Source organism: Massilia sp. BSC265 (assembly GCF_000740675.1).
In the GTDB taxonomy this organism is placed as follows: Bacteria; Pseudomonadota; Gammaproteobacteria; order Burkholderiales; family Burkholderiaceae_D; genus Telluria.
Genome location: NZ_JPXI01000023.1, coordinates 1 through 56,501, shown reverse-complemented (window position 1 = coordinate 56,501; position 56,501 = coordinate 1). Strand labels below are relative to the sequence as shown.

The 56,501-nt window shown below is 67.7% G+C and carries 52 protein-coding genes and 1 pseudogene (1 of these 53 running past the window's edge); 33 read left to right on the top strand and 20 right to left on the bottom strand.

Annotation, left to right across the window (positions count from 1 at the left end; genetic code table 11):
- The 4 genes from MA09_RS04200 to MA09_RS04185 all read right to left on the bottom strand — a co-directional run.
- Positions 1–444, bottom strand: partial view of a redoxin domain-containing protein gene (locus MA09_RS04200; RefSeq protein ID WP_036245700.1) — the 5' portion only. The gene continues 162 nt to the left of window position 1, outside the view; 444 of the gene's 606 nt are visible here — the first part of the coding sequence; its start codon is at positions 442–444; its stop codon lies off the left edge, out of view.
- 46 nt (positions 445–490) lie between these two features.
- The gene (locus MA09_RS04195) at positions 491–2,635 is read right to left on the bottom strand and encodes a protein-disulfide reductase DsbD (RefSeq protein ID WP_036245782.1); all 2,145 of its coding nucleotides are present in this window, start codon (positions 2,633–2,635) and stop codon (positions 491–493) included.
- 217 nt (positions 2,636–2,852) lie between these two features.
- A complete protein-coding gene (locus tag MA09_RS04190) occupies positions 2,853–4,850 on the bottom strand; it encodes an LTA synthase family protein (RefSeq protein ID WP_229440553.1) in 1,998 nt (665 codons plus the stop codon).
- A gap of 470 nt (positions 4,851–5,320) precedes the next feature.
- A complete protein-coding gene (locus MA09_RS04185; RefSeq protein WP_229440552.1) occupies positions 5,321–5,668 on the bottom strand; it encodes a four-helix bundle copper-binding protein in 348 nt (115 codons plus the stop codon).
- Positions 5,669–5,855: 187 nt separating this feature from the next.
- Here MA09_RS04185 and MA09_RS04180 point away from each other — a divergent pair, with 187 nt between their 5' ends.
- Complete coding sequence (locus MA09_RS04180) at positions 5,856–6,467, top strand: hypothetical protein (RefSeq protein ID WP_036245778.1); 612 nt, start codon at positions 5,856–5,858, stop codon at positions 6,465–6,467.
- Positions 6,468–6,596: 129 nt separating this feature from the next.
- Positions 6,597–6,989: a hypothetical protein gene (locus tag MA09_RS04175; protein ID WP_036245697.1), complete on the top strand. Its 393-nt coding sequence runs from the start codon at positions 6,597–6,599 to the stop codon at positions 6,987–6,989.
- Positions 6,990–7,052: 63 nt separating this feature from the next.
- Here the strand turns inward: MA09_RS04175 and MA09_RS04170 are convergent, their stop codons facing one another.
- The 3 genes from MA09_RS04170 to MA09_RS04160 are packed head-to-tail and all read right to left on the bottom strand — an operon-like array spanning position 7,053 to position 11,496.
- A complete protein-coding gene (locus MA09_RS04170; RefSeq protein ID WP_036245696.1) occupies positions 7,053–9,479 on the bottom strand; it encodes an ABC transporter permease in 2,427 nt (808 codons plus the stop codon).
- Positions 9,480–9,492: 13 nt separating this feature from the next.
- Positions 9,493–10,173: an ABC transporter ATP-binding protein gene (locus tag MA09_RS04165; RefSeq protein ID WP_036245694.1), complete on the bottom strand. Its 681-nt coding sequence runs from the start codon at positions 10,171–10,173 to the stop codon at positions 9,493–9,495.
- Positions 10,174–10,206: 33 nt separating this feature from the next.
- On the bottom strand, positions 10,207–11,496 hold the full coding sequence (locus MA09_RS04160; protein WP_229440551.1) for an efflux RND transporter periplasmic adaptor subunit: 1,290 nt from the start codon (positions 11,494–11,496) through the stop codon (positions 10,207–10,209).
- Between the two features lie 224 nt (positions 11,497–11,720).
- Here MA09_RS04160 and MA09_RS04155 point away from each other — a divergent pair, with 224 nt between their 5' ends.
- Both MA09_RS04155 and MA09_RS04150 read left to right on the top strand, forming a co-directional pair.
- Positions 11,721–13,094: a sigma-54 dependent transcriptional regulator gene (locus MA09_RS04155; protein ID WP_036245693.1), complete on the top strand. Its 1,374-nt coding sequence runs from the start codon at positions 11,721–11,723 to the stop codon at positions 13,092–13,094.
- Positions 13,084–14,328 (top strand): PAS domain-containing sensor histidine kinase, encoded by a 1,245-nt coding sequence (locus MA09_RS04150; protein WP_036245692.1) that lies wholly within the window; start codon positions 13,084–13,086, stop codon positions 14,326–14,328. The genes MA09_RS04155 and MA09_RS04150 overlap by 11 nt, the downstream gene beginning before the upstream one ends.
- 48 nt (positions 14,329–14,376) lie before the next feature.
- On the opposite strand, the gene MA09_RS04145 is transcribed toward MA09_RS04150, so the two are convergent.
- The 4 genes from MA09_RS04145 to MA09_RS04130 all read right to left on the bottom strand — a co-directional run bounded on the left by MA09_RS04145 (position 14,377) and on the right by MA09_RS04130 (position 19,018).
- Positions 14,377–14,760, bottom strand: a complete 384-nt coding sequence (locus MA09_RS04145; RefSeq protein ID WP_036245691.1) for a hypothetical protein — start codon at positions 14,758–14,760, stop codon at positions 14,377–14,379.
- A gap of 27 nt (positions 14,761–14,787) precedes the next feature.
- Positions 14,788–15,171, bottom strand: coding sequence for a hypothetical protein (locus tag MA09_RS04140; protein WP_152594556.1), 384 nt, complete (start codon positions 15,169–15,171; stop codon positions 14,788–14,790).
- 442 nt (positions 15,172–15,613) lie between these two features.
- Positions 15,614–18,478: a PAS domain S-box protein gene (locus MA09_RS23570; RefSeq protein ID WP_152594555.1), complete on the bottom strand. Its 2,865-nt coding sequence runs from the start codon at positions 18,476–18,478 to the stop codon at positions 15,614–15,616.
- A 69-nt stretch (positions 18,479–18,547) separates the two neighbouring features.
- Positions 18,548–19,018 (bottom strand): MarR family winged helix-turn-helix transcriptional regulator, encoded by a 471-nt coding sequence (locus MA09_RS04130; protein ID WP_036245689.1) that lies wholly within the window; start codon positions 19,016–19,018, stop codon positions 18,548–18,550.
- A 176-nt stretch (positions 19,019–19,194) separates the two neighbouring features.
- Here MA09_RS04130 and MA09_RS04125 point away from each other — a divergent pair, with 176 nt between their 5' ends.
- Positions 19,195–21,135, top strand: a complete 1,941-nt coding sequence (locus tag MA09_RS04125; RefSeq protein WP_051933152.1) for a glycosyltransferase family A protein — start codon at positions 19,195–19,197, stop codon at positions 21,133–21,135.
- On the opposite strand, the gene MA09_RS04120 is transcribed toward MA09_RS04125, so the two are convergent.
- Together MA09_RS04120 and MA09_RS24440 are read right to left on the bottom strand one after the other, a co-directional pair.
- Positions 21,132–22,460, bottom strand: a complete 1,329-nt coding sequence (locus tag MA09_RS04120) for a metal-dependent hydrolase (protein ID WP_229440550.1) — start codon at positions 22,458–22,460, stop codon at positions 21,132–21,134. The genes MA09_RS04125 and MA09_RS04120 overlap by 4 nt on opposite strands.
- 36 nt (positions 22,461–22,496) lie before the next feature.
- A complete protein-coding gene (locus tag MA09_RS24440; protein ID WP_152594554.1) occupies positions 22,497–22,895 on the bottom strand; it encodes a hypothetical protein in 399 nt (132 codons plus the stop codon).
- Between the two features lie 12 nt (positions 22,896–22,907).
- On the opposite strand from MA09_RS24440, the gene MA09_RS04110 reads away from it, so the two are divergent.
- The 5 genes from MA09_RS04110 to ccoS all read left to right on the top strand — a co-directional run bounded on the left by MA09_RS04110 (position 22,908) and on the right by ccoS (position 29,539).
- A complete protein-coding gene (locus MA09_RS04110; RefSeq protein ID WP_036245686.1) occupies positions 22,908–24,482 on the top strand; it encodes a PAS domain-containing methyl-accepting chemotaxis protein in 1,575 nt (524 codons plus the stop codon).
- Positions 24,483–24,602: 120 nt separating this feature from the next.
- Positions 24,603–26,117, top strand: a complete 1,515-nt coding sequence (hemN, locus tag MA09_RS04105) for an oxygen-independent coproporphyrinogen III oxidase (protein ID WP_081897413.1) — start codon at positions 24,603–24,605, stop codon at positions 26,115–26,117.
- On the top strand, positions 26,114–26,911 hold the full coding sequence (locus tag MA09_RS04100) for a sulfite exporter TauE/SafE family protein (RefSeq protein ID WP_036245684.1): 798 nt from the start codon (positions 26,114–26,116) through the stop codon (positions 26,909–26,911). The genes hemN and MA09_RS04100 overlap by 4 nt, the downstream gene beginning before the upstream one ends.
- On the top strand, positions 26,908–29,388 hold the full coding sequence (locus MA09_RS04095; protein WP_081897412.1) for a heavy metal translocating P-type ATPase: 2,481 nt from the start codon (positions 26,908–26,910) through the stop codon (positions 29,386–29,388). Before MA09_RS04100 ends, MA09_RS04095 begins: the two co-directional genes overlap by 4 nt.
- 1 nt (position 29,389) lies before the next feature.
- A complete protein-coding gene (gene ccoS, locus MA09_RS04090; RefSeq protein WP_036245682.1) occupies positions 29,390–29,539 on the top strand; it encodes a cbb3-type cytochrome oxidase assembly protein CcoS in 150 nt (49 codons plus the stop codon).
- A gap of 44 nt (positions 29,540–29,583) precedes the next feature.
- On the opposite strand, the gene MA09_RS04085 is transcribed toward ccoS, so the two are convergent.
- Entirely contained in the window at positions 29,584–29,982 is a 399-nt protein-coding gene (locus MA09_RS04085; protein ID WP_036245680.1) for a TraR/DksA family transcriptional regulator, read from the bottom strand.
- A gap of 218 nt (positions 29,983–30,200) precedes the next feature.
- Between MA09_RS04085 and ccoN the strand changes: the two genes are divergently transcribed.
- From ccoN to MA09_RS04055, 6 genes are read left to right on the top strand one after another with little or no spacing between them, the layout of a single operon-like run.
- Complete coding sequence (ccoN, locus tag MA09_RS04080) at positions 30,201–31,661, top strand: cytochrome-c oxidase, cbb3-type subunit I (RefSeq protein ID WP_051933151.1); 1,461 nt, start codon at positions 30,201–30,203, stop codon at positions 31,659–31,661.
- Between the two features lie 16 nt (positions 31,662–31,677).
- On the top strand, positions 31,678–32,298 hold the full coding sequence (gene ccoO, locus MA09_RS04075; protein WP_036245679.1) for a cytochrome-c oxidase, cbb3-type subunit II: 621 nt from the start codon (positions 31,678–31,680) through the stop codon (positions 32,296–32,298).
- Positions 32,299–32,300: 2 nt separating this feature from the next.
- Positions 32,301–32,483, top strand: coding sequence for a CcoQ/FixQ family Cbb3-type cytochrome c oxidase assembly chaperone (locus tag MA09_RS04070; RefSeq protein WP_036245678.1), 183 nt, complete (start codon positions 32,301–32,303; stop codon positions 32,481–32,483).
- Positions 32,476–33,423 (top strand): cytochrome-c oxidase, cbb3-type subunit III, encoded by a 948-nt coding sequence (gene ccoP / locus MA09_RS04065; RefSeq protein ID WP_036245677.1) that lies wholly within the window; start codon positions 32,476–32,478, stop codon positions 33,421–33,423. Before MA09_RS04070 ends, ccoP begins: the two co-directional genes overlap by 8 nt.
- Positions 33,420–34,808: a cytochrome c oxidase accessory protein CcoG gene (ccoG, locus tag MA09_RS04060; RefSeq protein WP_036245676.1), complete on the top strand. Its 1,389-nt coding sequence runs from the start codon at positions 33,420–33,422 to the stop codon at positions 34,806–34,808. Before ccoP ends, ccoG begins: the two co-directional genes overlap by 4 nt.
- A 13-nt stretch (positions 34,809–34,821) precedes the next feature.
- Positions 34,822–35,346, top strand: a complete 525-nt coding sequence (locus MA09_RS04055; RefSeq protein WP_036245675.1) for a FixH family protein — start codon at positions 34,822–34,824, stop codon at positions 35,344–35,346.
- Between the two features lie 418 nt (positions 35,347–35,764).
- On the opposite strand, the gene MA09_RS04050 is transcribed toward MA09_RS04055, so the two are convergent.
- Positions 35,765–36,538 carry a ThuA domain-containing protein gene (locus MA09_RS04050; protein ID WP_036245674.1) on the bottom strand — a complete coding sequence of 258 codons (774 nt, stop codon included), beginning with the start codon at positions 36,536–36,538 and terminating at the stop codon, positions 35,765–35,767.
- A 517-nt stretch (positions 36,539–37,055) separates the two neighbouring features.
- On the opposite strand from MA09_RS04050, the gene MA09_RS04045 reads away from it, so the two are divergent.
- The 6 genes from MA09_RS04045 to MA09_RS04025 all read left to right on the top strand — a co-directional run bounded on the left by MA09_RS04045 (position 37,056) and on the right by MA09_RS04025 (position 41,554).
- Entirely contained in the window at positions 37,056–38,888 is a 1,833-nt protein-coding gene (locus MA09_RS04045; protein WP_036245673.1) for a DUF885 family protein, read from the top strand.
- Between the two features lies 1 nt (position 38,889).
- Complete coding sequence (locus MA09_RS04040; RefSeq protein ID WP_036245672.1) at positions 38,890–39,402, top strand: hypothetical protein; 513 nt, start codon at positions 38,890–38,892, stop codon at positions 39,400–39,402.
- 3 nt (positions 39,403–39,405) lie between these two features.
- Positions 39,406–39,576 (top strand): hypothetical protein, encoded by a 171-nt coding sequence (locus MA09_RS24775; protein WP_161783193.1) that lies wholly within the window; start codon positions 39,406–39,408, stop codon positions 39,574–39,576.
- The gene (locus tag MA09_RS04035) at positions 39,576–40,151 is read left to right on the top strand and encodes a hypothetical protein (protein WP_036245671.1); all 576 of its coding nucleotides are present in this window, start codon (positions 39,576–39,578) and stop codon (positions 40,149–40,151) included. Before MA09_RS24775 ends, MA09_RS04035 begins: the two co-directional genes overlap by 1 nt.
- 95 nt (positions 40,152–40,246) lie before the next feature.
- Entirely contained in the window at positions 40,247–40,675 is a 429-nt protein-coding gene (locus MA09_RS04030; protein WP_036245670.1) for a VOC family protein, read from the top strand.
- Positions 40,676–40,720: 45 nt separating this feature from the next.
- Positions 40,721–41,554, top strand: a complete 834-nt coding sequence (locus MA09_RS04025; protein WP_036245669.1) for a metallophosphoesterase — start codon at positions 40,721–40,723, stop codon at positions 41,552–41,554.
- Position 41,555: 1 nt separating this feature from the next.
- Here MA09_RS04025 and MA09_RS04020 read toward each other — a convergent pair whose 3' ends face one another.
- From MA09_RS04020 to MA09_RS04000, 5 genes are all read right to left on the bottom strand, one after another.
- The gene (locus MA09_RS04020; RefSeq protein WP_051933150.1) at positions 41,556–42,482 is read right to left on the bottom strand and encodes a DMT family transporter; all 927 of its coding nucleotides are present in this window, start codon (positions 42,480–42,482) and stop codon (positions 41,556–41,558) included.
- A 60-nt stretch (positions 42,483–42,542) separates the two neighbouring features.
- The gene (locus MA09_RS04015) at positions 42,543–43,325 is read right to left on the bottom strand and encodes an AraC family transcriptional regulator (RefSeq protein ID WP_036245668.1); all 783 of its coding nucleotides are present in this window, start codon (positions 43,323–43,325) and stop codon (positions 42,543–42,545) included.
- 11 nt (positions 43,326–43,336) lie between these two features.
- Positions 43,337–44,101, bottom strand: coding sequence for a fumarate/nitrate reduction transcriptional regulator Fnr (gene fnr, locus MA09_RS04010; protein WP_036245667.1), 765 nt, complete (start codon positions 44,099–44,101; stop codon positions 43,337–43,339).
- A gap of 226 nt (positions 44,102–44,327) precedes the next feature.
- The gene (locus MA09_RS04005; RefSeq protein WP_036245666.1) at positions 44,328–45,980 is read right to left on the bottom strand and encodes a hypothetical protein; all 1,653 of its coding nucleotides are present in this window, start codon (positions 45,978–45,980) and stop codon (positions 44,328–44,330) included.
- Positions 45,981–46,001: 21 nt separating this feature from the next.
- Entirely contained in the window at positions 46,002–46,466 is a 465-nt protein-coding gene (locus MA09_RS04000; protein WP_036245665.1) for a hypothetical protein, read from the bottom strand.
- A gap of 397 nt (positions 46,467–46,863) precedes the next feature.
- On the opposite strand from MA09_RS04000, the gene MA09_RS03995 reads away from it, so the two are divergent.
- From MA09_RS03995 to MA09_RS03950, 11 genes and pseudogenes are all read left to right on the top strand, one after another.
- Positions 46,864–48,396 carry a cytochrome ubiquinol oxidase subunit I gene (locus MA09_RS03995; protein WP_051933149.1) on the top strand — a complete coding sequence of 511 codons (1,533 nt, stop codon included), beginning with the start codon at positions 46,864–46,866 and terminating at the stop codon, positions 48,394–48,396.
- 1 nt (position 48,397) lies between these two features.
- Positions 48,398–49,405 (top strand): cytochrome d ubiquinol oxidase subunit II, encoded by a 1,008-nt coding sequence (gene cydB, locus MA09_RS03990; protein ID WP_036245664.1) that lies wholly within the window; start codon positions 48,398–48,400, stop codon positions 49,403–49,405.
- 32 nt (positions 49,406–49,437) lie between these two features.
- Complete coding sequence (locus MA09_RS23990; protein WP_229440549.1) at positions 49,438–49,563, top strand: DUF2474 family protein; 126 nt, start codon at positions 49,438–49,440, stop codon at positions 49,561–49,563.
- A gap of 96 nt (positions 49,564–49,659) precedes the next feature.
- Complete coding sequence (locus tag MA09_RS03985; RefSeq protein WP_229440548.1) at positions 49,660–50,361, top strand: molecular chaperone; 702 nt, start codon at positions 49,660–49,662, stop codon at positions 50,359–50,361.
- Between the two features lie 28 nt (positions 50,362–50,389).
- The gene (locus MA09_RS25210) at positions 50,390–50,644 is read left to right on the top strand and encodes a formate dehydrogenase (RefSeq protein ID WP_229440547.1); all 255 of its coding nucleotides are present in this window, start codon (positions 50,390–50,392) and stop codon (positions 50,642–50,644) included.
- Between the two features lie 56 nt (positions 50,645–50,700).
- Positions 50,701–53,520: a formate dehydrogenase subunit alpha gene (locus MA09_RS03975; RefSeq protein ID WP_036245663.1), complete on the top strand. Its 2,820-nt coding sequence runs from the start codon at positions 50,701–50,703 to the stop codon at positions 53,518–53,520.
- Positions 53,521–53,571: 51 nt separating this feature from the next.
- Complete coding sequence (gene fdh3B, locus MA09_RS03970; RefSeq protein ID WP_036245662.1) at positions 53,572–54,243, top strand: formate dehydrogenase FDH3 subunit beta; 672 nt, start codon at positions 53,572–53,574, stop codon at positions 54,241–54,243.
- A complete protein-coding gene (locus tag MA09_RS03965; RefSeq protein WP_036245661.1) occupies positions 54,240–54,467 on the top strand; it encodes a hypothetical protein in 228 nt (75 codons plus the stop codon). Before fdh3B ends, MA09_RS03965 begins: the two co-directional genes overlap by 4 nt.
- A gap of 10 nt (positions 54,468–54,477) precedes the next feature.
- A complete protein-coding gene (locus MA09_RS03960) occupies positions 54,478–55,557 on the top strand; it encodes a formate dehydrogenase subunit gamma (RefSeq protein ID WP_036245660.1) in 1,080 nt (359 codons plus the stop codon).
- A 44-nt stretch (positions 55,558–55,601) separates the two neighbouring features.
- Entirely contained in the window at positions 55,602–56,057 is a 456-nt protein-coding gene (locus tag MA09_RS03955; protein WP_036245659.1) for a hypothetical protein, read from the top strand.
- Positions 56,054–56,501: pseudogene (locus MA09_RS03950) on the top strand (hypothetical protein); the annotation flags it as partial. The gene MA09_RS03955 and the pseudogene MA09_RS03950, both read left to right, overlap by 4 nt.

Here is a 56,501-nt window from a genome sequence, read left to right as displayed (position 1 = left end):
CTTGCCGCTCGGGTCGATCAGGTACATGTGCGGCGTGGTGCGCGCGCCATAGGCCTTGCCGATCGTGCCCCCTAGATCCATGATAGTGGCGGCCGGCATGGCCTTCTTGGCCTTCACCCAGTCGTTGATGGCGGCCGACTTGCCGGCGCGGTCGCCGTCGGCGCTGGTACTCACCGACAGCCACACCACGCCCTTGTCGGCGGCGTATTTCTGTACGGTCGGCATGTTGCCGCTGTCGTAGTGCTTCTTGACGAAGGGGCATTCCGGGTTGACCCATTCGAGCACCACGTACTTGCCCTTGTACTGGTCGAGCGAGACCGGCTTGCCGGCGGCGTCGACGCCCGTGAAGGCGGGCGCCGGCTGGCCGACCACGGCTTCGGCGAGGGCGCTGCCGCCCAAGGTCAGGCCGGCGGCGAGCAGCGAGAATGCGATGGTGCGCTTCATGAAATCCTCCTGGTGGTTGGTGTTGGTCTTCTTGCTCGGTTCGAGATCAGGGCGCCGGTAGTTGAGAAAGGGCCCGCCTGACTTCGTCCACGCTCGGTAGTTCCGACAACAGCGTCGGCTGCTGGGCGCCCTTGCCGTAGAGCGCATACACCGGCACGCCGCTGCGTCCGAGTTCCTTCAGTGCCTGCGTGATCGTTTCGTCGCGCCGGGTCCAGTCGGCGCGCAGCAGCACCACCTGCCTGGCCCGGAAGTCTTCCATCAGTGCAGGGTCGGCGAGGGTGGTGCGCTTGTTGTACTGGCAGGTGACGCACCAGGCCGCGGTGAAGTCGACGAACACCGGCCGGCCCTGCTGGCGCGCCTGGGCCACCGCCCGTGGCGACCAGGCCTGCCAATCGGTGGAGGCTTCGGCCACGGCCGCATTCGCCTGCCCATACTGGAAAGCCGGCCACGACCAGGCGGCTGCCCCGCCCAGCGCCAGGGCAGCGGCGGCGATGCCGGCGACGCGCCCGGCGCTGCTGCGCGTCGGGATGCCCAGCGCCCAGACGCCGAAAGCGGCGGCCACGATCAAGCCAAGGACGGCGGCAACCGCGTCGACGCCGGCCTGCTGCCCGAGCACCCACAGCAGCCACACCACGGTGGCGAACATCGGGAAGGCCATGAAGGTCTTGAAGTGCGCCATCCACGGACCGGGGCGCGGCAGCATGCGCGCCAGGCCGGGGAACAGGCTGGCGGCCAGATAGGGGGCGGCCATGCCGGCGCCCAGCGCGGCGAACACCGACAGGGCCTGCGGCGCAGGCTGGGACAGGGCGGCGCCCAGGGCCGCTCCCATGAAGGGCGCGGTGCAGGGCGAGGCCACTGCCACGGCCAGCACGCCGGTGAGGAAATCGTCCGCCACCGGATTGCGCGCGCGCGCATTCAGGATGCGGCCCGGGAGCATGTGGCTGAACTCGAACAGGCCGGCCAGGTTGAAGCCGATCAGCGTGAACAGGATGCTGAGGGCGGCCACGAAGGCCGGCGACTGCAGCTGGAAGCCCCAGCCCAGCCCCTCGCCGCTGGCGCGCAGCGCCAGCAGCAGGGCCGCCAGCAGCAGGAAGGAAGCGATGACGCCGAGGGTGTAGGCGAAGCCGCCCGCCACGATGCGCTTGCGCTCGCCGCCGTGCTGGGCGAAGCCGAGCACTTTCAGGGACAGCACCGGGAACACGCAGGGCATCAGGTTCAGGATGGCGCCGCCGAGGAAGGCGAAGGCCAGCACCATCAGCCACGGCTGGCCGGCGCCGTCAGCGGGGGGCGGCGATGCGGCTGGCGCCGTGCCTGGCGCGGGCGCCGTTGTGCTTGCCGTTGCACCGGGTTTCGGCCATGGTCCCGCTATCGCGAAGCCGACGCGGATGCCGGGCGCCTGGTGGCCCGCCGTGATCACCGCATCCATGGACACCGGGCTATCGCTGCGCTGGCTCGAAAGCGGCGCGCGCAGTACCAGCCGCTCGCCTTGCCACTCCTGCGCCAGCGGGGCCGGGTGGTCGATCACGCCGCCGTTCGCGGGGAACAGCTGCAAGGGTTGCTTGCGGTAGGCGGGGGGCAAGCCGGAGGCCTCGATCACGAGTGCATTGTTTTCTATCCGGGCGGCGGCTTTCAGTCCGGGGGACTCGACGGGGGCGGTGTCGAAGGCCCGCTGGAACAGCGCGGCATGGGTGGACACGGGATCGGGCGAGAGCTTGGTATCCAGTTCGGCGAATTCCGGGATGCACACCTCCTCGCAGATGAGGAAGTCCGCGCGCAGCTTCACGGGCACGGGGCCGCCCTGGTAGTCGGGCGGCACCGTCAGGCGTACCGGCAGCAGCAGGTCGCCGTCGTAGCCGTAGTTCATCAGGGGGCCGAGCGGCAACTGCTTGGGCGTCGGCCAGGCGATGTCGCCCGCGGTGAATCCGGCCGGCAGGGTCCAGGCCGTGGTGGTGGGCAGGCCCGAGTCGCCCGGGTTGAGCCAGTAGGTATGCCAGTGCGGCTGGTGCTCGATGCGCAGGCCCAGCCAGACTTCGGCGCCGGGCTGGATGCCGCTCGGCGCATGCACCAGCAGGCTCGCGCGCGCATGGCCGGTCTCGGCCGAGGGCGCAGCCTGGGTCCAGCCCGCGTGGAGGGCGAGGACCAGGGCCGCCAGGGCAGCCGCGAAAAAACGCAGGAAGGCCGGGAGCCGCATCTCAGCGTCCATCCCCGCTGGAGGGCAAAGGTGTGCAGGCAATCAAGGCTGGCGTTCTGGCGTCCATCTTCTTATCCTCGGTTGGGAGAGCGCTGCATATTGCACCCGCGACGAAATAGCAAGGCCAGCGGGACAACCAATATTAGCAGGAACCCAAGCTGAATAATCAGCCGAAGACCAGCGACTTTGTTGCGGTTTTGTTTCGGGATATGTATGTCTAAGGTCCCAGCCGGTAACGCTGCTCGCGGTACAGCAGCGAGGGCAGCATCACGTGCGCCATTGCCTGGTCGACCTGGGCCCGGCTCGGCTTGCCTGAAAACGGATCGAGCACGCCGGTGGCCGCATCGTAGCGGCCGAGCAAGGGCGCCTTGCCGGGGCGCAGGATGGTAGCCGAGGAACCTTCCAGCCAGGTGAACAGGTTGTCGAACTGGATCAGGGCGCGGCCCGGCGTGGTGCTGTCACGTACGAAATCGCGCCCGATCATCGGGTGGGTGCTCGACACGCCCAGCAGCGACAGCAGGGTCGGGGCCAGGTCGATCTGGCTGGCGATGGTGGCGATCCGCTTCGGCTGGATGTCGGCGCCAAGGATCAGCCCCGGAATGTGGAACTTCTTGATCGGCACCAGCGCATTGCCGTAGACCCGGTTGTCGTGGTCGGCCACGATCAGGAACACGGTGTCCTTCCAATAGTCCTGCTTCTTTGCCTCGCGGATGAACCTGCCGAGGGCGTGATCGGCATATTTCACGGCATTGTTAACCGTCTGCTTCTCCGGGTCATGCAGCGTGATCTTCCCGTCCGGGAATTCGAAGGGCTCGTGGTTGGACGAGGTGAAGATCAGGCTGAAGAAGGGCTTCTTCGCGCTGTGCAGCTGCTTGAGGCGTTCCAGCGACTTGTCGAACAGGTCCTCGTCCGAGGCGCCCCAGCTGCCCACGAAGGACGGGCGCATCTGGGCGATGTCGACGATCTTCTGGAAGCCGTTGCCGGTGAAGAAGCTGCGCATGTTGTCGAAGTGCGCCTCGCCGCCGTACACGAACTCGGTGTGGTAGCCCTGCTGGCCGAGGCCGGCCGCCAGCGTATAGAAGTTCTGCTGGGCCAGCGACAGCTTGACCACGCTGCGCGCCGGCGTCGGGGCGTAGCCGGCCACCACGGCTTCGATGCCGCGCACCGAGCGCGTCCCGGTGGCGTACAGCTGCTCGAACCACCAGCCTTCGTGCTTGAGCTTTTCCAGCTCCGGCGTCACCGGCAGGCCGCCCAGCGACTGCACGAAGGTGGCGCCCAGGCTTTCCTCCAGCACGATGACGAGGTTCAGCGGACGCCGGCGGGTGATGGCGGCCGCTTGATGGTGCAGGGTGGGCAGCTGCAGGTTGTCGAAGCGCGCCCCGGCCAGCCAAGGGGCCGCGCGCACCTGTTCGAGCACCCTGGCGCGCGGCATGTCGCCATAGATCTCGGAGGACGCCGCCTCCTTGCGCATCGAGCCGATGGCGTCGAACACCGACCAGGCCGAGTTGATGATCAGGGAATTGACCATCGAGTCGCCGGTAAGGGCGAACAGGGCGGGGTTGGCCGGGCGGTGCCCGAGGGTCGAGCGTACCTGCGCGAAGACGATCAAGCAGAACAGGGGCCAGAGCAGCAGCAGCTTGCGCGATGGCCACATGCTCATGCCGGTCGAGGCGCGCTGCAGCAGCCGGTAGAGCAGCACGGCGAGGATCGCGGTGAAGCCCACGCCCAGCAGCAGGGCGGTGCGGAACCCGTTCCACAGCGTGGCGAACACTTCGTGCGGATAGGCCAGGTATTCGATGAACAGCCGGTTCGGGCGGACGTCGTACTGCATGATGAACTGCGGCGAGGACAGTTCCATGAAGACGATGAAGACGAGGGCGAAGGTAGCCCAGGCAACCATGGCCGTGCGCCAGAAGCGGGCCGCGAAGCGGTGCGCGAACAGGGGCGCCAGCAGCAGCGGGATGGCCAGGAAATAGCCGAGCAGGATCAGGTCGGCCCGGACGCCTTGCAGGAACAGCGCGGCCGAGATGCCGGTCGCCTGTACCCGTTCCCACTGCCAGGCAGCCAGGGCGATGCGCGACAGGGTGAGGATGGCCAGTCCGAGGAGCAGCATCTGCAGCAGGCTGGCGTACGGACCTGCCCAGCGGGTGAGGCGCGCCAGCCGTGCGGACGGCGTCTTGTCTTGCGGGGTAATGCTCGATGCTTGTGGAAACATGGAAATCGCGTTGCGACGCCTGGTTGACGTGGAACACACATCGCCAAGCGATGCCCCTTGCTTGCGACACGGATGAGCGCCGCAAGTTCATCTGCCCATATGCATATGTATGCACGGATCATAGTCGATGCTAAGGGGCAATGGATCAGTCCGGCGTTACCGACGCGTTAAGAACGCGTTAAATCGGCGCACGCCCACGACAACAGGGTGCCGGCCTCATGCCGGTCACTTAAGAGGCGCCGCTCATCCGTAGGGTGGGCGGGTCTCCCGCCCACGCGGTCAAATCACAGTACTGCAGCCCGTACGATTTTTCGTATCTTGACTATCACCGCGTGGGCGTTTGTAATTCCGGGCATTGCCCGGCATTACCCCGCCCACCCTACAGTTCTTCCTGACTGACAGGCATTCGGTGCCGGCCCGCCCTTGGGAAGACAGAGGGCCAGGGGAGGCGCAGCCGGCTGCCGGACTGCTCAGATGTGGCGTTCGCGCGCGTGCTTGTCGCACTCGGCGGCACAGTGCTCGCATGCCGCCTGGCACTCGGCGCAATGCTGGTGCATGGAGGCGTGTTTCGCGCACTCGGCCGCGCAGGCCCGGCAGATGTGGGCGCACAAGGCGCAGAAATCGCCATGGTGGGGCGAGCCGCGCGACAGCACGTTGAGGGTGGCCGCGCAGATGTCGGCGCAGTCGAGGTTGATCAGCGCACAGTTGTTTTCGCCTTCGCGGATATCCGCCGCCGCGCAGGCCTGGCAGGCACGCAAGGCCTCTGCACAGGCCTGGATACACGACTGCACGTTTGTCATTTCGGAATCGGCCATCATCGTCTCCTTGCTGTGGTGAGTGGCCATCCTAGCTGAATGGCGGTCTGCCAAGCGTCCGATTCTTCGATGAAAAAGACGTGTCGGCAGCGGAAACCGGCGATGGACGGCATAATGCCCGTCTTTACAGTTTTTGCCTTTCCATTTCATGATTCGCCGCTTTGCTTCTTTCCTCCGGCCGCTCTTCCTGATGCTTGTCCTTGGCGTGGGAGCAGCCCATGCGCACGACCACGGCATGGGCACCCATGGCATGGCCCTGTTCGGCGATCGCGACGGCCTGTACGCCTCGCACCTGCCGCTGTTCCGCGCGCCGCACGACCACCAGGTGGTGCTCAAGCTGCGGCTGACCGACCCGGAACTGGAGCGCGCACTGCGCGCCCGGCTGGACGGGAAAACTGCGTTGTGGACAATCGAGCCGGAGCGCTTCGAACTGTCGCGCTTGGGCCCGGCCAGCGCCGCGCCCCTGCGTAGCTTCGCCGCCGATGTTTTCGAGGGCCATTTTGAACGCGACGGCAAGCGTGCCCATGCCGGAGCACGGTTCATGGTGGAGCAGGTGATCGTATATCGCCGGCTCGATCCGGCCGCCGTCAGCCGCCCGGAGGCGCGCTACCTGCCGGTGGGCCGCTTCCTGGTCAAGGAGATCGACAGCCGGCCGGACTACGACCACATCGTCGCGCTGTCCGCGCCGGCGGCCGGCCCGCTCACGGTCCGCAAGGCTGGGATGGAGAATCCGCAGGACCGGCTCGAGGCGCTCGTTCCGGTGCGCGGCACCGTCTATTTCGAGACCGGCGACCTGCGCTGAGCGGAAAATCGCCTGTCTCGATGAAGCACTTGGGAGAGATGCTGCTGGTGGTAATGCGCGCATTTCGCCGGATGGCGGCAAGCTACAATCGGCATCGACGAATTCCCCGCCAACCCTGCCAGGAGTCCCATGTTTCACAGCGCCACACCATGGATCCTGTTGACCGTGAGCCTCGCCGCCGGGCCATGGCAAGCGGCATGGGCGGCGTCGCCGTTCGCGCGGGAAGTGCCAAGCACCTACGCCAAGTTCGAAGACGGTGCGGGCAGCCTGACTCTGGTTGTGGCGGAAGTCGTCGCTACCGATTGCCTGAAGGACTACGACTGCCCCGCGTCGCGGACCAACGCCGGTGGCAGCGCCACCGTGTTCCTCGTCACCACTGACAGCGTACGCCCGCGTTACGCGATGCCCGTCGGGCGCTTGCAGCAGGGCCTGAAGGACGAGCCGCTGATGGCTGCCGATTTCTCCTGCAGTCAGCCAAGGGGCGTGGCGGCTGCTTCCGGCCCGTTAGCACCCATCCACTGAACAAAGGGCCGGACGTATCCCGGCGTCCGTCCCTTCGTTCGTCCAGCTTCGGACAGGAGGGGTTTACTCGCGCAGTGCCTGCGCCGGCCGGATCTGCATCGCCGCCAGCGCGTGGCGGGCCGTCGAACCCGTCGCAACCACGGCGGCCACCACCACGGCCGCCGTCAAGGTCCAGGCGCCGATCGGGGCCTGCTCGGTGAAGCCGGCCAGGTAGCGCTGCACCGCCACGAAGGCGATCGGCAGCCCGAACAGGGCCCCGATCCCGATCAGCACCACGAACTCGCGCGCCACCAGGCGGCCGATGGCGGCATGGCCGGCGCCGTACAGCTTGCGCAGCACGATCTCGCGCGCCTTGCGCTGCACGCTGTAGGCGGCCAGCACGTAGATGCCGAAGGCGGCAATCGCCGTGGCGATCACGCTCGACGCCCCCAGGAGCTTGGCCAGGCGCAGGTCGTCCGCATAGCTGGAGGCGAACAGGGCGGACATGCGCTGCACTTCCAGCACGTCGTTCGGGAAGTAGCGCGGCCACAGTTCCTCGATGGCGCGCTGCACCGCGGCCCCGTCCTGCTCGGCGCGCACCGTGAACACGCCGGTTTGGTCACCGAGGAAGTAGACCGTGGCCTGCATCTCCTGGTGCGCCGAACGGTGGCGCAAATTCGGCGCCACGCCGACCACCTGCATGACGTCGTTGTCGTGGGGCGTGCGGACGAACTTGCCCACCGCGTCCTGGGCGCTGGCGAAACCGAACTTGCGCGCCCCCGCTTCATTGATGACGATCTTGTTCTCATCCTCGGGTTTGTCGCGCGCCGCCTGGTACAGGCGCCCGGCCGCCGGCTTGATCCGGTAGACGTCGAAGAATTCCGGGCTGACGCGGGTCCAGTTGATTTCGATCGGGCTGCTTCCATCGCGCTGCAGGGAGGTGCTGTTGAAGTTGGTGGTTACCGGCGCGTCGCTGACGGCCACGCCGGAGACTCCCGGCAGGCGTGCCACGGCGTCGCGGAAGGAGCGCACGTTGGCGCTGCGCATGTCGTCGGCGGTCGGCACGATCAAGAGCGGCCCGGCATCGAAGCCCGGATCGAGGCTGCTGGCGTAGCGCGTCTGCCAGGCCACGGCCAGGGTCAGGCTGGTCAGGCCCATGGCGGTGGCGAACTGTAGCACGGTGAGGACGCGGCGCAGGCGCAGTCCGCCGACGGTCTCGCTGTTGCCGCGGCCTGCCAGGGCCGCGGTGGGACGCACCTTGATCGCCGACCAGGCCGGGTAGGCGCCGGCCAGCAGCCCCACCAACACACCCAGCAGCAGGGTCGCGCCGATCGAGACCGGGGTGAACATGCGGTCGAGCTTGCGCTGCACGAGATCCGAGAAGACCGGCAGCAGCAGCCAGGCCAGCAGCAGGCCGATCGCCGTGGCGACCAGGCACACCAGCACCGATTCGGCCAGGAAGTGGCGGCTCACCGTGCCGGTGCTGGCGCCGAGCACCTTGCGCACCGCGATCTCGCGCTGGCGGCGCACCATGCGCACCGTCGCCAGGTTGACATAGTTGGTGGCGGCCAGCACCAGGATCAGCACGCCCACCGCGGCCAGGCCGAAGATGGTCTTGCGGTCGCCGTGGGTCGGCGACGGGTTCTTGATCAGGGGGTCGAGGTAGGCTTCGCTCAGGGGACCGAGGCGGAAGTCGATCAGGTCGCGGCCGTTGAGGGAGGCGATCTGGTCCGGGCTCATGCGCTGGTAGAAGCTGGAGGACAGCATGGCGCGCCGCACCGAATCGAGCACGGCCTGCTGGTCCGCGCCAGGGGGCAGCTTGACGTAGACGCCGCCGTGCGAGGAACCCCAGTTGGTGGTGACGAGCTGGCGGTACTCCTGCTTCCAGATGCTGGTCTTGATGCCCGCCAGTGCGGCAAAGGGCAGGGTGGTGGCGGCCGGCGGGTCTTCCAGCACCGCCGCAATGCGGTAGGGCTGGCCGGCTACCTGCACCGTCTTGCCGACGACGTCGTCGTGGCCGAACAGCCTGGTGGCGGTCTCGCGGCTCAAGGCCAGCGCATCCGGCCGCGCCAGCGCTTCCGCCAGGTTGCCCGCGGCGACCGGCGGGTTGATGATGCGACGGAAGTCGGGATCGACCACGGTCAGGCTGATCGTCTGCACCTGGCTGCCCGAATTTGACACTGAGCGCACATCGATGTCGCTCTCGATGAAGGCGCTGGCCAGCACCGGCGCGCCGCTGGCGACGACGGCGTCGCGCGCCGGCAGGCTGGACGAAGCGTTCCAGTTGCCGCTCGCCCCGGCGGTATTCCATTTCTGCATGAGGCGGTAGACCTGTTCACGCTGCGGTATGTGGCGGTCGTAGGACAGCGAATGGGCCACGTAACCGAGCAGCAGGAAGCAGGCGGCGAAGCCGACGGCCAGCCCCAGCACCACCACGGCCGAGTAGCCGGGTTCCTTGACCAGCAGGCGCCAGCCGATGCGGAAATCACGAAAAGCGTCGCGCAGGATCATGTTCGATCGCTCCTCATGCTGCCTGCAGGGCGTCGACCACCACGCGGCCGTCGACCAGGTGCAGGGTGCGCGAAGCCTGGGCGGCGTGCGCAGCCGAGTGGGTGACCATCACCACGGTGGTGCCTTCGGCGTTGATGTTGCGCAGCAGGCGCATCACTTCGTCGCCGTGCGCGGTGTCCAGGTTGCCGGTCGGTTCGTCGGCGAGCAGCATGCTTGGCTCGGCCACCAGGGCGCGCGCAATCGCCACCCGCTGCTGCTGGCCGCCCGACAGCTGGGACGGACGGTGCTTCGCACGATGCGCCACGCCCAGGCGCTCCAGCATCACCTCGACGCGACGGCGCCGCTCGGCGGCCGGGATACCGGTGTATTCGAGCGCCAGCTCGACATTCTCGTACACGCTCAGCTCCTCGATCAGGTTGAAGCTCTGGAAGATGAAGCCGACCCGCCCGCGGCGCAGCGCGTTCAGGCGCGCCTCGCTCCAGCCGGCCACGTTCTGGCCTTCGAAGAAGTAGTCGCCTTCGTTCGGGACGTCGAGCAAGCCGAGCACGCTCAGCAGGGTGGACTTGCCGCAGCCGGACGGCCCGGTGATGGCGACGTATTCGCCGGCCGCGATGTCGAGGTCGACGCGGTCGAGGGCGCGGGTCTGCACTTCGCCCGCCTGGTGGATCTTGGAGACGCCCCTGAGTTTCAGCATGGTGCTTCCTTTCGCTTTTTTTGTGTAAGTGACTTATTGATTGATCTGCAGCTGCTCGGCCTTGCCGAACGGCCCGTAACTGGAAATGACGACCTGCTCGCCGGCACTGAGGCCGGACAGCACCTCGACGTGGCTGTTGTTGCGGCGGCCGAGGCGCACGCTGCGCTTCTCGGCGCGGCCGCTGGCCTTGTCGACCACGAAGACCCAGGCGCCGCCGGTGTCGTTCACGAACGCGCCCGTCGGCAGCAGCAGGGCCTGGGCGCTTTGACCCAGGGTGAGTTGGGCATCCAGGCTCTGGCCGGGGTTGATCACCTCGGGCTGCTCCTTCGTGAACACCATCTCGGCGGTGAAACGGCCTTCGCGGATCTGCGGGAACACCGCGCTGACCTGCAGCGGGTAGCGCTTGCCGTCCTGGGTGATGCTGCCTGCCAGGCCACGCGTCACCCGGCTCAGGTAGTACTCGTCGACCTGCAGGGAAAGCTTGAAGCGCTTGGGGTCGTCGATGCGGCCGATGTTCTGGTTGGGTTGCACGGTCTGGCCGACCTGCAGGCGGAAATCGGTCAGCATGCCGGCCGCCGGGGCCCGCACGGCGAGCGCATCGACGGTGGCGCTGACCAGCTGCAGCCCGGAGGCGAAACCGTCGATCGCCGTCTCCATCTGCTGCAGGCCGCGCTGGCGCACACTTTCTTCGGTCTCGAAGCGGCGCCGTTCATTCTCCAGGTTGCGGCGCTGCTGCGCCAGCCGGTCGGCGGATTCTTCCAGCGCTACCGCCGAGATGAAGCCCTGCTGGGCCAGGCGGCTGTTGCGCACATGCTGCTTCTCGGCCTGCTGTGCCGCAAACTCGAGGTCGGACAGGCGACGGCGGTGTTCGCTGCGGCTGGTTTCCTGGGCCACGCGCAGATTGGCGAGGTTCGAGATCTGCTGCGCCTGTTCGGCCTGGCGTTCCAGCAGGGCCAGGTTGCGCAGCGGGTTCGACAGGCGGAACAGCAGCTGGCCCTTCTCGACCGGCTGCCCGTCTTCCACCAGCACTTCCTCGACCCGGCCGGATTCGACCGAGTCGAGCATGATCGAGTTGAGCGGCTGGGCGGTGGCGCGCACGACGATGTCGTCGCGGAAGATGCCGGTGGCGGCGCTGGCGACGCGCACGTCGGCGGCGTCGACCTGCAGGCCGTGCGGCATGAAGTGCCAGGCGCCGGCGCCGAAGGCGGCCAGCAGGGCGAGCGTGACGCCGGCGCGCACGTAGAGCTTGCTGCGGCGCTTGGGTAGCACTACGTCCATGGCGGCGCCGGTGACGGCCTGGGCTTGGGGAGGGAGTCGGTCCATATTGTTCCGGTACGTCGTGAAGCGGTTGAAATGCCTCAGTCTTCGCAACTTCCGTGCCACCCCGTTTTCGGCAGCTGCGGGCACCGATTCGGACAAATGTGTCCGGAACCGGACAGGTATGCATGTTCGCAGGCGGACAGGTGTCCGGCAGGCTGTCCGCAGGCCGTAGGCGCTGGCATTCGCCGCTGCTAGAATGCGTTTCTGTCATTACCGCGCACCTCACGATGTCATCATCCAATGCCTCCATCCTGATCCTCGACGACGACGAGGACGTCGCCTGCGCCGCGCAGATGCTGCTGCGCCGGCGCCATGGCAAGGTGGCGACGCTGGGCGACCCGCGAGGGCTCGACGCGGTCCTGGCGGGCGGCGTGCCCGACCTGGTTCTGCTGGACCTGAACTTCACTCCGGGCCGCATCGACGGCGCCGAAGGACTCGCGGTGCTGGACCGGCTGCGCGTGCTGCCGCGCCCGCCCGGCGTGATCGCGCTGACCGCCTACGCCGATATCCCGCTGGCGGTCGAGGCGCTCAAGCGCGGCGCCAGCGATTTCATCACCAAGCCCTGGGACAATGCGCGCCTCGCGGCGGCGGTCGACGGCGCCCTGGCGCGCCAGGCGGCGCTGGCGCTGCCGGGTTCGGCACAAAGCGCCCCCGCCACGGCGGGCTCGAGGCCGGCGTCGCCGCTGATGGGAGATTCCGGGCCGATGCGCGAGCTGCGCGCGATGATCGCCGCGGTCGCCCCCACCGAGGCCAATGTGATGGTGCTGGGCGAGAACGGCGTCGGCAAGGAGCTGGTGGCGCGTGCCATCCATGCAGCCTCGAAGCGCGCGGGCGACACCTTCCTGGCCGTGGATATGGGCGCGCTGCCGGAAGCGACCTTCGAGAGCGAGCTGTTCGGCCATCGCAAGGGTTCCTTCACCGACGCCAGGAGCGACCGCGCCGGGCGCTTCCAGGCGGCGCGCGGCGGCACCCTGTTCCTCGACGAGATCGGCAACATGCCGCTCGGGGCGCAGGCCAAGCTGCTGACGGCCCTGGAGCGGCGCGAAGTCACGCCGCTGGGGGCCGACCGTGCCGAACCGATCGACGTGCGCATCGTCAGCGCCACCAACCTGGAGGAAGCGCGCCTGTTCGATCCGTCGGTCTTCCGGCCCGACCTGCTGTTCCGCCTGAACACCATTGTGCTGCGCGTGCCGCCTCTGCGCGAGCGGCGCGACGACATTCCGCAACTGCTGCACCACTACCTGTCGCTGTACGAAACCCAGTATGGCCGCCCGGTGCGCGAACTGGCGCCGAGCACGCTGGAAGCCCTGTGCACCTGGCCCTGGCCCGGCAACGTGCGCGCGCTGCGCCATGCCTGCGAGCGTGCGGCCATCCTGGCGGCGCTGCCGGAATACCGCTTCGAAGATTTTGGATTGGCCGCGGCGCCGGCCGTGGAGACGCCGGGACCTGCGCCGACCGGGGATCTCAGTCTGGGTACGCTGGAACGCGAGGCCATTGCCGCCGCCCTCGACAAGGCCAAGGGCAACATCAGCCTGGCGGCGCGCATGCTGGGCCTGAGCCGCGCCGCGCTGTACCGCAAGCTGGGCAAGCATGGCATCTGAGCTGCGGCTCAAGACGTCCGTCCTGCTGTGCGTGGCGGGCATCGCCGTGCTCGGCTTCGGCGCCGGCATGATGAGCGGGTCCCCGCGCCTGGTGGTGCTGTGCGGACTGCCAGCGCTGGCTTTCCTGTGGACGCTGTGGCGCTGCCTCGACCGGCTCGCCATGCTGCGCCATCCGAAACCGCCCGAACCGAAGGCCGTCCTCACCATCGAGCAGCAGCACCTGGTCGGCAATGCGCTGGCGCTGGAAACCAGCCTCGAACACGCGCCGATCGCGCTGTTCCGCATCGATGGCGTGGGCGAGGAAGCCGCGGCAAGGCAGGTGAGACCGCTCAACGCCAATGCGCGCAAGCTGGTCGCGCCGGGCCGCGCCGTGGCACCGGCGGCGCTCTACGCCCAGCTGGCCGGGCAGCCGGGCGAGCGCCGCAGGATGATCCAGTTCGATACCGAACGCGGCGTCGAGCGCGCGCTGCTGGCGGTCTCGGAGCTGACGCTGCAGGGCAGGGCGCAGCGCCTGGCGGCCCTGCTGCCGGTCGAGAGCGAACTGGAGGCCGAAGCCCTGAACGCCTGGCGCCAGCTGGTGCACGTGCTGACCCACGAGATCATGAACTCGCTCACCCCGGTGGCCTCGCTGTCGCGCACCGCGCGCGACATGCTGGGCGACGTGCGCGATGCGCTGCCGCCCGACATCGGCCACGACCTGGTCACCGCGCTCGACGCCATCAGCCGGCGCGCCGACAGCCTGGCGGACTTCGTGTCGAGCTACCGCAGCCTGTCGAACGTGCCGGCGGCGCGGCCGGAGCGGATCATCGTCGCCGCCCTGTTCGAGCGGGTGCGTGCGCTGGTGGCGCCGGCCTGGCGCGCACGCGGTGGAGCGGTACAGTTCTCGGTGGAGCCTGCCTCGCTCGAGTTGGTGGCCGACCCGGGGCAACTGGAACAGGCCTTGATCAACCTGCTGAAAAACGCCTTCGAAGCCACGGCGGGGATCGACACGGCCGGGGCCCGCGTCAGCGCGCGCCTGGTCCGCGGCGGCCGCCTGCGCATCGAAGTAAGCGACGACGGCCCTGGGGTGCCGTCCGAACTGGTCAATCACATCTTCACGCCCTTCTTCACGACCAAGAAGCAGGGCGGTGGCATCGGCCTGGCGATGGTGCGCCACCTGGTCCACGAAAACGGGGGCACCGTGCGCTACGCGCGCCCGGTGGGGGCGGGCGCCCGTTTCATCATCAGCTTCTGAGCCGCACGCCGATATTGCCAGGGTGGCCGGTCCGGCCGACCGCGTCCCTCACCCGGCGCCCATGTTCGGGGGGCGATGCTGTTGCAGCTCCGGCTGGGGCTGCGTCGGCTGCACCTCGACCAGTTCGCTCGCGTCGCGCATGATCGACAGGATGGTGCGCACGCAGGCCAGGGTCGGCACCCCGGTCTGGGCGTCGGCCCCCTTGGCGTAGGCGCGCGCGATGCGGGTCGCCACCGGCGCGCCTTCCGGCACCTGTTCGCGGTACAGGCGGATCAGGGTGACCACCGTTTCGTGCAGCATGTGCTGCGCTGCGCGCGCGATGTTGCGTCCGTGGCCGGGCTCGCGAATCGAGTCGGCGACGATCTGTTCGAGCTGGCGTTCGGCCCTGCCGACGAGCATGGCGACCTGACCGGGAGTGAACGTGATACGCATGCGTCTACCTCGTCTTCCGTGTTGAATTCATGCCGCCTCCTTGGCACAGGCCACCCGGCCGGTCGCTGTTCTCGGCATGACCCGGGAGGGCCGCACCCGCGGCGGCGGCGGCGGCGGGGCGAAGGGCCGGATCTGCGTCAGGGTGCCGGAGAAGGGCGTCACCGTATCGTCGACCTGGCGGACATCACCCACGGCGCCTTGCAGGAACTGGGCAATCGCGATTCTGACAAGCGTGCGGTTGGTGAGTTCGGAGGCAAGCCCGACTTTCCGGCTGTGATACAGATACGTCGAGGTCACGCCATCCTGGCCGGTGATCTCGACCTTCTTCGGCAGCGAAAAGCCGTAGCGTCCACTGGCCCAGAGCTTCACCAGGCACGTGCCGCTGGTTGGGGTTGAAAAGCTGAAGTTCATGAATAAATCGTAATCCCGCGCGCGGGTGTGCACGATTCGAAATTGTTCCAAACCGTAACGGACGAAATAGTCGTTTCCCCGCGTTATGGATGAGCCGGTGACGTTTCCGAAAGCTAACAAGCCCTTGGCTGGCCGGCCATATCGTCCGCATGCTCAACCCGACCCGATGACGCCATCTCCCCTCAGCGGGAAACGGCGGCGTCCATCGTCGGCTCCGTCACCGCGGGGGGCGTCGTCGCACCGACGTAGACGATCCCGTCGTACTACGGCGATGGCGGGACCGGCGAGAACGGACCGGCCGGTGCCGGATCGACGCGGTTGACTGCATGGGCGTCCTTCGTGAACCGCCGGGCCAGCCGGCGAAAGGAAAGCGCCAGCATCGTTCCTTGCCACGTCTTGGGGAAATGCGTATTGCACGGGCCACGCCCGATCAAGCCTGTCTTCATGCCTGGATCGGCGCACGCTCGATGATCTCTCCCAGCGGTGCCAGATCGACCGGCTTGACGAAGTGATGGTCGAAGCCGGCCGTCTTCGCCAGCACCCGGTCATGGGCCTGGCCGTAGCCGGTCAGGGCGACCAGGGTCGCGCCGCGAGTGCCCGCACCCATGGCCACATCTTCGCGCAGCCGGCGCGCCAGGGCGTAGCCGTCGATGTCGGGCAGGCCGATGTCGAGGATGAAGACGTCGGGCCACTCGCGCCGGGCCTGGGCCAGCGCTTCGTGCGCATTGTGCGCGGTCGCTACCTGGTGTCCCAGCGAGCGCAGGACCTCGGCCAGCGACAGCGCCGCATCGACGTTGTCGTCGACCACCAGGATGCGCCGGGCGGCGCCGGCGTGGGCGGACGCCGCCGCCTGCACTGCGCCGGTGGCCGCAGCTTCGGCGCCCTCGATGGTCGGCAGCGTCACCGTGAAGGTGCTGCCCTTGCCCAGCCCTTCGCTGTAGGCCGCGACCCGGCCGCCATGCAGCTGCACCAGGCTGTGCACCAGCGCCAGCCCCAGCCCGAGCCCGCCCTGGGAGCGGTCGGGCGTCCGCTCGGCCTGGGTGAACAGCTCGAACACGTGGGGAAGGATGGTGCGGTCGATGCCGATGCCGGTGTCGCGCACCGCGATCGTCACGCTCGCCCTGTCTGTCTCGACCGACAGGGCGATGGTGCCGCCCTGGCCGGTGTACTTGGCGGCATTGTTGAGCAGGTTGACGATCACCTGCACCAGCCGGATCCGGTCGCCGACCACCCAGCAGCGTTGCGATGCCATGTGCTGGTCGAGCGCATGGCCGCGCGCCTCGATCAGCGGGCGCGCCTGCTCGACCGCGCTGGCGACGATCGTCTTGATGTCGACCTGCTCGCGCTCCAGTTCCACCAGGCCGCGCGTGACGCGCGAGACGTCGAGCAGGTCGTCCACCAGCGAGCTCATGTGGCGTACCTGGCGGATGATCACCTCGCTCGACTGGCGCACGCGCTGCGGGTCGAGCGTGGCCATCGACAGCAGCTGGGCGGCATTGCTGATCGGCGCCAGCGGGTTGCGCAGTTCGTGCGCGAGCATCGCCAGGAACTCGTCCTTGCGGCGCGCCTGGGCGCGCAGCTCGTCCTCGCCGGCCTTCTTGTCGTGGATGTCGGTCAGGGTGCCCATCCAGCGCGTGGCCTTGCCGTGCCGGTCGAGTTGGGGCAGGGCGCGGTTGAGCATCCAGCGGTACCCGCCCGAACGGTGGATCAGCCGGTGCTCGATCTCGTAAGGCTGGCCGCTGGCCAGGCTGCGATGCCAGGCCGCGAGCAGGGCCTGCAGGTCGTCCGGATGGACGATATCGCCCCAGCCGTTGCCGCGGAGGTGCTCGACAGGCAGGCCCGTGAATTCGGTCCAGCGCGCGTTCAGGTAATCGTTGGTGCCGTCTGCGTCGGCCGACCATGCCAGTTGCGGGATGGCGTCCGCGATCAGCCGGAACTTGGCCTCGCTTTCCATCATGGCCCGTTCCGCCTCGACCTGGGCGGTGATGTCCATGTTGGCCGCCACTGCGCCGAGCATGGCGCCGTCGCGGTCGCGGATGGCGGCGGCACGGATCAGGACCGTGCGGCGCCCGACAGGCTCCCCCGGGGGCGTGCCGAAGGGTTCGATCTCGACCACCGCGGAGACCTGTTCCTCGCCCAGCAGCACGCGCGAGACCGGCCATTCGTTCGCCTGCAGGCGCCGGCCGGCCAGGTGCGTCCCGGCGGGCCACCAGCCTTTCCATTCGCCGTATTCTTCCATGCTTTCGGACTGCGGATAGCTGCCCCAGATCTGGCGGTTGGCGGCATTCGCCCGCAACAGGCGACCCTGTGTATCCGCGTAGATGATGCCGACCGGCGCAGCCTCGAGCAGCACGTCGAGCCTGCGCGCGTTCTCGTCCGCATGCAGCGTGGCCGCCTGCGCCTGCCGTTCGCTCTCGATGCGGGTCTGCTCGGCGTGCTTGCGCTCGGTGATGTCCACCGCGATGCCGGCGAAGCGCCGGCCGCCGGTCTCCGGATTGACGAACACCTTGCCGCGTGCGTTGACCCACACGTCCACCCCGGAGCGCTGCGGGATCCGGTATTCGATGTCGTACAGGGTCTCGGTGAGGATGGCGCGGTCGATGGCTTCCAGTACGGCCGGGCGGTCGTCCGGATGGATCATGTCGGTGAAACGCACCAGCTCGGTGCCTTCGCGGGCGAGTGCGGCGTCGACCCGGAACAGGCGCGCGAAGCGTTCGTCCACATAGGTGGCGGCGGTGTCGAGGTCATAGGACCAGGTGCCGATGTTGCCCGAGGCTTCGAGCGAGAGGGCGAGGTGTTCTTCCGCTTCCTTGTGCCTGGCCAGCGCGCGCACCCTGTCGCTGACTTCGATCACCGTGCACAGCACCCCGCGGACGAGGCCCTGGTCGTCGCGCACCGGGCTGTAGGAGAAGGTGAACCAGGCCTGCTCGCGGTAGCCATGGCGCTCCAGCGTGGTGGCGTAGTTCTCGAAGAAGAAGGACTCGCCCGCGAGCACGCGGTGGGCGTAGGGGCCGACCGAATCCCACACTTCGTCCCAGACCTCCGGCAGCGGACGGCCGAGTGCATCGGCGGACTTGTTGCCGAGCAGGGGCAGGTAGGCGTCATTGTAGAACAACTCCAGCCGCGGGCCCCAGGCGAGGAAGGTCGGGAAGGCCGAGCCCAGCACGATGCCGAGCGTCGTGCGCAGGGCCGCCGGCCAGCTTGCGATCGGTCCGAGCGGGTGACTGTTCCAGTCGTGCGCGTGAATCCGGGCGCCGGTGGCGCCACCGTTCGACAGGAAGGCCAGCATGGGTTCGGTAGGGGTCACGGCAGTTCGAGGGGAGCTAAACTGACGATTTTACTGAAAAAACGGCAGGTGCCGCGCCCGCCATACCGATCAGTCGCCGCCGCCCCCGGGCAATTCGCCGGTTTCATGCAGTCCGCTGTCGACCACGGCCCGCATCGTTGCCAGCAGCTGGGCGCCGCGTTCCGCGCCGAACTGCTCGTCGAACCTGGCCTGGGCCCGGCGCCAGGCGGGCAGGATGGCCTCGACCTTGTCGCGGCCCGCAGCGGTCAGCTCGATGACACGCTCGCGCCGGTCCTGCTCGCTGGCGCGCACCTGCACCAGCTGCTCGCGCACCAGTGGCTGCAGGTTGCGCGCCAGCGTCGTGCGGTCCATCACCATGCTTTGCGCCAGCTGGGTCACGGTGGCCGGGTGCGGCCTGAGCCGCGAGAGGATCGCGAACTGGGTCACGCGCAGGCCGGAGCCGGACAGCATCTGGTCGTAGAACGAGGTGACGTAGCGCGAAGCCTGGCGCAGCGCGGAGCAGTAGCAAGCGGTGTCTAGGAGGGCCTGGTCGGGATTCATGCCGCGAGTATAGCTTGTGGCGGCGCCGCTGCACGCAGTGCCCGCGCCGCCCGTGCTCGGGCGGCCAGGATCGCGGCCGGGGATGGAAGGAGGACGCTGCGCACTGCTGACATGCCGCAAACGCGGCCGGGTGCCGCCTACTAATCTGGCGTGGTCGCCCATCACCAGCCGCCGCCATGAGCAGCCAGCCGTCCGCTTCCGGATCCGCCCTCGCGTTTGCCAACGATCCTCCGCGCCTGAGCGTGATCATGCCGACCTTCGAGCAGGCAGCCTTCATCGGGCGCGCCCTCGACAGCCTGTGGGCGCAAACCTATGTCGACTGGGAACTGATCATCGTCGACGACGGCTCCTGCGACAATACCGCCACTGCCCTCGCACCTTGGCTGGCCGACCCGCGCGTGCGCTACCTGCGCTTCGACAGCAATGGCGGGCTGGGGCGCGCCATCAATGCCGGCCTCGACGCCGCTCGCGGCGAACTGCTGGCCTACCTGCCGAGCGACGACGTCTGGTATGCCGCGCACCTGGCGGCACTGGTGGCCTGTCTCGAGCGCGAGCCCGGCGCGGTGCTGGCCTATGCCGGCGTGCGCCACCATTACAACCGCAGCGCCGAGGGCGTCATCCCTGGCGAGTGCCTGCAACTGGTCCAGTGCCTGCACCGCCGTACCGCGCTGCGCTGGCGCGAGCGCGCCGAACTCGAGAGCGACGACCTCGACCGGCTGTTCTGGAATGCCCTGCGCGCCGAGGGCGCCTTCGCACCGAGCCGCGCGATCAGCTGCGAATGGGTCGACCATCCCGGCCAGCGTCACAAGCGCATGCGCGAGCCCGTGGGCGGCATCAATCCCTTCCGCCAGCATTATCGGGTGAGCGGGCCGCTGCGCTTTCACACCACCACCGGCAACCCCATCGACGAGGAACGCCTGTATGCGCAGGCGCGTTCGGCGCCGATGGCGGGCACACGGACGGGCCTGAAGATCGTGCTGGCCGGCGAACTGGCCTACAACGCCGACCGCGTGCTGGCCCTGGAAGCCCTGGGGCACCGGCTGTACGGACTATGGACGCCGGCCCCGTACTGGTACAACACGGTCGGGCCGCTGCCCTTCGGCCAGGTCGAGGAGCTGCCGCGCCAGGGCTGGCGCGAAGCGCTGGCGCGCATCGAACCCGACATCGTCTATGCCCAGCTCAACTGGCAGGCTGTGCCTTTTGCCCACGAGCTGCTGATGCACACGCCGGACATTCCCTTCGTCTGGCATTTCAAGGAGGGGCCTTTCATCTGCATCGAGAAGGGCACCTGGCCCTTGCTGGCCGACCTGGTGCGGCTGGCAGACGGCTGCATCTTCAGCAGCCCCGAGATGCGCGACTGGTTCGCCACGGCCGTGCCGAAGCTTCCCGCGGGGCGTCCCGAGTACGTGCTCGACGGCGACTTGCCGCGCCGTGCCTGGTTCCTGCAGGAGTGCTCGCCCTTGCTCTCCGCATCCAGGCCGGGCGCGGGCGGGCAGGTGCACACCGTGGTGCCCGGGCGGCCGATCGGGCTGCATCCATCCACGGTTGCCGAGCTGGCAGGTCACGGCATCCACCTGCATTTTTATGGAGACTTTACGCAGGGCCAGTGGCGAGAATGGATAACGAAGGCAGGCGCGGTGGCGCCGGAGCACCTGCACCTGCACCAGAACGTCGACCCGGACGGATGGGTGCGCGAGTTTTCTCAATACGACGCCGGCTGGCTGCACGTGTTTCGCAGCCAGAACGGGGGCGACATCCGCCGCGCGGACTGGGACGACCTGAACATTCCGGCGCGCGCCGCAACGCTGGCGGCGGCCGGGCTGCCGATGATCCAGTTCGATAACGGCGGCGCCATCGTGGCGGCGCAGGCGCTGGCACGGCGCCTGGGCATCGGGGTGTTCTTCGGCAGTATCGACGGTCTGGCAGACCAACTGCATGACCGCGCCGCCATGGCCGCCTTGCGCGAGCGCGTGTGGCAGGTGCGTGACCAATTTTGCTTTGACCTGCATGCGCCGGGCCTGGTGGACTTCTTCGAGCGCGTCATCGCCCATGCCGACAGGCGGGGAAGGGTGCTGGCCGGCGGCCAGTTACGAATGCCGGTGCGGCGCGCCCGCTAGCGCCGCTGCTGTCCCTTCCAGCCGAGCAGGTCGGCCCGCGGATAGCCCCAGTCCGCCAGCGGCGCGGGGCAGGGCTCGGCCGCGCGGGCGGCATACGGCAGCGTCGAGAAATTCGGCTGGTCGGGGGCGCCGAAGCGGATGTCGGTGGCAATGCCCCCGGCCAGCGAGGGCACGCGTGCAAAGCGCAACCAGGCATCGAAGTGGCAGTTGGTCCGCTGCAGCGTGCGGAAATCGGCCAGGCTGCCGGTCTCGCTGAATTTCCAGGCCAATGCGGCGGTCGCCCTCGGCAGGGCCTGGGCTGCCGCTGCAGCCGAGCTTGTTTGCGGGCCCTGTCGGTCCCGAGCGGCCGGGCTGGCCCCCGGACTGACGTCCGCATCGGTGGCACTATCGGTCACGCCCCCGAAACGTTCCGGGCAAGCCCAGACCGGACTCAGGCCGGGCGCCAGGCTGAGCACGCCGACGCGCACGCCATAGCTGCCGGCTGCCGGGCCTGCGGACACGGTGGCAAAGGACCAGCAGACCGGATTGGCCGGGAAGGAAGACAGGGGGATGTCGAGCACGCGGCTGCCCGGCGCCACCCGTTCCAGCGCCGTGCGGATCTCCCCGCGCGCGAGCTGCCCGGCCACGGCCTGGATGCCGACGAAGCCGGCACAGGCGAGCAAGGCCGTTACCAGTCCCGCGCGCGCACCCAGTTTCAGGTTCGCGCCGGCGACCAGCAGCGCCACACCGGCCAGTCCGGCGAGCGAGCCCCATTGCAGGAAGCCGATCCAGGTGAACAGCACCGGCATGGCCGCGAAGAAGGCCAGTCCCAGCCAGCGCAGGATCGCGCGCCGCGCCAGCAGGGCCAGGGCGAAGCCGAGCGCGGTCCAGAATACCGGCTCGACGATGAAGACGAGGTCGCCGTACAGCCAGCGCGAATCGAAGGGGTGGAAAGGGTGGACCCCGTACACGTTCAACCCGTCGAAGGACAGGTGCAGCACCATGCCGAGCAGGGCGGTCGCGATGACGGCCTGGCGCGCACTGCGGTCTTCTCTCAGGAGTCGTCTCGCGGCCGGCCACAGCAGCCAGGTCAGTGCCAGCAGCAGGACCACTTGCGGCAGCGCGTACAGGAGGGTGTGCGTATGGCCGCGGTGGTGGATCAGGTAGCCCAGGGGCGCCGGCAATAGCGGCGTGAGCACCAGGTCCAGGTCGGGAAAATTACTGGCCAGCAGGCCCGTGATCAGGAGGGCGCGGCGGCGGGTGCGGCCCCGGGCAGGGTCGGCTGATGCGGGCAGGGCACGATCGACCAGTTCCCCTAGCGCCAGGCCGACGAGCGAGTGGGTCATGTTATCCATGACGAGAGCTTACACTAGTGGAAACATTTAACGAAGAGCAATAGTTCTATCTGATCGAGGGTAATGCAATCCGGGCGAGGTCTTATTCGTCGTACAAGCAAAGCGCCCTAGCTCGATGTCTATAGGGTTTCGGAACCAGACGCCCCGCATGGCGTTGCTCGGGAAGGATTTTCCGATCTCGAATAGTTCGGCCTCGTCGGTGAGGGTGGGGAAGGACCAGGTCTTGCCGTTGTCGGACGAGGCATTCTGGTACACCGCACCGACATGGTTTCGGCGCCAGGAGCAGTTCCAGGTCGGGAAGCTCGTCGCCGGCAGGCTCTGCCGGGCGGGCGCGCTCGACCAGTTCGGTAGAATTTGATGCAGGTCAAAAATTTCCCGATACGGCTTAGCTAAAATCGTGCGCTGAATTTTCTTGCCTGCGGGCAACTAGGAGTCATCGTGCGCAGCAACCTGCCGGTTACCGGCATCGAATACCTGTTAAAGGAAGGCCAGTCCATCGTCTCGAAGACGGACACCAAGGGCCGCATCACTTACGTCAATCCCAGCTTTGTCGAAGTCAGCGGCTTCAGCGAGCAGGAACTGCTCGGGAAGGCGCACAACATCGTCCGCCATCCGGATATGCCGCCGGAAGCCTTTGCCGACCTGTGGCAGACGCTGGATGCAGGCGAGCCCTGGACCGGCCTGGTCAAGAACCGCCGCAAGAACGGCGATTTCTATTGGGTAGTCGCCAACGTGGTGCCGGTCAAGGAAGGCGGCCGCGTCACCGGCTACATGTCGGTACGTACGGCGCCCAGCCGCGAGCAGGTGCAGGCGGCGAGCGAGCTGTACCGGAAATTCCGGCTAGGGGAGGCGGAAGGCCTGGCGATCCGCCGCGGGGTGCCGGTCCATCTCGGCTGGCGCGCTCGCCTCGATGCGCTGCGCTCGCTCCCGCTGTCGCGCCGCCTCGGCATCATGATGGCCAGCCAGTCGGTGCTGATGGCCGGCCTCGGCCTGGCCGCCGATGGCCTGGCGTGGAAGCTGCTCGCCGGGGGCGGCGTGGTGGCGACGCTGGCCGCCTGGGCGGAACTGCACCGCACCATCGCGCGTCCCCTGCGCGAGGCCACCGCCGCCGTCCACGCGCTGGCCGGGGGCGACCTTGCCCATCCATGCGAGCTAGGCCGGGGCGGCCGCAACGACGAGATCGGCCGCCTGCAACTGGCGCTGCGCCAGCTGAACGTCAACCTGAAGGCCATCGTCGGCGACGTGCGCCGCAACGTGGCCTCGATCGAGCATGCGACCCGCGAGATCGCCGCCGGCAACGGCGACCTGGCCAGCCGCACCGAAGCCCAGGCAACCAGCCTCGAGCAGACTGCGGGCAGCCTGGCGCAGATCGCCGCGGCGGCCGGCCACAACACGGACAGCGCCGTGCGCGCCGACGGGCTGGTCGTGGCGGCGTCAAACGTCGCGGGACGCGGCGGCGAAGCCGTGGGCCGGGTGGGCGACACCATGGGCCACATCAGCGCCTCGGCCAAGCGCATCGTCGACATCATCGGCCTGATCGACGGCATCGCCTTCCAGACCAATATCCTGGCGCTGAACGCGGCGGTCGAGGCTGCCCGTGCCGGCGAACAGGGCCGCGGCTTCGCCGTCGTTGCCGGCGAGGTGCGCAGCCTGGCCCAGCGTTCGGCGGCGGCAGCCAAGGAGATCAAGACCCTGATCGAGACTTCGGTGCAACACGTCGGCGAAGGCAATGTGCTGGTCGGCGACGCCGGCCAGACCATGCGCGAAGTCGTGGCGCAGGTAGCGGAGGCGGCCGCGATCATGAACGGCATCACCGGCGCCAGCCGCGAGCAGAACGAGGGCATCGCCGAGGTCAACGCAGCCATGGCCCAGCTCGACCGGATCACCCGCGAGAATGCGGCCCTGGTCGAGGAGTCGGCCAACGCCTCGGCCAGCGTGGCCGAGGAGGCGCGCCATCTGGTGCAGGCGCTGTCGGTGTTCAAGCTCGACGAAGGCGTTCCGGCGCGGCGATAAGCGCCTGACTCGACCGTATTTGATGCAAGTCAAGGATTTGCCAGACGCTGATCAATAAACTGCCTGTTATTCGAGCCGGTTTGCAGTTCCGCAAGCTGGCAGCAGCAGGAGTTGATTGACATGCACGCAACAGCGTTTCCGGCCGTGGGCAAGCCCGTGGTTCCCATCGCCGCCCACCCGGCAACCCGCCCGGCATCCCATCATGCAGGCGAATTTGCAACTTTTTCCACCGTCGATTTCGACGCCGACCTGATCAAGCGCCTCGGCAAGAACGGCCCGCGCTACACTTCTTACCCCACCGCCGACCGCTTCGACGAGGCGTTCGGCTACCGCGACTACCTGCACGCCGTTGCCGGTCTGCTCACCCGCGGCAGCGCCCGTCCGCTGTCGCTCTACCTGCACATCCCGTTCTGCGACACGGTCTGCTACTACTGCGCCTGCAACAAGATCGTCACGAAGAAGCGCGAGAAAGCCGCGACCTATCTGTCTTACCTGAAGCGCGAGATCGCCATGCAAGCCGCCCTGTTCGGCGGCATGAACGAGGTCGAGCAGCTGCACTTCGGCGGCGGCACCCCGACTTACCTGTCGGACGCCCAGATGGACGACCTGATGGCCCACCTGCGCCGCAGCTTCCGCTTCGCACCGGACGAGGTGGGTGAGTATTCGATCGAGGTCGATCCGCGTACCGTCTCCGCCGAGCGCGTGCACTTGCTGCGCCGCCAGGGCTTCAACCGCATCAGCCTGGGCGTGCAGGATTTCGACCCCGAGGTGCAGCGCGCCGTCAACCGCGTCCAGCCCGAACTCGAAACGCGCGCCGTGATCGACGCGGCCCGCGCCGCCGGTTTCCGTTCGGTGAGCATCGACCTGATCTACGGCCTGCCGAAGCAGACCCTGGACACCATGCGCCAGACCATCGACAAGGTGATCGCGGCGAACCCGGACCGTATCGCCGTCTACCATTACGCCCACATGCCGCACCTGTTCAAGCCGCAGCGCCGCATCGTGGAAGCCGATATGCCGTCCAGCGACACCAAGCTGCAGATGCTCCAGCTGTGCATCGAGCGCCTGGGTGCGGCCGGCTACGTGTACATCGGGATGGACCATTTCGCCAAGCCCGGCGACGACCTCGCCGTGGCCCAGCGCCAGGGCCGCCTGCACCGTAACTTCCAGGGCTACTCGACCCACGCCGACACCGACCTGGTGGCCTGCGGCGTCTCGGCCATCGGCGCGGTCGGTGCCACCTATAGCCAGAACGTCAAGACCCTCGAGGAATACTACGACCTGCTCGACCAGAACGAGCTGCCGGTGGCGCGCGGCATCCGCCTTGGCATGGACGACGCATTGCGCCGCAGCCTGATCCAGAAGCTGATGTGCCAGTTCGAAGTGTCGATCCCGGCGCTCGAACAGGCCTTCCCGATCGTGTTCAAGGACTACTTCGCGCCGGAGCTGGAGCGCCTGCGCGAAATGGAGAACGACGGCCTGGTCACCGTCGGTCCGGAATGGCTGACCGTGACCATGAAGGGACGCCTCCTGATCCGCAACGTGTGCATGGTGTTCGACCGCTACCTCGCGGCCAGGACCAAGGATGAAGGGTCGTGCCGCGACATGTCGCGGCACCACTCCCAGACCGTATGAACGTCAGCCTCTTCCCGGTATTCCTGGTCGGCCTGGCCGGCAGCGTCCACTGCGCCGGCATGTGCGGCGGCATCGTCGGTGCGCTGTCGGTCGCGCCGCGGCCGGCGTTTCCGGTTCCAGTGCGTACCGTGGCCATCCAGCGGGTGGCGCCCGTGGTCGCGCACGTGGCCGCCTACAACGCCGGGCGCATTGCCAGCTATGCCGTGGCCGGCGCGCTTGCGGGAGGCGTGGCGGGCGGCGCGGCCAGCCTCGCCGGCCTGCCGGCACTGCAGGCCGGCGCCTACGTGCTTGCCAACCTGATGCTGGTAGCCCTGGGCCTGTACCTGATGGATGCGTGGCGCGGGCTGGCCGTGCTGGAACAGGGTGGGCAGGCGCTGTGGCGCCGCATCTCCCCGCTGCTGCGCCAGCTGGGCCCGGCCGCCACGCCGGGACGCATGTTCGCAGCGGGCGCGGTATGGGGCTGGCTGCCTTGCGGGATGGTCTACAGCATGCTGGTGACGGCCATGCTGAGCGGTTCCGCGATCAAGGGCGCCAGTGTGATGCTGGCCTTCGGTCTCGGCACCCTGCCGATGCTGGCGGCGATCGGTCTGGCCGGGATGCGCCTGCGCACCCTGTTCCAGCTGCGCCAGGTGCGGCTGGCCTGTGGCCTGTTGATCCTCGGTTTCGGCCTGCTCGGCCTGTGGCGCGCGGCCGGCGGGATGTCGGCGCCCGGCACGCCGGCCGCCGGCATGGGGGCGCACTGGATCGATGTCTTGTGCGTCGCGTCCGGAGCCGCGCCGGGAGCCGGAGGATGAGCGCGGCGCTGGCAGAAGTCGTGCCGCCGGTGGAGCTGGTCAAGGACGCGCCGTCGGCAGCAGCCAACGATGCCGTCGACAGCGCCGACATCGGTGCCGCCGCCGCAGGCTGCTTTCACTGCGGCTCGCCGGTTCCGGAGGGCAGCCGCTGGCAGGCCAGCGTCGACGGTGCGCTGCGCAGCATGTGCTGCCCGGGCTGCGCCGCCGCGGCCGAGGCGATCGTCGCCGGCGGCTTCGCCGATTACTACAAGGTGCGCACCGAATACGCGGCATCGAGCGCCGCCCGGGCGGACGAACCCGAGCTGGCCTTGTATGACCAGCAGGGCATGGCGGGCGAGGGCAGCTTCTCGATCGAAGGGGTGCGCTGCGGCGCCTGCGTCTGGCTGGTCGAGCGCCGCCTGGGACAGCTGGCCGGCGTGCACGAAGTTGCGCTGAACGTCGCCACCGGGCGCGTGTTCGTACGCTGGGACCCGGCCCTGTGCCGTCCCAGCGCCATCGTGCGGGCCTTGCGCGCCATCGGCTACATTGCCGCGCCCTACGATGCGCAGCGCCACGCGGAACGGCTCGAGCGCGAGCGCCGCTCGCTGTTCCGCCAGCTGTTCGTGGCCGGCCTGTCGATGATGCAGGTGATGATGTACGCAGTGCCGGTCTACCTGGCGGAAGACGGCACCATGGACGCCGACATGCGGGCGCTGATGGCCTGGGCCTCGTTCGCGCTTACCCTGCCGGCCGTGTTCTATTCGGCGCTGCCTTTCTTCGCGGGCGCCTGGCGCGACATCCGGCGCGGCGTGCCGGGCATGGACGTGCCGGTGGCGCTGGGCATCGCCGCCGCCTTTGCCGGCAGCTGCGTGACCCTCGCTTCCGGCGAAGGCGACGTCTATTTCGACTCGATCACGATGTTCGTCTTCCTGCTGCTGGGTAGCCGCTACCTGGAGCTGGGCGCGCGCCGGCGCGCCACCCAGGCGCTCGACACGCTGCGCGGCGGCGTGCCGGCCTCGGGCCTGCGCTTGCGCGGCGATCCGGCCGAGCGCGATACCGAGCTGGTGCCGGCGACGGTGCTGGCGGTGGGCGAACTGGTGCTGGTGCCGCCGGGACGGGCGGTGCCGGCGGACGGCGTGATCGCTGAGGGCAGCACCGAGCTGGACTTTTCCCTCCTGACCGGCGAAAGCCGGACCCGCCGCATGGGGCCGGGCGAGGTGCTGCCGGGCGGCGCCGTCAATGCCGGCCAGGCGATCGTGGTGCGCGTCACCGCGGCGGCGCGCGACAGCACCCTGGCGATGCTGGTCAAGCTGGTCGAGCGCGCCGGCCAGGGCAAGCCGGCGATCGCGCTGTGGGCGGACCGCGTCGCCGCCTGGTTCGTGCTGGGCCTGCTGGTCTTGAGCGTGGCCGTCTACCTGATCTGGAGCAGCGTCGACCCGGCGCGTGCCTGGCACGCCGCGGTGGCGGTGCTGGTGGTGTCGTGCCCGTGCGCGCTGTCGCTGGCCACCCCGACCGCGCTGGCCGCGGCCACCGACCGGCTGCTGCGCCGCGGCGTGCTGGCCGTTGCTCCGCATACGCTGGAAACCTTCGAGCGCGCCACCCATGTCGTGTTCGACAAGACCGGCACCCTGACCCTGGGCCGTCCAGTGCTGCGCCAGGTGCAGCCGGTCGGCCCGCTCGACGTCGACCTGTGCCTGCGCATCGGCGCGGCGCTGCAGGCCGAGAACTCCCATCCGATCGGCATGGCGATCCGTGCCGCAATGGAAACGCATGGCTTGAGCGCCCAGCACCTGCGCGCCGAATTCGGACGCGGTATCGAAGGCAGCATCGACGGCGTCCTCTACCGGATCGGCACGGCGGATTACGTTGCCGAGCTGGCCGGCGGCGCGGCGCGCTGGGCGGGGCCGCCGGGCACCTCGATGGCCTGGCTCGGCTGCGAAGGCAGCTGGCTGGCGCGCTTCGACCTGGCGGACGGCATGCGCGAGGAGGCGCGCGACGTGGTGCGGCGCTTCCAGGACGCCGGCAAGACCGTGATCCTGCTCAGCGGCGACGACCAGGAAGCGAGCAGTGCGGTCGCGCGCCAGCTCGGCATTGCCGCCGCCTTCGGGGGACGTCTCCCGGCCGAGAAGCTGGCCTTCGTACGCGAGCTGCAGCAGGACGGCGCGGTGGTGGCGATGGTGGGCGACGGCACCAACGACGCCGCCGTCCTGCGCGGCGCCGATGTGTCCTTCGCCATGGGCCGGGGCGCCGAGCTGGCCCAGGTGCACGCCGACGGCGTACTGCTGGGCGACAGCCTGCTGCCACTGGCAGATGCCGCCGACACCGCGCGCCGTACGCTGGCGGTCATCCGCCAGAACCTAATATGGGCTTCGGTCTACAACCTGGCTGCGATCCCCGCCGCGGCGACCGGCCTGCTCAACCCCTGGCTGTCCGGGATCGGCATGGCAGCCAGCTCGGCAATCGTGGTGCTCAACGCGCTGCGGCTGCGGAAGGATTGATATGGAAGCGCTTTATCTCCTGATTCCCCTGAGTGTGATCCTGGTCGCGCTGGCGGTATGGATCTTTTTCGGAGCGGCGGAGAGCGGCCAGTTCGAGGACCTCGAAGGGCCGGGGATGCGGATCCTGGTGGACGACGATCGTCCCGCGTGACCGCCTCCGCCGGCAGCCGCGTGGGGGCCGGCCTGGATGCGCGCCTACATCGATGGGCCACGTCCGGTATGCTGGTCTTTCTCGAGCTGCGCCTGGCATTCGATGCACAGGCGCACCGTCGGCGTGGCCAGCAGGCGCGCCTCGGGAATGTCGCGCCCGCAGGATTCGCAGATGCCGGCGCCGCCCGATGCGAGCTTGCCGATGGCGACGTCGATCTCGTGCAGCAGGCTCGACTCATGCTCGGCCAGGTGCTGCTCGTTGTGGCTGATCATTTCGGCTTGCGAGCCGTCGTCGGGCTGGCCGAGGTGAGCCAGCGTGCCGATCGGCGGGGCGTCGTCACCCTGTGGTCCGGTGCGACCGCGTACGGTGTGCAGCAGGTCTTGACGCGCCTGGTGCAGGCGCTTGCTCAGTTCTTCCGATACGGATTGCGATAGAGGCGGCATGGCGGTGTTCCTTCCTTTCCGAGTGTCCGTCGAGATCCTTGAATGATCTCAAAGTCGCATCGTTGATTTTTCATTCAACACGTCCCGCGCACTCGGCCGCAAGATGCTGTTGCATAGCTCATCTGATGCTGAACAATTTGATTCACATCAAGGATTTTTGCACTGCGAGAAACGACACTCCTGATCGTCATCCATCAAGGTATTTTCAGGAGAGCATCTTGGACACCAGTCTAAACTATAACTACAAGATCGTGCGCCAGTTTGCCATCGCGACCGTCGTGTGGGGCGTGATCGGCATGGCCGCCGGCGTCTTCATTGCGGCGCAGCTGGCCTGGCCCGCGCTCAACTTCGACATTCCCTGGCTGAGCTACGGACGCCTGCGCCCGCTGCACACCAATGCGGTCATCTTCGCCTTCGGCATCTGCGGCCTGTTCGCCACCTCCTACTACGTGGTGCAGCGCACCTGCCAGGTGCGCCTGTTCTCGGACAGGCTGGCCAGCTTCACCTTCTGGGGCTGGCAGGCGGTGCTGGTGTCGGCCGCGATCTCGCTGCCGATGGGCTTCACCCGCGGCAAGGAATACGCCGAACTCGAATGGCCGATCGCGATCCTGATCACCATCGTCTGGGTGGCCTATGCGGTGGTCTTCTTCGGCACCATCATCAAGCGCCGCGTCCAGCACATCTACGTGGCCAACTGGTTCTTCGGCGCCTACATCCTCGCGGTCGCCATCCTCCACGTCGTCAACGGCGCGGTGATGCCGGTGTCGGCCATGAAGTCCTACTCGGCCTACGCCGGCGTGCAGGACGCGATGATCCAGTGGTGGTACGGCCATAACGCGGTGGGCTTCATCCTCACCGCCGGCTACCTGGGCATGGTCTATTACTTCATCCCGAAGCAGGCAGAGCGCCCGGTGTATTCGTACCGCCTGTCGATCGTGCACTTCTGGGCCCTGATCTTCACCTACATGTGGGCCGGCCCGCACCACCTGCACTACACCGCGCTGCCCGACTGGACACAGTCGATCGGCATGGTGTTCTCGCTGATCCTGCTGGCACCTTCGTGGGGTGGCATGATCAACGGGATCATGACCCTCTCCGGCGCCTGGCACAAGCTGCGCTCGGACCCGATCCTGAAGTTCCTGATCGTCTCGCTGTCCTTCTACGGCATGGCCACCTTCGAGGGCCCGATGATGTCGATCAAGACCATCAACTCGCTGTCGCACTACACCGACTGGACCGTCGCCCACGTCCATGCCGGCGCCCTGGGCTGGGTCGGCTTCATCACCATGGGCTCGATCTACTACCTGATCCCGCGCCTGGCCGGTAAAAAACAGATGTGGAGCATGCAACTGGTTGATGCCCATTTTTGGGTGGCCACGATCGGCATCGTGCTGTACATCGCCTCGATGTGGATCGCCGGCGTGATGCAGGGCCTGATGTGGCGCGCGGTGAACCCGGACGGCACCCTGACCTATACCTTCGCCGAAAGCGTCAAGGCCACCTATCCGTACTACGTGATCCGCTTCACCGGCGGCTTCCTGTACCTGTCGGGCATGGCGATCATGGCCTTCAACACCTGGAAGACGCTGAGCGGGACCAAGAGCGTGGATGTGCCGATCCCGACCGGCCCGGCCAAGCCCTACCCGCACCACGTACAGCCTGAAGCTGCCCACGCCTGAACCACCGGAGCACAGAATGAAGAAGAAGTTTACGCATGAATGGATCGAGAAGAACCCGTGGCTCCTGATTGGCCTGGTGCTGCTCGTGATCTCCTTCGGCGGCCTGGTCGAGATCGTGCCGCTGTTCTTCCAGAAGTCCACCACCGAGCCGGTGGCAGGCCTGAAACCGTACTCGGCGCTGCGCCTGGCCGGCCGCGACGTCTACATCCGCGAAGGCTGCTACAACTGCCACTCGCAGATGATCCGTCCGTTCCGCGCCGAGACCGAGCGCTACGGCCATTATTCCGTGGCAGGCGAGTTCGTCTACGACCATCCGTTCCAGTGGGGCTCGAAGCGCACCGGCCCGGACCTGGCGCGCGTCGGCGGCCGCTACAGCGACGAATGGCACCGTACCCACCTCGACAACCCGCGCGACGTGGTGCCGGAATCGAACATGCCGGGCTATCCGTGGCTGGCCGCTGCCCGCCTGGACCCCAGCGAGATCATCCCGAAGATGCGCGCGATGCGGCGCCTAGGCGTGCCCTATAGCGAGGCCGAGATCGCCGCAGCGCCGGGCGAAGTGGAGGGCAAGACCGAGCAGGACGCGCTGATCGCCTACCTGCAGGGTCTGGGCACCCAGATCAAGACGAGGAATTGAACATGGCTATTCAGCAGATCTTTGACGACGCCAGCAGCGTCATGACCGTCATCAGCTTCGTGACCTTCCTGGGCATCGTCGGCTGGACTTACGTGCTGCGCCGGAGCAGCGACTTCGACAAGGCTGCGCAGCTGCCCTTCATGGACGACGCGGCCGACAAGGCAGGGGAGAGCAACCGTGGCTGATTTCTTCAACGAGTTCTGGCACTGGTATGTCGCCGTCATCACGGTGCTGTCGATCCTCGGCTGCGGCATCCTGCTGTGGTCGCAGTCGACCTACCGCGTCAAGCTGCGCGCCGACGGCACGCCCGAGAAAACCACCGGCCACGTCTGGGACGAGGACCTGACCGAACTGAACACGCCGATGCCGCGCTGGTGGATCGTGCTGTTCTGGCTCACCATCGTGTTCGGCTTCGCTTACCTGGCGCTGTATCCCGGCCTGGGCAGCTACGCCGGCAAGCTCGGTTGGAACTCCGCCGGCGAATACAAGGCCGAGCTGAAGCAGGCCAAGGCGGACTTCGGCCCGCTGTTCGCGAAATACGCCAACCAGGACCTGAAGGCCGTGGCCGCCGACCCGCAGGCCCATGCCATCGGCGAGCGCCTGTTCCTGACCTATTGCGCACAATGCCACGGCTCGGACGCGCGCGGCAGCAAGGGCTTCCCCAACCTGGCCGACCGCGACTGGCTGCATGGCGGCGAGCCCGACGTCATCAAGCAGACCATCATGCAGGGCCGCGTCGGCACCATGCCGCCGATGGGCGCGGCCCTCGGTTCGGACAAGGACATCGAGAACGTGGCGCATTACGTGCGTGACTTGTCCGGCCTGCCGGCAGACCCGATCAAGGTCGCCTTCGGCAAGCCGAAGTTCGCCGCCTGCGTGGCCTGCCACGGCAGCAAGGGCGAGGGCAACCCGGCCATGGGTGCGCCGAACCTGGCCGACAAGGTGTGGCTGTACGGCGGCAGCCCGGAGACCGTGATGGAAACCATCCGCAAGGGCCGCACCAACACCATGCCGGCCTTCGGCGAATTCCTCGGCGAGGAGAAGGTGCACGTGCTAGCCGCCTACGTGTGGAGCCTGTCGAACCAGGCCGCGTCGAAGCCCATCGTCACGGCGCAAGCAAAATGAATGCGCCAAAGGAGGCGGTGGTCCGCTTGTACGCGGCGCGCGAGGAGATCTACCCGCGCGAGGTCAAGGGCCGCTACGCCTCGCTGCGCTGGGCCTGCGTCTGGCTCACCCAGTTGCTGTTCTACGGCCTGCCGTGGTTCGAGATGCACGGCCGCCAGGTGGTGCTGTTCGACCTGGCCAGCCGCAAGTTCTACCTGTTCGGGCTGGTGCTGTGGCCGCAGGACTTCATCTACCTGGCCGCGCTGCTCATCCTGTGCGCCTATGGCTTGTTTCTGGTGACGGCGGTGGCGGGCCGGGTGTGGTGCGGATTCGCCTGCCCGCAGACGGTCTACACCGAGATCTTCCTGTGGATCGAACGCAAGTTCGAAGGCGCCAGGAGCGCCCGCATTCGCCTCGACCGCCAGCCGTGGACGTTTGAAAAGATCGCGCGCAAGGGCGGCAAGCACGCCGCCTGGGGCCTGGTGGCGCTGTGGACCGGTTTTACCTTCGTCGGTTACTTCACGCCGGTACGCGAACTGAGTTTCGACCTCGCCTCGTTCGGACTCGGACCATGGGAAAGCTTCTGGGTGGCCTTCTACGGCCTGGCCACCTACGGCAACGCCGGCTGGCTGCGCGAGCAGGTATGCAAGTACATGTGCCCGTACGCGCGCTTCCAGAGCGCGATGTTCGACAAGGATACCCTGATCGTCACCTACGACGCCGCGCGCGGCGAGCCGCGAGGTTCAGCCCATGCCCGCATGGGGACGCCAAACACAGGAGATTGCATCGACTGCAGCATGTGCGTGCAAGTGTGCCCGACCGGGATCGACATCCGCCAGGGCCTGCAGTACGAGTGCATCGGCTGCGCCGCCTGCGTGGACGCCTGCAACGGTGTCATGGACAAGGTGAGCCGCCCGCGTGGCCTGATCCGCTATGCCACCGAGAATGCGCTGGCGGCGAAACTTTCCCCAAGCCAGGTGCGCCGCCGCGTCTTGCGCCCGCGCGTGTTGATCTACACCGCGGTGCTGGCGATCCTCGGCACCGCCATGGTCGCCTCGCTGGCGCTGCGCAATCCGCTCAAGCTCGACGTGATCCGCGACCGCGGTTCGATGGGGCGCGAGGTCGAGGACGGGATGATCGAGAACGTGTACCGGCTGCAGGTCATGAACACGACCGAGGAGGCGCAAAGCCTGCGCATTACCGTGGACGGCATCGCCTCGGCGAAGGTCGCCGACGAGGACCTTGTCGAGATCGACGCGGCCACTACGCGCGCAGTGCCGGTGCGGGTGCGCATCGCCGGCGGCGACGGGCACCCCGGATCGAACCGGATCGCCTTTACGCTGGCATCGACGGACAATGCGGCGCTGCGCGTGACGGAAGAAGCGGCATTCATCGTACCCAAGTAAAAGGAACAAGCATATGCAAGCCAATCCGAGCCTCCAGCCGGCCGCTCCCTGGTACCGGCACCGCTGGCCCTGGTTCCTGATGATCGGCCCCGTGCTGGTGCTGGTCGGCGGCGTCGTCATGATCTGGCTGGCGACGAGCCGACCGGACGCGATGGTGGTCGGCGACTACTACAAGCAGGGCAAGGCCATCAACCAGGAACTGCGCCGCGACCGCGTGGCGGGTCGTCTGGGACTGGTATTCGAGGCCGGCCACGACGCCGCCGTCGGCCGCGTTACGGGCAGCCTGCGCAGCCACGGCGAGCCGGTGCGGCAGCCTTTCCGCATCCGGCTGGCGCACCCGACGCAGCCGGAACGCGACCGCGTGCTGGAAGCGCTGCCGGACGGGCAGGGGCGTTTCGCGGCCGAGGCGCCCGGGCTGGAGCCTACGCACTGGCAGGTGGTCGTCGAAGGCGCAAGCAAGGAGGACGGCTGGCGCCTGGCGGGCAGCTGGAGTCCGGCGAAGGAGTCCAGCCTGAGGATCCGCGCGGACGCGGAGTAGCGGTGGCGCGGCGAGACAATGTGCGCATGTGAGCCAAGCCTGTTTTGCTAGGCTGTCATCGTCTCAACAGCAATCGTATGTCATGGCTCGCGGCCCGGTTGCATTGAACTCACGCGCTTTTGTTGGCGTCTGCCTGCGTGCTGCCGCAGGGCGGGGGCGCCTGCTGGTGTCTGCAGCGTCGCGTCCATGGCGTCTCGTGCGGGCCGAGCCCGAGGAAAGGATCAGTACCGGCCGTGGCACGGTAGCCGGCCACGAGGCCGGCCGCGAACGGAATGGCGCAGTTCGCGATCAGGGCGATGAGGATCGGGGCTGCCCAGGAGCGGCGCGCATAGCTTTCGCCGGGCCGGTGTCAGGAGCAGGCTCCAGAGGTCCAGAGGGCCTTGCGTTGCTTCACGCGCTACACGGGGAGCTGGAGGCCTCATTCGGCCCGGAAGCCGCGCCCCGTTGCCGCCCAGTAGATGCCGCCGTACAGGTGGTGCAGGAACACCGGATCACGGTAGGTCGCCGGCATGTGGCCCAGCGCCGTGTAGAAGGCGCGGCCACCGTCGTAGGCCTGGTACCAGCTGATGGGGTGGAAGGCGCCCATGCCCTTGCCCTTGCGCTCCGGCCAGTTGGCTTCCGGCTTGTAGGTGGACTCGTCGACGCTCAAGAGGTAGGTCAGCTTGCTGGAAGTGGCGGGACCGAACTCGTACCATTCGTCGGTGAACAGGGTGCGCGGCGCGAAGCGCTCCATGCCGGGGAAGTTGCGCTCGCGGACCTGCAGCACCGCGGTCTGCACCGCCGGGTGCACGTGGAACATGTGGCCGACCATCTTCGTGTACCACGGCCAGCCGTATTCCGTATCCGAGGCGCTGTGCACGCCCACGAAGCCGCCGCCCTTGCGGATGTAGCGCTCGAAGGCGGCCTGCTGCTTTTCGTCCAGCACGTCGCCGGTGGTCAGCAGGAAGACCACGGCCTGGTACTTCGACAGCTCGGCATCGTTCATCACACGGTTGGGGTCGGCGGTCCAGAACACCTTGAAGTCGTGCAGTTTGCCGAGTTCTTCCACGGCGGAGACGCCGGCGTGCACGGCGTCGTGGTGCCAGCCGGCAGTCTTGGTGAACACTAGAACATTGAATTGCTGGGCATGCGCGGGAACGACAGCCAGCATCGAAGCGCACAGCAGCGCTGGTGCGATGAAAGAAGATTTCATTATGGTCTCGTATTTGAATTATTATTTCACTGCCCTGGGTCATACATGAGCAGACGGGCTGCGAGCAATGATAGTTCATTAATCGAACTTATGGTGCGGAAGCGGGGGCCTGCGCTCCGTTTCGGGTCAGGGGACGGATGGCCTGCGCATCGGCGGCGGCACCGTGCCGGTGCCCGGACCGAATGCGCGCGGCCGGCCGGTCCATGCCAGGCGGGTGTGCCGCACGACTTCCATCCACGTCGCTCCTTGTCGGATGTATTTCACATCGTGGGCACGCGCGCCTGCAAGGCCGCCCCGCTCGTAGCGAACCAGCACCCTGTCCGGCCGCATCTCGGCCGATATCAGTCGTGCATGTCGGGTAGGGGCCTGGCCCAGGCTAGCATCGCGTAGCAGGCAGGTCTGTACATACTACGCGCGCGTTGTTTGTTTGACCTTTTCCATGTTAGATTCCTTGGCGGCAAGCACGGCTCACGAGGCCGTCGCCCGACACGACAACGACCAAGGAAACGAGACCAAGATGCCATCCCTCCGCCAGCGCAGCCTGCGCGCCGCCATCGGCGCACTGTTCATCCCCGCCGCCATCGCCGTTGCGAGCCTGCCCAGCGCGGCACTTGCCGCACCCGCGGCCAAGGCTGCCGCCGCCAAGCCGAACAAGGCCTTCGATGCCTGGGCCGACAAATTCGCCGAAGACTGGGTGCGCCTGAACCCGCAGCTGGCGACATCCACCCAGTATTTCAGCGGCGCCGTGCAGGCGAAGCTTGACCGCGAGCTCACCCCGGTCACCAGGGCCCACAGCCAGAAGATGCGGGCGCTGGCGAAGACCGGCCTGGCGCGCCTGGACAAATGGATGGCCGGCCCGCTGGACGAGAACCAGCGCATCTCCGCCGCCGTCATGCGCTGGTCGCTGCAGAACGCGGTGGCCAACGAGCCGTACGAGGATCACTCCTTCATCTTCTCGCAGTTCAGCGGCGTGCAGGTCGGGCTGGTCAACTTCATGAACACCACCCACCCGCTGCGCGATCCGCAAGACCTCGACAGCTACCTGGCCCGCCTGGAGCAGGTCGGCACGCGCATGGACGAAGCCCTGGCCCGCGCCCGCGAGGCCGCGGCCAAGTCCCTGATCCCGCCGCGCTTCATCCTCGAACGCGCGCAGTACCAGGTCGACACCTTCCTCAAGCCGGCGGCGGGCGAGAACGTGCTGGTGACGTCGCTGGCCCAGCGCACCGAGAAGATGGAAGGCCTGAATCCGGACGTGCGCAACGCCGCGCTGGCGCGCGCCGCCCGCATCGTCGACGAACGCATCCGCCCGGCCTACAAGCGGGTGCAGGAATTCATGCTGGAACTCCATCCGCGTACCGGCGACGTGGCCGGCATCTCGCGCCTGCCGAACGGCAGCGCAGCCTATGCGCGCGCGGTCGAGAACTTCACCAGCACCACGCTGAGCCCGAACGAGATCCACGAGATCGGCCTGCGCGAAGTCGCGCGCATCGAAGGCGAGATGGACCGCCACCTGCGTTCGCTCGGCCTCACCGAGGGCAATATCGAAACCCGCATGAAGCAGCTGGACGCGCGCTTCCAGCCGAAGGGCGAGGGCGATCCGCGCCCCGCCATCATCGCCAGCTACGGCGAGATGGTGAAGGACGCCGAGCGCAGGAGCGCCTCGCTGTTCAACCTGAAGCCGCGCGCCCCGGTCGAGGTGCGCCGCGTGCCTCCGCTGACAGAACCCTCGGCTGCCGCCCACTACACGCTGCCGGCGCCTGACGGCACCCGCCCGGGCATCTTCTGGGTGCCGTTGCGCGGCCCGAGCTTCGACATGATCCGCATGCGCAGCCTGGCCTACCACGAGGCGGTGCCGGGCCACCACTTCCAGCTGGCGATCCAGCAGGAGCTGACCGGCATCCCGAAATTCCGTAGCCAGCGCATCTTCAGTGGCGGCAGTGCCCATGCGGAAGGCTGGGCGCTGTATACCGAACGCCTGGCGGTGGAGCAGGGCTGGTACGAAGGCGACGTCCCGGGCCTGCTCGGCGCGCTCGGTTCGGAACTGTTCCGCGCCCGCCGCCTGGTGGTCGACACCGGCCTGCACTCGAAGGGCTGGACCCGCCAGCAGGCGATCGACTACGGCATCGGCGCCCAGGAAGTCGAGCGCTACGTCGCCTGGCCGGGCCAGGCCAACGCCTACATGATCGGCATGCTGCGCATTATCGACCTGCGCGAAAAGGCGAAGAAGGAACTGGGCGAGAAGTTCTCGCTCGCGGGCTTCCACGACCTGGTGCTGGGCGCCGGCTCGGTGCCGCTCGACGTGCTGGGCGAGCTGGTGGACGGCTGGATCGCCAAGCAGAAGAAGGCCTGACATGGGAAGCGCCGCTCGCCTGGCCCGCGGCGCCGGCCTGGCCCTGCTGCTCGGGCTAGGGCTGGTCCCGGCCGGCCAGGCCTGCCGTACGCCGCCTGTGCAACAGACCGTCGGTCCGGATGCGCTGATTGCAGGCGCGCAGGACGTCAGCGTCGCCAAGGTGGTGTACGTCGCCGAGCTTGGAGACGGTCTGGTGCGCTACGACTTCGAAGTCCAGCGCCGCCTGCTCGGCCCCGGGCGCAAGGAGTTCTCCCTTAGCGGCCGCGCGGTGGGCCGCTACCAGGAGCGTGAAGGTTCGCCCGACCACAGCGACGAGACGTTCTGGCAGCACGGCGGCGGCAGGCTGACGAACGAAGGCGACTGCGTCCTGCGGCCCGCTTTCCGGCTCGGCGAAAGCTACCTGATGTTCATGAACCAGACTGCCACCTGGCGCAGTTTCGAGCGGATCGGCGCGGCCGACGACAAATGGTTCGCGTACGTGGAGGAGAAGCTGCGCACGAGACCGCAACAATGAACCATGCTGGCGCGTCAGTGGACCTTGCATGCGAACGGCGGCAACCGCGGCAGCGACAACTTCCGCGGCCTGTACCACGCCTGGGGTCTGGGCACCGAGGCGCCCTTCCAGGAGCGCATCACGGATGCCCTGTACCGCGGCGCGATCGCCGCATCGAAGGAAGGAACAGATTGATGCCCGACTGGCTACGCATGCTTGCACAAGGATTGTTCTGGGTGGTGTCGATGACACTGATCATGCGTTGGCTGGCGCGCGGCAGGCACCGTGCCGCTCCTGCCGCAGCCGGCGGCCGCGTGCAGCACCACGCGCGTTTTCTCGTCATCGGCGTGATCTGCACGCTGTTCTTCGTCGGCGTGATGGTGGCGGCAAGCATCTGGCCGGACGAGGGCGTCAATTTCTGGTTCTATGCCTTCATGACCGGTTTCGTACTGCTGGGGGCTTACCTGGTAGCCGACTATCGCTTCGCGCGGCATACCGTGTCTGGAGCGGGCATGGACTTCGGACGGCCGACGGGCCGGCGCCTTGCTTTCGGCTGGGCCGACGTCCGGACCGTGCGTTTCTCGAAGAGTTGGAATTGGTTCAGGATCGAGCTGGAGTCGGGTAATGTCGTGCACGTGTCCGGAATGATGACGGGCCTGCCTGAATTCGCCGGCAAGGTGCTGGAACAGGTCCCCGCGGCGCGCATCGACAGGGACACCCTCCAGATGTTGCGGGACACGGCGAAAGGTCAGCTACCCCTGATTTGGTAATAGCCGCGGGTCAAGCGTTGGCTGGGCCCGGCGTTGCCACTACACTGGCTCCCGCACACGCTGTCTTTCACGACCTTCCACGACAGGAGCACAGCATGGAAACACAGGAAATCTACCGCGGCCGACTGATCGACCACATCCAGCTCGTGGTGCGCGACCTGTCCGCATCGCGCAGGTTCTACACCGCCGTGTTCGAGGTGCTCGGCATTCCCCTGGGCGGCTCGGGTGACGATTACTTCTGGGCGGACGAGCTCTTCATTTCCAGCCGCGACAGCGGGGCCGCGCAGGGCGTGCTGACCGGCCGCCATCACCTGGCCTTCCAGGCGCGCGACCGCAAGATGGTGAGCGCCTTCTACTTCGCGGCACTGGCCGCCGGCGGCAGGGACAACGGCCGCCCCGGGGAGCGCGCCTACCACCCGGGCTACTACGGCGCCTTCGTGCTCGACCCGGACGGCAACAACATCGAAGCGGTCTACCACGGCGAGGCGAAAAGAAACGCACCCTACGTGCGCGTCAGCTTCTGACACCGCGGCGCAGGCTGTAGCGGAAACCGCTATACTGCGCCGACCATGCGCATCCAGCTTTTCTCCGACCTGCACCTCGAACGCTACGCGGGCTTCGTTCCGCAGATCCGGCTCGACACCGATGTCGTCATCCTGGCGGGCGACATCGGTTCCTACCAGCCAGGCTCGCGCCTGACCGACGAGGACTTCGGCCTCGAACGCTTCTCGCCCCTGCGTCCTGGCGCCTCATCCGCACGCGTCCTGTACGTCCCCGGCAACCACGAATTCGACGGCCTCGAATACGACGAGGCCTATGCGCGCCTGCAGGCCAGCTGCGCACGCCTCGGCATCGAATGGCTGGACCGCGAGACCCTCGCCATCGGGCAGGTCCGCTTCATCGGCACCACCCTGTGGAGCGACTTCGACGCGCTGGCATTGCAGGAGCAAGACCTGGCCAAGCAGCTGCAGAAACGCGACAAGGCCTTCCGGGCGGCGAACTACTACCTCTCGAAGAACACCACCCTGAAGAACGGCGAGAAGGTGCTGGCCGAAGGCATCCGGGAGATGTCGCTGGACTGCCAGGACTGGCTGCGCGGCGCGCTGGCGGCGCCTTTCGACGGGACCACGGTGGTAGTGACCCACTTCGCCCCCAGCCTGCAAAGCGCCGACCCGCGCTACGGGCTCACGCCGGGCACCGCAGGCTTCTGCAATGCGCTCGACGGATTGTTCCCGCAGGCCGACCTCTGGATCCACGGCCACCTGCATTGCGCCAACGATTACGTGGCCAGCGGCGTCGAGGCAGGGCGGCCATGGTCCTGCCGCGTGGTCGCCAACCCGCTCGGCTACCTCAGCAAGGGCGAACAGGAAGCCTTCCGTCCCGACCTCGTCGTCGAGGTCTGATTCATTCCCGGTGCGCGGCGGCGCTCGAGGCCACCCCGGCCGCCAGCAGCAACAGCGCCGAGGCCTCGAGGCCGCTGGGCCAGCGCGCCTCCCACAGGAAGCCGTAGAGCGAGGCGAACACGGTCTCGAACACGATCATCTGTCCCATCAGCGCGATCGGCAGGGCGCGGCTGGCGTAGTTCCACAGGGCATTGCCGACCACGGAACAGAGAATCCCGACCGCCGTCACGACGCCGAGGAACTGCAGCCACTCGAGGGCCGTGTGCGAAGCACCGCCGCCCGGGAAGGCCGGCACCGCCAGCAGCAGGGCCTGGGCGCCCGTCATCACCCCGACCAGCAGGCTCCATTCGTTGGCCGAGACGTCCTCGAGCCGCGCCAGCCAGCGCCGGTTGACCACCGCATAGAAAGTCCACGACGCCAGGGACCCGAGCGCGCACAGCAGGCCGATGGCCGAGCCGCCCTCACCGGAGGCCAGTGCCTCCCAGCCGATGCAGGCCAGGCCGGCCCCGCCGAGCAGCAGGGAGGGCGCCAGGCGCCGCAGCGGCACCGCGCCGTGCTCGCGCAAGCCCGCCAGCGTGACGGTGATCGGCAGCAGCCCGATCACGATCGAGGTCATGGCGACGCCGCCCGTCTGCACCGCCTGGGCCAGAAACAGGTAGTACACGATGTTGCCGGCCAGGCTGAGCCAGGCCAGGCCGCGCCAGTCGGCCCCGGTGAGGCTGCGCCTGAGGCGCGGCCAGGCCCGTGCGACCAGCAGCGCGGCAGCGATGCCGTAGGCGAGGTAGCGGCCCGCCGACAACTGCAGGGGCGTGAAGCCGGGCACGAGCTCGGGCGCGAGGAATACCAGGCCCCAGAGGGCGCCCGCGGTGATGCCGGCGCCGATGCCGAGCTGGGTGGTGGGGGATGTCGTCTGAATCTGCGAAAGCATGGCCGATCTCCTGAGGTAGCGAGATTGTCGGCCGGATGCCTTTGCCTTTCTTGACCCTGGCTACTGCGGTGTTGACCGGGTCTCGCCAGACAGGTTTTCTCGATGGGCCCGCCGGTAGGCCGCAGGGGTGGTGTCCATGGCCCTGCGCATCGCCCGGGTCAGGGCGCTCTGCTCGGAAAAGCCGGTGGCCAGCGCGATCTCGGCCACCGGCCGTTCGCTGCCGGCCAGCCATTCGCAGGCGCGCCGCAGGCGGCAGTCGAGCAGCCAGTCATGGGGCGTGCTGTCGCGTTCTTCGCGAAACAGGGCGTGCAGGCGGCTGAGGCTCAGGCCCGCCGTGCGCGCCATGCTGTCGGTCGTCCACGGCAGGCCCGGTTCGGCCTCGATGCGGGCGAGCAGGGCGGCCAGGCGCGAGGCCGGCCGGGGCGCGCCCAGGTCCAGGGTGTCGAGCAGCAGCGGCGTCCAGCCCTGCAGCACGGACGGAGCGGGCGGCCGGGTGGCGGCCAGGATACCCATGAACTCGACCAGCTTGCGCGCGGCGGGACCGATGGTGCCGAACGGCCGCTCGAGCAGTCGCTGCCAGGGTCCGCGCGCAAACGTATCCGCGTCCAGGTCGACGATGAGCGACTGGTTGGAAACCGAACTGCATTCGGAGTGCCAGGCACCGGGCGCCACTACCGCGACGCACAGGGGATCGAGCCGGGCCTGGCGTCCCTCGATCTCGAGCGCGACTTCGCCGCTCACGGGCAGCACCAGTTGGCCGAACGCGTGGCGGTCCGAGGTGCGCGTCTCGCCATAGCTGCGCAGATGCAGGTCCAGATGCGGGCCGAGCAGCGGTGCAGCCATCGCGCCAGGTCTCAGCCCATCGGGCTGCAGACGTCGGTGCCGGCCGCCAGCGCCTTGAGCTTGGCCGGGTCGAGCAGGGTGACCTCGCGCTTGTCCACCTGCAGCCAGCCCTGCTTCTTGAAGCGCGACAGCAGGCGGCTGATGCTCTCGATGGTGAGCCCGAGGTAGTTGCCGATGTCCTCGCGCGACATGCGCAGCTGGAAGCTGCTCGGCGAATAGCCGCGCGCTGCATAGCGCGCCGACAGGTTGACCAGGAAGACGGCGAAGCGCTGCTCGGCCCGCATATTGCCGAGCAGTAGCATGACGTTCTGCTCGCGCGTGATTTCCTGGCTCATGATGCGGTGGAAGTGGCGCAGCAGGGCCGGCACATGGCCGAACAGATCTTCCAGGCGCGAAAACGGGATCTCGCACACCTCGCTGTCCTCGAGGGCCACGGCGTCGCAGTGGTGGGTGCCGCTGATCGCATCCATGCCCAGCAGTTCGCCGGCCATCTGGAAGCCGGTGATCTGGGCTTCGCCGGCCGCGTTCACCTGGTAGGTCTTGAAATGGCCGAAGCGCACCGCGTACAGGTTGCGGAAGGGCTCGCCCATCGCATACAGGCGCTCGTCGCGCGCGAGGCGGCGGCGGCGGCCGATGATCTGGTCGAGGCGGTTGATGTCGGCATCCTCGAGGCCCATCGGCAGGCACAGCTGGTGCATGCTGCAGGCGCTGCAGCTGGTCTTGAGGGCCTGGATGCTGACTGGCGCTTCGCCCGGGAGCGAAATGGGTTGGTTCATGGCGGGAACGTGAAAACGCGCGAATATGCTGACGCAGCCATTATAGACAAAGGCCGGGTTCGCGGCTTTCATTTCGCAGATGAAAGTAGCGTGGGCGGGCCTCCCGCCCACGCGGTGATCGGTTGCAACAAGATGCTCCGGCACGATACCGGGGCCGGTAACGATCAGCGCGTGGCGTCATCCAGGCCAGTGGCCTGGATGACGGGGCGCCACCCTACGCCGGCTGCTACAGGCGATGCCGGTGTTCCGCCTTCATCCTGTAGTACTCCTCCCGGCCCTTGGCCCGTACGGTCGCGGCGATCTGCGCCGCCTCTCGCGCCGCCTGGTTCACCGTGGCAAAGGCATCCGGATTCGCCATCAAGGCTTCGACGGCCTGCTGCGTCTGCGCGGTGCCGGCCAGCGCCAGCCCGAAGGTGGCCGAGACCGCCAGTTCAGCCGCCAGGGTGTCCAGGGTCGGCGCAACCACGTCCGGTCCCGCCTTGGCCGCGATGGCTTTTTCCTCGGTGGCCTGGGGGGCCGCCAGCGCACGGGCGAGGTCCATGTCGCCCGCGACCCTGGTCAGGAAGTCGAGCGCGGCCCGGCTGCCGGTCTGGTTGGCCAGGTCGCCGAGGCGCAGCAGGGCGGTGTTCCTGGCATTGAACACGGCGCGGCCGGCGCGCGGGCCCTGCACGAAGTCGATCAGGGGCTGGACCGCGACCTCGCTGCCGATATGGCCGAGGGTGGCCACGACCTGCGTCAGGAACTCCTCGTGCTTCTCGGGTTCGTTCACCAGCCAGTCCAGCAACAGGCGGGCATCCTTCTCCGTGTACCGCGAAGCCAGCTCCCAGGGCACGCCCTCGACCCAGTGCCGGGAGACGAAGTCGCGCACGTCGGCGGGCGCCTGCAGGCCGCCCGTGCCGCAGGAGCAGCCGCCGGCGGGCATCACCTTGCCGGTGACGCTGGCCGGGCCGGAAAGGAAAGCCGCCGACTCGGCTTCGTTGACCACATTGTGGTCGACGCCGACGGACGGGTACATGACGGCGCGCGGGTCGTCGCTACGGTGTCCGAGGCCGCAGTTGTGGCCGTACTCGTGCACCCAGATCAGGCCCTCCTGGTCGGCGGTGAAGCGTACCGCGGCCAGGTTGATCGAGGTGCTGCCGACCGGGGCGCAGCCGATGATGCTGTCGCCGGGACCGCCGCACCAGCGGATGGCCTGCACGATCTTGATTCCACTGCCTGCGCTGAGCAGGGCATTGAGGTCGGCCGAGGTCTGGATGGTCCCCGGGACCGTCGCCGGCAGCACCCGAACCGCGCCGTTGCGCACGAAACGGACCGGGGTCGCGACGTCGGGGCCGGTGTCGTCGTTCTGGAGAATCGTGCCCATGTCGGCCAGGATCCGGTCGGCCTCGGCGTCGCTCAGGGCCACGCTGCCGTGGCGGTGCACCGTGACCGAGACCGTGCGCGGGTCCGGCGGCGCCACCGGCGGGTTGACGATCAGGTAATCGGCGTAGAGCGAGATGTCGGCGCTCCATTCGATGTTCACCCAGATGTCGACGCCGCCCTCGCGCGGGGCCACGTTGTGCAGGGTGTAGCGGGCCCCGCCGATGAACTTGCCGGCGTCCGGTCCGTCCGGCAAGCCTTCGCCGATGGCCACGAACACCTGCGAGCCGGGCTGGATCTGATTCCAGTTGAGCCGCAGCAGCCACTCGCCGCGGCGGGCACCCCAGGGGTGGCGGTAAGTGAAGCCTGTCCCTTGCAGCGCCGGCTGCAGCCCGTCCGCGCCGACAGTGGCTTCGGCAACGGCCCAGGGTCCTTTTGTGTCCGAGGAGTCCGCGCGCGCTTCGGTTCCGGGGTCGAGCAGCAGGGCGGCGTCCTGGTCGAGGCGATCATTTGGTGCCATGGGAGTTTCTCCTTGTGCGCTTCAAGGGTTGATGATCAGGTAATCGACGTAGAGCGAGATGTCGGCGCTCCACGCGATGTTCACCCAGATGTCGACGCCGTTCCGGCGCGGGGCCACGTTGTGCAGGGTGTAGCGCGCCGAGCCGATCATTTTGCCGGCGGCCGTTCCGCCCGGCACGCCTTCGCCGATCGCGGCGAACACCCGGGAGGCGGGCTGGATGACATTCCAGTTCAGGCGCAGCACCCACTGCCCGCGCCGGGCACCCCAGTCATGGCGGTAGGTGAAGCCGGTCCCGCTCAGCTCGGGCTCCGGCCGGCCGGCGCGGGCAGCTGCGGTCCCGAACAATTGCCGGACGGCGGTCGGATCGGCGTCTTGCAGGAGCTCCCGGAAGCGCGTCGGCATGGCCGAGGAAGCGGCCGCTGCCTCCGACTCCCCGGCGCCCGAGGCGACCAGCGTCGCAGCCCGGTGAATGTGATTGTTGGACAAAACCATCTCCTTTCACATCGATGAACGATGGATAGCCCGTTCCACTGCCTCGCAAGGGCAGCGGCCGGGTCGCCGGATAGCGAGTCCGTATGCGTGCCGGATGCGGTCGTGGCCGCTGCCGGGCTCGAATCGTCAGCCAATATAGACGAGTGGCTAGTGATCGCAGGAACGATCTGACAGCTCGTTAATATGGATCAGTGGCTCTGGATTTTCTGATGCGAAGAAAGGTTTCAATGCCGGCAGCAGCGGGGTCGCGCATCTGCCGAAAAAAACCGCCCGCATGCAGCCAAAGTCAACGCTCCGGCGTATCAATTCGACATCGCCAACCGTGCGCCCCCATCACGCATGCTAGATTCTGGACACCACAACGGAGTACGGCCCGACAAAAGGAGCCCGCATGTTCGGTTTGTCCGCTTTGGATCTGGCACGCGTGCAATTCGCGTTCACGATGTCCTTCCACATTTTGTTTCCGGCGATAACGATCGGCATGGCAAGCTACCTGGCCGTGCTCGAGCTGTGCTGGCTCCGCACCAAGCGCCAGGTCTACGTCGACCTCTACCACTACTGGCTGAAGATCTTCGCCGTCACCTTCGGCATGGGCGTGGTGTCCGGCATCGTGATGGCCTACCAGATCGGCACCAACTGGAGTTACCTGTCCGAGTTCGCCGGCAGCATCATGGGACCGATCCTGTCCTACGAGGTGCTGACCGCTTTCTTCCTCGAAGCCGGCTTCCTGGGCGTGATGCTGTTCGGCTGGACCCGGGTCGGCCCCGGCCTGCATTTCGCCGCGACCTGTGCGGTCGCGATCGGCACCCTGATCTCGTCCACCTGGATCCTGGCGGCCAACAGCTGGATGCAGACCCCGCGGGGCTATGCCATCGAGGGCGGACGCATGGTCCCGGCCGACTGGCTGGCGATCGTCTTCAATCCCTCCTTCCCGTACCGCCTGTTGCACATGGTGATCGCGGCCTACCTCACCACTGCCCTGATCGTCGGTGCCTGCGGGGCTTGGCAGCTCTTGCGCGGCCGCGACAACCCGGCGGTGCGCAAGATGGTGTCGATGGCGATGTGGATGATCCTGATCGTGGCGCCGATCCAGGCGGTGGTGGGCGACTTCCACGGCCTGAACACGCTCAAGCACCAGCCCGCCAAGCTGGCGGCGATGGAGGGGCACTGGCAGAACGAAGGGGACAAGGCGATCCCGCTGCTGCTGTTCGGCATCCCCGACATGGAAGAGGAAAGGACCAAGTACGCGGTCGGCATCCCGCACCTGGGCAGCCTGATCCTGACCCATTCCTGGAATGGCCAGTTCCCCGGGCTCAAGGAATTCCCGCCCGAAGACCGGCCGAACTCGCTGATCGTGTTCTGGAGCTTCCGCCTGATGGTGGGGCTCGGCCTGCTCATGATCGCGCTGGGCGCCTGGAGCCTGTGGCTGCGGCGCAGACGGGGAGCGGAAGGGGGAGGGGAGGCGCGAATATGGACGACACGTCCCTTCCTGCGCTTCGCGCTGTGGATGGGGCCGGCGGGACTGATCGCGATCCTGGCCGGCTGGACCACCACCGAAGTCGGGCGCCAGCCCTGGGTCGTGTACGGAGTGCTGCGCACCGCCGATGCGGTCTCGCCGCACAGTGCCGGCACCCTGGGGCTGACGCTGGTGCTGTTCGTGGTCGCCTACATCTTCGTGTTCGGCACCGGCACCGTCTACCTGCTGCGCATGATGCGCAAAGGACCGCAGCGCTTCGAACTGCACCAGGCGCCCGAGGGCGGGCCCGGCGAGGGACGCACGCCGATGCGGCCGCTGTCGGCGGCCGACGTGCAGAACGACGACGACGACGCCGGCGCCGTCCCCGACCAGCTCGACGGGCACCCCGAGGCGCGCCGGGGCGACCCGGGCAGTGCACCTCCAGACGACAACAAGCCGGAGCGCTGACATGGGCATCGACACCACCGTCATCTGGGCGGTCATCATCTTTTTCGCCGTCTTCATGTACGTGCTGCTGGACGGCTTCGACCTGGGCATCGGCCTGCTGTTTCCCTTCACCCCGAAGAAGCGCGACCGCGACACCATGATGAACACCGTGGCTCCGGTCTGGGACGGCAACGAGACCTGGCTGGTGCTGGGCGGAGAAGGGCTGCTGGCGGCCTTCCCGGTGGCCTATTCGATCATCCTGTCGGGGCTCTACCTGCCATTGATATTCATGCTGATCGGCCTGGTGTTCCGCGGCGTGGCCTTCGAGTTCCGCTTCAAGGCCAAGGAGCACGAGCGCCACCTGTGGGACAAGGCATTCATCGGCGGCTCGGTGGTGGCCACCTTCTTCCAGGGCGTCGCGCTGGGCGCCTTCCTGGACGGGATCGCGGTCTCCGGGCGCAGCTTCGCCGGCGGGCCGCTCGACTGGATCGCGCCTTTCCCGCTGCTGGCGGGGATCGGCGTGATGATCGCCTACACCCTGCTGGGTTCCACCTGGCTGGTGATGAAGACCGAGGGCGATCTGCAGGCGCGCATGGTGCAGGTGGCGCGGCCCTGCGCGCTGCTGCTGCTCGCGGCCATCGTCATCGTCAGCATCTGGACCCCGTGGCGCGATCCGGCGGTGGCCGAGCGCTGGTTCAGCTTCCCGAACATCGTGTTCCTGGCGCCGGTGCCGGTGCTGGTGCTGGTCTTCATCGTGCTGCTGCTGCGCTCGCTCAAGCGCGACCCGCACCGGGTGCCTTTCGTCGCGGCGCTGGCCCTGATCTTCCTTGGCTACAGCGGCATGGCGATCAGCATCTGGCCCCACATCGTGCCACCCGCGATCTCGATCTGGGAAGCGGCCTCGCCACCGAGCAGCCAGCTGTTCGCGTTGGTCGGCACCTTGTTCATCCTGCCCATCATCCTGATGTACACGGCATGGTCGTACTGGGTCTTCCGGGGCAAGGTCAAGGCCGATGCGGGGTACCACTGATGGAGGCGCCGCGCGAGACCGGGCCACGAAAAGTGACCCGGCGCGAGTGGGTGCGGCGCCTGGCCTGGCTGGGGGCGCTGTGGCTCGGTGGCGTGTTCACGCTGGCGGCCGTGGCCTACGTGATCCGGACGCTCATGCACGCGCTGGGAATGCGTTGACCATGGTTTGATAACGTGTCGGCATCAACCGTGCGCGGCCTGCTGCGAGGGAGGACTACACTGCCAGTGACCCTTTGCTAACAGGAGAGCAGCACCGTGTCCCACTCCGACGCGCCCTCGATCAGCCGTCCCGCCGACTCCGCCATCGCTGTCGCAGTACCCCTGCCGCTGCTTGGCGAGGACCAGGCGCGCGCGGACCTGTATGCACTGCTGTCGCGCCTGCTGCTGGCGGCGCCGGACGGCGCGCTGCTGGACGCGCTCGGGCACGCCGACCCCATCCTTTCCGAAGGGGGCGATCCCGGCCTGGAACAGGCCTGGGAAGCGCTCACGCTCGCCTCGCGCGTCATGGACCCGGATGCGGTGGCCGAGGAATTCGACACGCTGTTCGTGAGCGTCGGCACGCCGCCGGTCAATCCCTATGGTTCGCGCTACCTGGCCGGCTACATGAACGACACCCCGTTGGCCGAATTGCGCGCCGACCTGGCCCGCTTCGGCATCGGACGGGTGCGCGGCGTCGGCGAGTTCGAGGACCACCTGGGCGCGCTGTGCGAGACGATGCGCGTGCTGATCGCCGGTGCCCCAGCGCAGTTCGGAACGATCGCGCGCCAGCCGCTCGCCCAGCAGCAGGCCTTTTTCGAGGTCCACATCGCGCCGTGGTACGAGCGCTGCCTGGCCGACATCGCGTCCGCCGAAGGGTCCAATTATTACCGGCTGGTCGCCAGGCTGGCCGGTGCCTTCCTCGCCATCGAAGCGGAAGCCTTCGTGGTCGGCGAAGCGCTCACCGAATCACTGGTTTAACGCACAGGTAGACAAGCGAGACACAGCCATGGAACAGCAAGCGCAAGGGTTGGAGCAGGAACAGGAAGGCAAGCCGGCAGCAGGGCCGGATGCCGGGAAGCCGGACCGCGCACGCCGCAGCTTCCTGAAGGCCGCCCCGCTGGGAGCGCTGGCCGTGGTGGCCGGCACTGCCGAGGCCGCCGAAACACCGGCGCCCGCGCCGGCGGCGGCGCCGCAGGTCAAGCGCGGTTACCACGAAACGGATCACATCCGCCGCTACTACGAGACCGCCGCTTACTGGTGAACTGAGGGTGAGCCCGCACGTGAGCCGCATTGATTGATCGATAGGGGAGAACCAGCATGTCCCTCGTGAAGTCCGTCCGCGACAGCGGACTCAAACGCCGCCGCTTCCTGGTCGGCGCCGGCGTCGCCGCCGGTGCCGGCGCCCTGGCCCGGCAGCTGCCGCTGAACGTGATCGAACCGGCCAGGGCCGACCAGGCGCCGGGCGCCCCGGTGCCTACCGAGATCAAGCGCACCATCTGCAGCCACTGCTCGGTGGGCTGCTCGGTGGATGCGGTGGTGGCCAACGGCGTCTGGGTGCGCCAGGAAGCCGCCTTCGATTCGCCGATCAATATGGGCGCGCACTGCGCCAAGGGCGCCTCGGTGCGCGAGCACGCCTTCGGCGAGCACCGCCTGCGCTACCCGATGAAGCTGGTGAACGGCAAGTACCAGCGCATCTCCTGGGACCAGGCCATCAACGAGATCGGCGACAAGCTGATCGAGCTGCGCCAGAAAGCCGGCCCGGATGCGCTGATGGTGATCGGCAGTTCCAAGCACAACAACGAGCAGGCCTACCTGCTGCGCAAATGGGTCTCGTTCTGGGGCTCGAACAACTGCGACCACCAGGCCCGCATCTGCCACTCGACCACGGTCGCCGGCGTGGCACAGACCTTCGGCTACGGGGCGATGACGAACTCCTTCAACGACCTGCATCACAGCAAGGCCGTCCTGTTCATCGGTTCCAACCCGGCCGAGGCGCACCCGATTTCGATGCTGCACTTCCTGCACGCGAAGGAACTCGGCGCCAAGATGATCGTCATCGACCCGCGTTTTACCCGTACGGCGCGCTTCGCCCACCATTACGTGCGGGTACGCCCCGGCACCGACATTCCCCTCGTGTGGGGCATGCTCTGGCATATCTTCCGCAACGGCTGGGAGGACAAGGAATTCATCGCGGCCCGTACCTACGGCATGGAGGATGTACGCAAGGAGGTCGCCAAATGGACACCGGACAAGGTCTCCGATATTACCGGTGTGCCCGAGGAATCGGTGCGCATGGCTGCGGAAATGCTGGCGACCAACAAACCTTCGTCCGTTGTCTGGTGCATGGGGATCACTCAGCATACCGTCGGTACCGCCAACGTGCGCGCGCTTGCGATCCTGCAACTGGCGCTGGGTAACATCGGCAAGCCGGGCGGCGGGGCCAACATCTACCGCGGTCACGACAACGTCCAGGGTGCGACCGACGTCGGCCCGAACGGCGACTCGCTGCCGGGCTACTACGGCATCGCCGAAGGCGCCTGGAAGCATTTCGCGAACGTCTGGGGCGTCGACTACGAGTGGATCAAGTCGCGCTTCGGCTCGAAGGAGCTGATGGAAAAGCCCGGCATCACGGTCTCGCGCTGGTTCGACGCCGTCAACGAGAACAGCGACTACGTCGACCAGCCGAGCAATCTGCGCGCCGTGTTCTACTGGGGCCACGCGCCGAACAGCCAGACCCGACTGCCGGACATGAAGGCGGCGATGCAGAAGCTCGACATGCTGGTGGTGATCGATCCCTATCCGAGCATGACGGCATCGATGCACGGGCGCACCGACGGCGTCTACCTGCTGCCGGCCGCCTCGCAGTTCGAGACCCAGGGTTCGTGTACGGCTTCCAACCGCAGCATCCAGTGGCGCGAACGCGTCATCATGCCGCTGTTCGAATGCAAGACCGACCACGAGATCATGTACCTGTTCGCCAAGAAGTTTGGCTTCCACAACGAACTGTGCAAGAACATCAAGGTCGTGCACAACGAGCCGGTGGTAGAGGACATCCTGCGCGAGATCAACCGTTCCTGCTGGACCATCGGCTACACCGGTTGCTCGCCGGAACGCCTGAAGCTCCACATGGAAAACAAGCACACCTTTAACCCGACCACCATGCGTGCCGACGATGGTCCCTGCAAGGGCGACTACTACGGCCTGCCGTGGCCGTGCTGGGGCACGCCGGAACTGAAGCACCCGGGCACCCCGATCCTGTACGACCTGAACAAGTCGGTGGCCGAAGGCGGACTGCCGTTCCGCGCCAACTGGGGCGTCGAGCACGACGGCGAGTCGCTGCTGGCGGCAGACGGCTCGACCAACAAGGACAGCCAGCTCGACACCGGCTATCCCGAATTCGACCACGTGTTCCTGAAGAAACTCGGCTGGTGGGCCGAACTGACACCCGAGGAACAAGCCATGGCCGAGGGCAAGAACTGGAAGACCGATAACTCGGGCGGCATCATCCGTGTCGTCATTGCCCACGGCTGCGCGCCTTTCGGCAATGCACGGGCGCGCTGCAACGTCTGGAACTTCCCGGATCCGGTGCCGACCCACCGCGAGCCGCTGGCATCGCCGCGGCGCGACCTGGTCGCCAAGTACCCGACCTATGACGACAAGGCCAACTTCTGGCGCCTGCCGACCCTGTACAAGTCGGTCCAGGACATCGATTACTCGAAGGAGTTCCCGCTCATCATGACTTCGGGCCGCCTGGTCGAGTACGAGGGCGGCGGCGAGGAAACCCGTTCGAACCCCTGGCTGGCAGAGCTGCAGCAGAACATGTTTGTCGAAATCAATCCGCGCGACGCCAGCCAGATCGGCGCCAGGGTCGGCGATTACGTCTGGGTGGAGACCCCGATCGGGGCGCGCATGAAGATGATGGCGATGGTCACCGAGCGGGTACCGATCGGCCTGGTCTGGATGCCCTTCCACTTCGGGGGCTGGTGGATGGGCGAAGACCTCGAGCGCCATTATCCGGAAGGCGGCGCGCCGACCGTGCGCGGCGAGGCCTGCAACACGGGCTGGACCTACGGTTATGACACCGTGACGATGATGCAGGAAACCAAGGTATCGCTGTGCCGGGTCGTCAAGGCCTGAGGCGTATCACGAACGAAGCGTAGAGCGGAGGAGAACGGCATGGCCGCGAGAATGAAATTTATCTGCGACACAGAGCGCTGCATCGACTGCAACGGTTGCGTAACCGCATGCAAGAACGAGCACGAACTGGCCTGGGGGATCAACCGGCGCCGCGTGGTGACCATCAACGACGGCATCCCGGGCGAGCGCTCGGTGTCGGTGGCCTGCATGCATTGCACCGATGCGCCCTGCCTGGCGGTGTGTCCGACCAACTGCATCTACCACACCGAGGACGGCATCGTCCTGCACAGCAAGGACCAGTGCATCGGCTGCGGCTACTGCTATTACGCCTGCCCGTTCGGGGCGCCGCAGTTCCCGGAAACCGGCATGTTCAACCATCGCGGCAAGATGGACAAGTGCACTTTCTGCGCCGGCGGCCCGGAGCCGGATACTTCCGAAGCCGAATTCAAGAAGTATGGCCGCAACCGCATCGCCGAAGGCAAGCTGCCGGCCTGCGCCGAGCAGTGCGGCACCAAGGCCCTGCTGGGCGGCGAGGCCAACCAGATCGCCGACATCTACCGCCAGCGGGTCGAGACGCGCGGCTACGGGCCCGAGCTGTGGGGCTGGAAGATCGCCTACGGCCGGCCCAAGGGCGGCGGCGAGATCAAGGCCAAGGGAGATTTGCCGCGCACTAACCAGATCATTGGTGACGTGCAGAACGATCCAGGGAGGTTCCCGCAATGAACAAGATCCGCTCGCGTTTACGTTACCTGATCCTGGCCCTGCCGCTGTTGCTGACCGGCTGCCTCGAGGTCGACCAGTTCCCCGGCTGGCTGCACGGAGAATACGCCGGCAAGGAAGACCAGCGCCACTTCCAGGCCCGCTTCCATGGCGACCGGCTGGCGTGGTCGGCTGCGATCCAGAACCGCGCCATGCAGCAGAACGAATACAACCGCGCCAACCCCTGAGGAGCCGACCATGCACGCCACATTCTTGCGGGCCGCGCTGGCCCTGGTGCTTGCACTGATGCTGCCGGCGGCCTGGGCCGGCGTGCCCAACGAGAAGGCCAAGCCGGCCTACGCGGAGGAGCAGACCATGCTCCAGATCGAGGGGGACTCGGTCGTGCCGGAGCCCGGGCTGCTGAACTCGTCCTCCGGCCGGGTGCACATGGACCGCCACTTCCTGGGACAGTATGGCGCCACCGAGGCGAACGTCATCGTCCAGCGCGGCGGCAATACCTGGCGCCACCTGCGCAACGGTCCGCTCGCCACCATCACCGGCTTCATCCTGCTGGCGGTGCCGCTCCTGATCTTCGTGTTCTACAAGGCGGTCGGGGCGGCCAAGGAACCGCCGTCCTCCGGGCGCCGCATCAAGCGCTTCACCGCGTGGGAGCGCCACGTGCACTGGGCCACGGCATACAGTTTCATCGCGCTGGCGATCACCGGCATCATCATCATGTACGGCAAGAAGATCATGCTGCCGTGGATGGGACACGACCTGTTTTCCTGGGTCGCCATCATCTCGAAATACGTGCACAATTTCGTCGGCCCGGTGTTCATCGTGTGTTCGGTGCTGATGTTCATTACCTATTTGCGGCGTAACTTCTTCAAGCGGCACGATTGGCAGTGGATAAAGCAGGGCGGCGGGCTGGTGTCGCACAAGCACCCGCCGGCCGGCTTCTTCAATGCCGGCGAAAAGGCCTGGTTCTGGCTGGGCGTGACCCTGCTCGGCATCGTCATGTCGGTTACCGGCCTGATCCTGGACTTCGTCACCTTCGGCCAGACCCGCTACGTGCTGCAGATGGCCAATTACCTGCACATCGCCGGCGCCGCCCTGTATGTCGCCGCCGCCATGGGCCACATCTACATCGGCACCTGGGGCACGCCGGGCGCCTACCAGGCCATGCGCGAGGGCAGCGTCGACGAGAACTGGGCTGCCGCCCACCATTCGCTGTGGGTGGAAGAGGTCCGCAACGGCACGGCGACCGACCCGGCCAACCGCCCGCCTTCCGGCGCTGCGCCGGCGCGCCCGAATCCGCGCCCCGGTCCGGCTCACTAAGCGGTTCACCAAGCGGTTCACTAAGCGGCCCATTGAGGAATACCATGAAAGCACCGACCATCCTGATCCACGGCACGCTGGCGACGCTGGCGGTGCTGGCCGCCGGCTGCGACCGCGGCCGTACCGCGAGCGAGGACGGCATTCTCCAGACCAAGTATCCCGGCCAGGTGTCGGCCGGGGGAAAAACTGCCGGCACTATCATTGCGCAGACTGCCAAGCCCACGGTCGACGCCACTTATGCCGGCGGTACGCCGGGCATCGCCGGCGGCTCCGGCGGCACCACCTCGGGTGCAGAGACCGGCGGCACCGTGCGCGAAACCGGGCAGGGACCGACTTCCGGCGTGACGCCGCCGTCCGGCACCCAGGCAGGCACGCGCGCGCCGTCGGGCGACTACGGTGAACCGAAGGCGCCGGCCCCGGGCACGGTGGAGGCGCCTGCCGCAACCAATATCGCACCGAAGGCCCCGGCGGACCAGGGCAGCATAGGGAGGCAGCAATGACCCGGCATCTTCATATCGCCTATGCGCTCGCCGGCCTCCTGGCCGGCGGCGCGGCTGCGCATGCGCAGCAGCAGGCGGCTCCGGTACGGCAGGCGGCCCCGGTGCAGCAGGCGACGCCGGGGCCGCAGGCCGCTCCCGTCCAGCAGCCGGCTGCAGGGCAGCAGGCAGCCCCCGCCCAGCAGCAACTCACCCCTGCGCAGCAGCAGGAGGCCGCCAAGAAGGCGGCCGCCGACGCCAAGGCGGCCAAGGACAAGGAGGCCCTGATGTCGTCCATGGATGCGCTCGCCGCGCGCTGGCGTACGCAGGCACCCGAGAAGGGGTGGCGCATCACGCCCCCCACGACGGTGGCGGCCGCCCCGGCCGGCGCTGCTGCGGCAGCCGGCGCCTCTCCGCCCGCGAACGCGGCAGGCATCGCCGGTCCTGGCACGACGGCTCCCGGTGCGG

Excerpts from the sequence above, each read along its gene's own strand:
- MA09_RS04195 (WP_036245782.1), bottom strand. The coding sequence starts at position 2,635 with ATGCGGCTCCCGGCCTTCCTGCGTTTTTTCGCGGCTGCCCTGGCGGCC.
- MA09_RS04190 (WP_229440553.1), bottom strand. The coding sequence starts at position 4,850 with ATGTTTCCACAAGCATCGAGCATTACCCCGCAAGACAAGACGCCGTCC.
- MA09_RS04185 (WP_229440552.1), bottom strand. The coding sequence starts at position 5,668 with ATGATGGCCGATTCCGAAATGACAAACGTGCAGTCGTGTATCCAGGCC.
- MA09_RS04180 (WP_036245778.1), top strand. The coding sequence starts at position 5,856 with ATGCTTGTCCTTGGCGTGGGAGCAGCCCATGCGCACGACCACGGCATG.
- MA09_RS04175 (WP_036245697.1), top strand. The coding sequence starts at position 6,597 with ATGTTTCACAGCGCCACACCATGGATCCTGTTGACCGTGAGCCTCGCC.
- MA09_RS04170 (WP_036245696.1), bottom strand. The coding sequence starts at position 9,479 with ATGATCCTGCGCGACGCTTTTCGTGATTTCCGCATCGGCTGGCGCCTG.
- MA09_RS04165 (WP_036245694.1), bottom strand. The coding sequence starts at position 10,173 with ATGCTGAAACTCAGGGGCGTCTCCAAGATCCACCAGGCGGGCGAAGTG.
- MA09_RS04160 (WP_229440551.1), bottom strand. The coding sequence starts at position 11,496 with ATGGACCGACTCCCTCCCCAAGCCCAGGCCGTCACCGGCGCCGCCATG.
- MA09_RS04155 (WP_036245693.1), top strand. The coding sequence starts at position 11,721 with ATGTCATCATCCAATGCCTCCATCCTGATCCTCGACGACGACGAGGAC.
- MA09_RS04150 (WP_036245692.1), top strand. The coding sequence starts at position 13,084 with ATGGCATCTGAGCTGCGGCTCAAGACGTCCGTCCTGCTGTGCGTGGCG.
- MA09_RS04145 (WP_036245691.1), bottom strand. The coding sequence starts at position 14,760 with ATGCGTATCACGTTCACTCCCGGTCAGGTCGCCATGCTCGTCGGCAGG.
- MA09_RS04140 (WP_152594556.1), bottom strand. The coding sequence starts at position 15,171 with ATGAACTTCAGCTTTTCAACCCCAACCAGCGGCACGTGCCTGGTGAAG.
- MA09_RS04130 (WP_036245689.1), bottom strand. The coding sequence starts at position 19,018 with ATGAATCCCGACCAGGCCCTCCTAGACACCGCTTGCTACTGCTCCGCG.
- MA09_RS04125 (WP_051933152.1), top strand. The coding sequence starts at position 19,195 with ATGAGCAGCCAGCCGTCCGCTTCCGGATCCGCCCTCGCGTTTGCCAAC.
- MA09_RS04120 (WP_229440550.1), bottom strand. The coding sequence starts at position 22,460 with ATGACCCACTCGCTCGTCGGCCTGGCGCTAGGGGAACTGGTCGATCGT.
- hemN (WP_081897413.1), top strand. The coding sequence starts at position 24,603 with ATGCACGCAACAGCGTTTCCGGCCGTGGGCAAGCCCGTGGTTCCCATC.
- MA09_RS04100 (WP_036245684.1), top strand. The coding sequence starts at position 26,114 with ATGAACGTCAGCCTCTTCCCGGTATTCCTGGTCGGCCTGGCCGGCAGC.
- MA09_RS04095 (WP_081897412.1), top strand. The coding sequence starts at position 26,908 with ATGAGCGCGGCGCTGGCAGAAGTCGTGCCGCCGGTGGAGCTGGTCAAG.
- ccoS (WP_036245682.1), top strand. The coding sequence starts at position 29,390 with ATGGAAGCGCTTTATCTCCTGATTCCCCTGAGTGTGATCCTGGTCGCG.
- MA09_RS04085 (WP_036245680.1), bottom strand. The coding sequence starts at position 29,982 with ATGCCGCCTCTATCGCAATCCGTATCGGAAGAACTGAGCAAGCGCCTG.
- ccoO (WP_036245679.1), top strand. The coding sequence starts at position 31,678 with ATGAAGAAGAAGTTTACGCATGAATGGATCGAGAAGAACCCGTGGCTC.
- MA09_RS04070 (WP_036245678.1), top strand. The coding sequence starts at position 32,301 with ATGGCTATTCAGCAGATCTTTGACGACGCCAGCAGCGTCATGACCGTC.
- ccoG (WP_036245676.1), top strand. The coding sequence starts at position 33,420 with ATGAATGCGCCAAAGGAGGCGGTGGTCCGCTTGTACGCGGCGCGCGAG.
- MA09_RS04055 (WP_036245675.1), top strand. The coding sequence starts at position 34,822 with ATGCAAGCCAATCCGAGCCTCCAGCCGGCCGCTCCCTGGTACCGGCAC.
- MA09_RS04050 (WP_036245674.1), bottom strand. The coding sequence starts at position 36,538 with ATGAAATCTTCTTTCATCGCACCAGCGCTGCTGTGCGCTTCGATGCTG.
- MA09_RS04045 (WP_036245673.1), top strand. The coding sequence starts at position 37,056 with ATGCCATCCCTCCGCCAGCGCAGCCTGCGCGCCGCCATCGGCGCACTG.
- MA09_RS04040 (WP_036245672.1), top strand. The coding sequence starts at position 38,890 with ATGGGAAGCGCCGCTCGCCTGGCCCGCGGCGCCGGCCTGGCCCTGCTG.
- MA09_RS24775 (WP_161783193.1), top strand. The coding sequence starts at position 39,406 with ATGCTGGCGCGTCAGTGGACCTTGCATGCGAACGGCGGCAACCGCGGC.
- MA09_RS04035 (WP_036245671.1), top strand. The coding sequence starts at position 39,576 with ATGCCCGACTGGCTACGCATGCTTGCACAAGGATTGTTCTGGGTGGTG.
- MA09_RS04030 (WP_036245670.1), top strand. The coding sequence starts at position 40,247 with ATGGAAACACAGGAAATCTACCGCGGCCGACTGATCGACCACATCCAG.
- MA09_RS04025 (WP_036245669.1), top strand. The coding sequence starts at position 40,721 with ATGCGCATCCAGCTTTTCTCCGACCTGCACCTCGAACGCTACGCGGGC.
- MA09_RS04020 (WP_051933150.1), bottom strand. The coding sequence starts at position 42,482 with ATGCTTTCGCAGATTCAGACGACATCCCCCACCACCCAGCTCGGCATC.
- MA09_RS04015 (WP_036245668.1), bottom strand. The coding sequence starts at position 43,325 with ATGGCTGCACCGCTGCTCGGCCCGCATCTGGACCTGCATCTGCGCAGC.
- fnr (WP_036245667.1), bottom strand. The coding sequence starts at position 44,101 with ATGAACCAACCCATTTCGCTCCCGGGCGAAGCGCCAGTCAGCATCCAG.
- MA09_RS04005 (WP_036245666.1), bottom strand. The coding sequence starts at position 45,980 with ATGGCACCAAATGATCGCCTCGACCAGGACGCCGCCCTGCTGCTCGAC.
- MA09_RS03995 (WP_051933149.1), top strand. The coding sequence starts at position 46,864 with ATGTTCGGTTTGTCCGCTTTGGATCTGGCACGCGTGCAATTCGCGTTC.
- cydB (WP_036245664.1), top strand. The coding sequence starts at position 48,398 with ATGGGCATCGACACCACCGTCATCTGGGCGGTCATCATCTTTTTCGCC.
- MA09_RS25210 (WP_229440547.1), top strand. The coding sequence starts at position 50,390 with ATGGAACAGCAAGCGCAAGGGTTGGAGCAGGAACAGGAAGGCAAGCCG.
- MA09_RS03975 (WP_036245663.1), top strand. The coding sequence starts at position 50,701 with ATGTCCCTCGTGAAGTCCGTCCGCGACAGCGGACTCAAACGCCGCCGC.
- fdh3B (WP_036245662.1), top strand. The coding sequence starts at position 53,572 with ATGAAATTTATCTGCGACACAGAGCGCTGCATCGACTGCAACGGTTGC.
- MA09_RS03965 (WP_036245661.1), top strand. The coding sequence starts at position 54,240 with ATGAACAAGATCCGCTCGCGTTTACGTTACCTGATCCTGGCCCTGCCG.
- MA09_RS03960 (WP_036245660.1), top strand. The coding sequence starts at position 54,478 with ATGCACGCCACATTCTTGCGGGCCGCGCTGGCCCTGGTGCTTGCACTG.
- MA09_RS03955 (WP_036245659.1), top strand. The coding sequence starts at position 55,602 with ATGAAAGCACCGACCATCCTGATCCACGGCACGCTGGCGACGCTGGCG.